A 57,671-nucleotide genomic window follows, 5' to 3' on the forward strand; every position below is an offset into this window, starting at 1 on the left:
CCTACCTAGAGATCGGTATGGACTATTTGAATCGTGGGAAGTCAAATGTTCGTGAACTTAATAAGTCTGCCGCCATTAAACTCCTTGAAGCTGAAGGGTTTATGGTTACGAAGCTAGAAGCCTAATAATCCCGAACCCTCAGGAACTGCCGTACTGGTAGTTCAGCTTTGTTATGCCTTCTTTCGATCATACGTGCGTTGATTTTCATAAAAAAAAGCCTAAATAATAGCTGCTCTCGCAAACTCTTATTTAGGCTTATGTCCAGCGCACTCTCTGGTTCATTACAGCCAAGCTATTCATTTACATTCGGAATATTGATGGTTGAATGTCCAAGCATAATCCTATAAGGCAAAGAACGTCTAAATCCTTAGCCCAAACCCTATTTTAATCATTTTAAGCGAAATTAGCAAGGATGCCAAAAAGAGACCTATCCTATTTATCAAATTCCTCAATGGCTTGTTGTAAGGTCCCCATCGTCACTACTTTTTCATGTAACGCAATACCTAATTCAACCACGGTATTCGTTATTTCAGGGCGAATTCCGGTAATAACCGCTTTACATCCTTGGATGGCCACTCCATTAATAATTTTAAACAGATGGGACACAATCGCCATATCAATATAGGAAACACCTGATAAATCAATAATGAGTTGTTTAATTTTTAACTGGTAAATCTTAATTAGCACATTCTCCTGTAATTTTTTAGCGCGGAGCGTATCCAAGGTTCCCACCACTGGAAGTATAGCCATCTTATCTGAAAGGGGGATTACAGGTACGGATAGATTCTCGATCGACTCACGTTGGGATTGAAGGACCTCATTCTTATACATAGAATAACTGGATGCAAAATGTTTTAAGTAAGAATCGAGATTGAAATTCACTTGACGCTCAAGCTCAAAAAATTCCATTTGGCTTTGTTCTACATGTTTATAGTAATTAAATAGAAAATCCCAATATAATTTACGCAAATTTTGAATCCATTCGAGCTTCAATATTAAATCCAAATTCATTCTCGCCCAATTCCTGCCGTGTTCCTTGGCATGCATAATCAAGCCGTGTTCATTTCTTTCGTTAAGCATTTGTACCACTTGGCGTGCTGATTCAAGGATAATCTTTAGGTCAATTCCCTCTGAGTCCTGAATGATTTGGAATAGCTCTTGCCCTTTTGATTTAAGCAATTCGTAGAACGTTTCCTGATTGTTCGTGTAAAACTGCAAAAAATCATGATTCTCCACGTAACTCAACTTCAAATGTACCACCCCTTGTTGTATCGTATATTGTATTGGTAATTGTATGGAAAATACCGTTCCTTTCCCAACCTCGCTCTTCACACTAATTTTACCGCCATGCTCATAAATAGCTGTATATACTTGGGTTACTCCCATCCCGGTACCCTCCGCCTTGGAGGTATAAAAAGGGGTGCCCAGCAAGCTTAATTTTTCTTTGGGAATGCCAACCCCGGTATCCGAAATCGAAATTATCAAATCCTGATTTGCTTTCACATGCTTAATGACGATGCTTCCTTTTTCTGGAATCGCTTCAAATGCATTTTTTATAAGATTAAAAAACGCTTTTTTTAATTGATTTCTCTTCCCATAAACCCTTACATCCGTGTCCGAGAATTGTTTCTCAATCGAAATTTGATAGGATTTCTCTTGAAACAGATACAATAAAGATTCCAGCTCAGCAGATAGGTTAATGGAATCGAATGGCTCCTCCTCCAAATCCGGTTTAGAGACATGTAATAAATTTTGTAACGTGGTGAGAGCGTTCTCAAGTTCGGAATAGGCATAATCCAGATACTTGTGCGACGTTTCGTTTTTAAGCAATTGAAGAAACCCTTTCACTGCAGTTAAAGGATTCTTAATTTCATGGGCAATCCCCGCTGCGATTTGACCAATGGAGGCTAAACGGTCTAACGTAAGGTCGGATTCGCTAACCCTGTCATTTCCATTGACTACAGACAATAGTGGCCCCTTCTTTCGATGTATTGATCATCTTCCTAATGAATCTGTATACAGCAGCCTTCATGGATGCAATCGTTTATCCCTCCGTTAGTAAAATAAATAAAGCCTAAATAAAAGCTGCTGTCCGCAACTTTTACTTAGGCTTATGTCCAGCGTTATCTCTGGCCCATTGCTACCAATTTATTGACTAGGATTCAATATAAAAACCATGACGCTTTTATCCAGCTGAAAGTCCCAGTCTACAAACAAATCAACTATGTTCATATTTAAAATTCGTTCAAAATGATTGTTGTTATGAAAATAGCTTTTTTCCAGATTTCCTTTAGCCAGCTTTAAGTTCAATTCTTGTCCCAGTCGAATTAATTCTTTTTCTATAGAGATCAGAATACCATTCCGGACCACAACAAGCACTCGATCATTGATCATGTAGGAATTGATTTCGGCAGGTATTTTTTCTACCTTATGACTAATATCGGCAATCTCCTGGTGAAGCTCTTCTTTGCCCAAATAAGCCTCATCTTTGATCCCTGATTCGCCTTCGTCAGATTCAATCCCTACGAATACCCCTGAGTGATTATGTATTCCCCAGTCATAGTAGAATTCCTGGAAGTTGATACCCGATAGTAGTGAGGAATAGGCATTAATCTCAGGTATTAAGGTCTTCATCAGCAAGTCTCTTGTATGCTGAATCGAGAAAACTTGATCTTGTTCGAGGAGTATCTTTTCCGTCGGTGATAATAAGCCCCGCATATAAAACACAACATAGGGCCGACGAATGCTTACATGAATAGACTGAGGTCCTTTGCCGAATGCCTCTCTTAGTAATCTCCCTACATGACTGGCTAATTCGAACTGAACTGCTTTCTCATCCAACAACAATCATCCTTACGTTTTGGGCAAAAGCGTTTTATCTTCCACCCATTTATAATTGTACCCATTTTTTTCTGCCCAGGCAATCATTCTCTTAAAATCCACTACATATAATTCCCAATCCTGATATTACTCATTCATTATCATTACTTATGAAGAATATCGTTAGGATACCCTGATAAATGGCAAATCATAAATTATAGCTCCACAACAGCCTTGATCACACCGGTTTGCGGATTCATCCATTGCTCATAGGTGTCGATCATCTCGTCAAAACCGGCGCGGTGGGTAATAAATGCCCCGGTATCCACCTTGCCGTCGCGAATACTATCAATGACTCGGGCAAAATCTTCACGGGTTGCATTCCGGCTGCTCATCATCGTCATCTCACGCTTATGAAACTCCGGATCGCTGAAGCTGATGTCGGCCTTCACAAGACCTACGTAAATGAGACGACCGCCATGGGAAACGTATTGGAGCGCGCTCTCCATCGACTTGGCATTCCCCGTCGCATCTAACACCACCGTCGGAAGATCGCCTCCTGTGATCGCTTCAATCGCCTGCAGCGGCTCATTTGTCACGTTCACGACTTCATCCGCCGGAGCCCATTGTTTACAAAATTCCAGCCGCTCCTGATTCATATCCAACGCGATGACTTTGGCCCCCGACAGCTTCGCATACTTCATCACGCCAAGTCCGATCGGTCCGGCTCCAATGACGAGTGCGGTCTCCCCCGGCGTAATGGCCGCTCTGCGTACCGCATGCGCACCAATGCTGAGGCATTCGACAATCGCGCTCTGATCGAGCGTCAAGCCGTCGGTCGGAAGCAAATGGTCTGCCCGCACGGTCATATATTCGCGCATGCCGCCATCTTGGTGTACACCAAGCACACTCATCTGCGTGCAGCAATTCGTTTTTCCTTGACGGCAAGCGATACAAGTCCCGCATTCGAGATAAGGCATCACGGTCACGATATCCCCGGGCTTCAGCCCTTGCTCATTCGCGCCGATCTCGACGATCTCCGCCGATAATTCATGCCCCAGAATGCGAGGATAGACGAAATAAGGCTGATTGCCGCGATAAGCATGAATATCGGTGCCGCAAATCCCAACCCGTTTAATGCGAATTAATGCCTCACCTGCTGACGGTACTGGGATTGTCGTGTCCTTCATTAAAAATCGGTTCGGTTCTTCACAAACGATCGTTTTCAACTTTATTCCTCCCTGTGTGCTTTCAATTGTTCCCTCCTTACTTTTTCTACACGGGAAGGGAAATTCCCCCTATGAAATAGCAAAAAAAACCTTCTGCCAAGTTATGAACCGGCAGAAGGCTTTGACCAATCGATATAAATCACTTCGCTGCTTCGATTTTTTGCCCGTCTTTCAATTGATTCTGACCGGAGACGACGATGGATTCGCCCTCCTTGAGGCCCTCAATCACTTCCTGATACGTTTCCTTCACTCGGCCCAGCTTCACCTTCCGCTTCTCCACAACGTCGCCCTTGGCCACGAACACATAGGCGTCTGCGCCTTCACGCACGATGCTCAGCATCGGTACAGCCACCTGCATCTGATCCGCCTCATTCGTCAGCTGCAGCAGTACACGCGAGCCCGGCTTCAGCTTCTGATCCGCATTCGCAACCTCCAGCTCGAGCGAATAGGTCTTCGTCTGAGCATTCATGACGGAGCTGAGGAAGGTCACAGGTGCCTTGGCCTTTTGATCCGGCGTATCGGCGCTGTAGTACGTCAGCTCCTTCTTATCCTTCACCAGCTGATATGCGGAGTCGGTCAGCTCGGCTTTAAGCTTCACCGTATTCACCTGCTGTACGGTACCTGCCTTGGCACTGCGGCTAACCGTCATGCCCTGCTCAATCGCAAAGTCCGAGAGCACACCGGACGCCGGAGCCTTGACGTTATAGTCGTCCAGCGTGCGGTTCGAGTCCTGTACGGACAGCTGCGACGAATTGACCTGCGATTCCTGCGAAGCCAGCGAGTTGGTGCTGTCCAGCGCGTTCAGCTTATTTTGAATCGACTCGACGTCCATCCGCGCATTATTGTACTGCTGCTCGCTCTGGTCGAGATCTTTCTTCGCGATCAAGCCCGAATCATACTGGTTGCGAGCTGTATTATAGTCCTTGGTTACATTGGTAAGCTGCTCCTGCGATTTAGCCAGCGAGTTCTGCAGATCCTTACGGTTGTTCTCGATATCTTCTTTGGATTTGTTCAGCATCTCCTGCGAAGAATTCAGGTTCAGCTCGTTTTTCGCTAGCTGCGACTGGGCATCCTTGCTGTCAACGCGGAAGAGGACATCCCCTTCCTGTACCGTATCGCCGCGCTGCTTCAGCACCTCTACGACTTTCCCGTCTACTTTAGGCATGATATCCATCGACAGCGAGGAAGCGATATCGGCTACCTGCTCCCTCGGCTCACCGACGACATGCTTGCTGACCGTTTCGATTTTGATCGGACGCTGTGCTGCATTGGTGGCAACCGCCGGACTAGCGGGCTTGGCACAGGCAGCCGTCATGGCAGCCGCCAGCACCAGCACACTGATCGTCATCCCGAGCTTTAAGCTGCTTTTTTGCAAACGAACTTGGTTTTTCTTTAGCATCTCCCTGTTCCTCCCTTACATTCCTAATGCATTGCGGTCGTTTGCTGGTGCAGCTTGCTCGCGGTGCATCCGGCGGGCCACTTTGCTTTTGATAGATTCGATCAATTCGTACACAATCGGAACGACAACCAGCGTCAGCAGCGTCGAAGTCGTCAATCCGCCGATGACAACAACGGCAAGACCTTTCGAGATCAATGTCCCTTTCGTCAAGCCGCTCGCCAGTGGAATCAACGCCACAATCGTTGCACCAGCCGTCATCAAAATCGGACGTAGACGCACCATACCGGCTTCCACCAGTGCATGTCGCACCGTATAGCCTTGTTCACGCAGCTGCTGCGCACGATCGAGGAGTACGATGGCGTTCGTTACCACAATCCCTATGAGCATCATAAAGCCGATGAGCGACGTGATGTTCAACGATTCTCCACTTAACAGCAAGCCGAGCAAACCACCGATGGCAGCCAGCGGCAAGGAGAACAAAATCGCGAACGGTGCGCTCGCATTTCCAAAGGCCAGCACCATCACAAGGAAGACAACGGCAACCGAGACACCCATAGCTACAAACAGCTGGCTAAAGCTTTCTTGAATATCTGCGGTAACACCCTTCACTTCGCGAATGACACCCGACGGCAAATCTACGTTTAGCAAATCTGCAGTAATACGGTTGACGACGCCGCCTTTATCCTTGGAATCGACCTTTGCAGTTATAGTAACGACCTGCTGCTGATGATCCCGCGCAATCGACACCGCAGCGTCCTGCTCGCTGATATTGGCGATTTCGTTCAAGTATATCGTCGAGCCGTTGATTGCTTTGAGCGGAATTTTGCCCAGCTTCTCAATCGAATTTTTGTCTTCTTTATTCAGAACGACATTCGTTTTATAGATGATGCCATCGAGCTTGATGTCGCCCAGGTTATCCTTTTGAATCCAGCTGCGGACGGTATCGCGCACTTGAGCCGCGCTCAAACCGTAAGCTCGCGCCCGGCGTTGATCCACTTGGATGTTCACTTCCGTCTTGGAATCGCTCAAGCTGTCCTCGACCTCGCTAAGCTCCGGATAGGTTTGCAGCTTGGCTTTGATCGCCGCGGCCGCTTGCTCCAGCTGCTTCTGATCGTCGCCTTTGAGCGAGTAGGAGAAGTCAGTAGTTGTACTGCCGCCGCCCTCGAGTGAACGTGGCGTCACTTCAGAGCCCTTCGGAAGATCGGCAAGAATGATTTGCTTGTACTCGTCCTTCACCTTCGCCGGGTCGACATTCGCGTTGACCTCGACGTACAGCTCCATCATATTCGGAACTTGTTCCGTCCCGATGCCACCCGGCATACCATTTCCGCCGCTGTAGCCAACAAGCGCCTCAACATAATCGAACAAGGGCTCGCCCTTCGTATCCTTGGCGTCCATGAACATGCTTTCCAGTGCCTTGGACTGCTCATCCGTCGCTTGGATCGACGTGTTGTTCGGCAGCTTGATCTGGTAATACATCGCCCGCGGCTCACTGCCAGCAGGCTGGAACGCAACCGCCAAGTTAGGAATAATCGTTACAAGCGAAACAATAAACAGCAGACCGGAAATCAGCAAAGTTTTGATCCGGTTATTGAGCGACCAGACCAGTATTTTTTCATAACGTGCCGTTACTTTGCCCTTGGCATGCTCGTCATGGCTGGAAACCTTTTTGCCTCCCAGCACAAGCAGCTTGGCCAGCATTGGAATAACGGTCAAGGCCACAAGCAGCGATGCGAGAAGCGCGCAGCCGAGCGTAATCGCAAACGGGCGGAAAAATTGTCCCGCAATCCCGCTCACCATCCCGATCGGTGCGAATACACCGACTGTAGCCAGCGTAGACGATGTAATGGCCATCGCCACCTGCTTCGTTGCCTTCGCGATGACGGATTCATTGCGTTCGTGCGCCTTTTGCAGCTCGGAATAAATGTTTTCGATGACGACAATGCTATCATCAACAACCCGACCGACGGCGATAAACATGCCCCCGAGGGTCATGATGTTCAGCGTAATGCCCAGCTGCTTCATCAGCATGAGTGTAATAAGAATCGAAAGTGGAATGGATACCAGCACGATCAGCGTCATCCGCATGTTACGCAGGAAAATGAGAATCATCAGCGAAGCAAGCAGTGCCCCTGCGATCCCTTCCTTCAGCATGCCATTGATCGATTCTTTGACCGAATCGGCGCTGTTAAAGATCGACTTGAACTCTACGTTCGGCAGCGTCGTCTTCCAATCTTTCATCAGCTTATCGGCACTATCTGAAAATTCAACGGCGTTGGCGCTGCTCGTTTTATACAGCTCAATCCCGATGCCCGGCTTGCCGTCAAGCCGCGCCATGAAATCAGAATCCGCTACCGCATTGATTTTCGCAATCTGATTGAGCTGTACCGTGTCTCCGCGGCCAGTCGTAATTTCCATTTGCTCCAGGTTGTACAGGCTGTCCAGATCGCCGCTGATGCGCGCCATCTTTTCATTCCCGTTCACTTCCACCGTACCCACCGAACCGTTGTTCAGTGCGGCGCGGATCGCAGCCGATACCTGTGAAGGAGATAATTGGTACGTGTTTAACGCATCGGCGTTCATCTCGATGTCCATCGAGGTTTCGCGAGTCCCGATCGACTCCAGGTGGTCAATCCCCTTAATGCCTTGAAAGCCGGGCTTGATCTGGTCTTCGAACACCTTATCAAGCTCCGTTTGGCTCATCCCGTCCGCCTTAACGACAAGATAATAAGCCGGCATGGAAGCAAAACCGAATGTCGAAGCTTTAGGTGTGCCTGCGCTTGTCGGCAGCTTCACATCTTGGAGCAGCGATTCGATATCCTGCTTTTTCTTATCAATATCTACGCCGGTCTCAAACATAACGGTAATCGAGGAAACATTTTCGTTGGAACGTGAAGACAATGTGTCTATGCCGTCAATATTGGCTAGCTTCTCCTCGATCGGCTTGGTGACTTCCTCCATCACGTCCATTGGTGAAGCCTGATAAGTTGTCGTAACCATAACCATTGGCAACGAAATGTCGGGCAAATTCTCTACTTTCAGCTTCATCGCCGAATATAAGCCGCCGCCGAACAAAATCACAATGATGATCAGCACGGCCGTAATATTTTTCATCGAAAATTGGGTCAACCGGTTCATACAGTACTCCCTCCTAAGCGGTCGCTCATCTAGTCTGAATAAAGATAACGGAGGAATATGAACGGAGCATGAACTGGGAGTGACTGATGTTTGAACATTGTTTTCCACGCCAAATAAGCCCGGTAGAATGGTGCACCGAGCTCGAAGCTACTTTTTCTTCGTCAACGTTTGAAAGCCGGGGAGCACGACGGTAAAAGCGCTGCCTTTGCCCCACTCGCTGGTCACTCGAATCGTTCCGTGGTGCAGATCGACGATCTTCTTCACAATGGCCAGTCCAAGGCCGCTGCCACTCTCATCGGGACGTCTGGCGCGATCCGCTTTGTAAAATCGTTCAAAAATACGTTCCTGATCCTCCTTGGTCATCCCAATGCCGTTATCGCGGATGGTGACGGAAATATCGTTCATGCTCGTCTCTAGCTTTACCTTCACCGTACCGCCGTGCGGCGTAAATTTGAGGCTGTTGCCTAGAAGGTTCATCCAAACCTGGTGCAGCTGATCTTCGTCGGCATGAATTTTCGTCACCGGCAAATCGAGCTCGAACTCGATGTCCTTCACCGACCAGATCGGCTCCATCCCCACAATGACGCTGCGAAGTTGTTCGTCCAGCTCGTATGTGCGCGGCTGGAACGGGTGATGCGCCGATTCGAGCGACGCCAGCTTCAGTAAATTTTCGCTAAGCCTTGAAACCCGCTGCGCCTCAGCCTGAATGATGGCCAAATAGCTGTTTCGTTCTGCTTCGGACATCGAGGTATTCTGCAGCACCTTCGAAAAGCCCGCAATCGAGGTCAGCGGCGACTGAATCTCATGCGAGACATTGGATACAAAGTCACTGCGCATATGCTCCAGCTGCTTCAGCTCGCCTGCCATGTCATAGAAGCTGCGCGCCAGCTCCCCCAGCTCGTCCTTGCGCTGCAGCCCGCTGAGCGAAATTTCGAAATTCCCCTTGGCAATGCGCCGCGCACTCTGGGACATCAGCTTCAGGGGATCGACCAGATACCGTGCCGCTACCATTATAAATAGGCTCCCCCCGAGTAATACGACGGCCAGCGACGTGAACAGCACGGCTTTCACATTGTTTCTCGTTTCTGGGAACACCGGCTGCAAAAATAAGGCGTAACGCTGACCGTTCGATGCTAGTACCGGATAACCGACTACAAAATCAGAGCTTGATTTCTCCTGTTCAATCGCTCGTTCGCCTTGGAGCACCTGCTGGACCATGTCCGGGCTGATCGTCCGCTTTCGTTTCAAAGCTTCCTTATAGCCATAGGCCTTCTCCGCACCCGCGGGACTGAACAGACTGACGTAATAGGAGTTCAAAATTTTACGAGAGCGCAAATAGCTGTCCAGATCAACCCCATTCATCCGTCCGTACATGTCCGCCAGGTCCTCCGCGAAGCCGAACACTTCCGAATGAAACTGCTCGCTCAGACGCTCACTGAACAGATAGCTCGTCAGTACAAATGCCAGCACCAAGCCGAACACGACGGCCGTGACAAAGGTGAATACGACCCGGCTGTAGAGCGACTTCATCATGACCGCACCTCAAGCTTATAGCCGAGACCGCGGATCGTCGTAATGACAAAGCTGTGTGCCTCCTCGGCAAATCGTTCCCGCAGCCTTTTGATATGCACGTCAACTGTCCGCTCGTCTCCTTCGTAATCGTGCCCCCATATTTGCTCAATCAACTGATTCCGGGTAAAAATTTGATTCGGATGACTCGCCAGCTTATACAGCAGCTCAAACTCCTTCAGCGGCAATACGAGCTTCTCATCACCCCGATACACCTCGTAGCCTTTTCGATCCAGCTCGATGGCGCCCAATTGGATTTTTTCAGAGGAGCTAATGCGGTACCGCTTCAGCAAAGCCTTGACCCTTACGACGAGCTCCCGCGGATCAAAGGGCTTGACCACATAATCGTCCAGTCCCAGCTGAAACCCTTTCACCTTGTCCGCCGTTTCCCCTTTCGCTGACATCATGAGCAGCGGCATATCGGGATAGCTCTTGCGAATTTCCCGGCAGAGCTCGAAGCCATCCATATAAGGCATCATCAAATCCAGGATGACCATATCCGCAGCGGTGCTTCCCAGTTGAACCAGCGCCTCCTGCCCATTCGACGCCTCCTGAATCGTGTAGCCTTCCTCCCGAAGACATACCTTGACGAGCTGCCGAATATGGTTATCGTCATCCACCACCAAGATCGAAACCGACACTTCTGTTCCCTCCTCCGCCCATCGCATCCTTTGTTTAAGGTTCCATGCGCTCCCTAAAATTATCCATTTGGAGTATAATGTTGTTGTTATATATCCTGCTGAAATGAGGGAGATCAATCGATGGACTACGTGAAGTTTGGACGAACCGGGATGGATGTATCGCGGCTGTGCTTGGGGTGCATGAGCTACGGCGATCCCGACCGGGGAACGCACACTTGGACCTTGAACGAGGAGCAAAGCCGCCCGTTTATCAAACGAGCGCTGGAGCTGGGCATCAACTTCTTTGATACGGCAAATGTGTATTCGGACGGGACCAGCGAGGAAATTGTCGGACGCGCCTTGAAGGCCATGGCCAACCGGGACGAGATCGTCATCGCCACCAAAGTGCATGGCCGAACGCGCCCAGGTCCGAACGGAGCCGGACTTTCCCGCAAAGCGATTCTCAGCGAGATCGACCTCAGCCTGAAACGGCTTGGCACCGACTACGTCGACTTGTATCAAATTCACCGTTGGGACGACAAGACGCCGATTGAGGAAACGATGGAAGCTCTTCACGACGTAGTCAAAGCCGGCAAGGCCCGATACATAGGCGCATCTTCGATGTATGCGTGGCAGTTCCTCAAGGCGCAGCATGCTGCGGAGCGCAACGGCTGGACGAAATTCGTCTCGATGCAAAATTATTTGAATCTGCTGTACCGGGAAGAGGAACGGGAAATGCTGCCGTTGTGCCGCTCGGAGCAGATCGCCGTCATCCCTTGGAGCCCGCTGGCCCGGGGCCGATTGACGCGCGATTGGGACGAAACGAGCGAACGCTCGCTGACCGATGAATTTGGCAAGCGTCTCTATACGGCCATGGCTGAGGCGGACCGAAAAGTGGTGGAGCGCGTGACCGAGGTGGCGGCTACCCGTGGCGTTCCACGCGCGCAGGTCGCCCTCGCATGGGTGCTGCAAAAATCGCCCGTGACCGCGCCGATCGTAGGAGCAACGAAGCCGCACCATCTGGAGGATGCCGTGGCAGCCGTCTCGCTGAAGCTGACTCCGGAAGAAATCGCCAGCCTCGAGGAGCCGTATGTACCGCATCCGATTATGGGCGGGCTGAACTAAACAAACAAAGGGTCGCAGTGAGGAGTGATTTATACTCGCTGCGGCCCTTTTTCTATTTTAAGCGCGAGAACGGTGCTCCCGAGGAGACAGCCCGCGAAATTCCTTAAATTGCTTATTAAAGTAGCTCAACGAATGAAAGCCGCATTCGAACGCAATTTCGGTGATGGATTTCTCCGAGTTGTCGAGTAAATGCATAGCGGATTGAAGCCGCAGCCGATTGATAAATTCATTGGGCGTCAGGCTGGTGATATCCTTAAACCTTTTGTAGAACATCGTTTTACGCACGTGCGATCTCTCGATCAACGGCTCCATTTCCATCGGCTCGGAAAAATGAGACAGCATATATTCAATCACCTGAAGCATATGGGGAGTTGGCTCGTGCTGTGCCTCATGATCTTGCTGTACTTCCGTATAGCAGCGGTAAATCTGAACGAGAATGTCGATAAAGGATTGAAACTGCTTCGCTCGCCAGCCTGGCAGCTGCTGCTGCTCCTCGAATACCGCTTGCCCCGCTGCCTTATGGATCGCTTGGGCATAGGGGCTTTGCGCCGGGATTAAGGGCGAGAACTGATCGGCCGCATAGAAAGGTGTCAGCAGCTTATGTCCTTCCGGGATGGAGCGAACGATGGATGGCGAGAACAGAATCATCGTCCATTGGATCGGCTTAGCCGGGTCCAGCGCCAAATTCCAATGCGGCTCGAAGGGCCGGAATATAAAGACATCCCCCGGCTTTCCGTGATAATCCCGATCGATAAGGTGGTATTTGGCGTCATTTTCCAGCAAAACGCTGATTTCCAATGCATAATGAAGATGCGTCTCGTGCTCGGTTAATCGACCTGTCTTCGACACGAAACTGATTTCCTTGTTCAAGCGGATGTCATCATAAAACACGGGGCTCCCTCGATTCCTGACAACTGGCCTTTCGTTGCCATCGTACCTCCTCTACGCGAATTCGTAAACAAAAAAATTCCCAGCAGCGCATCCGCACCACTGAGAATGAATTTCCTCCAACGCTCATTACTTATACGAACTTAAATCTTCGCGATCGGTCAGCAGCTTTCCGGTTTCGGCATATCGGCATACCGCTGAAGCCACCTGGAAGGCATACGCCCTTCTGGGCAGATTCGTATGATTCGTCTTGCTGTGGTGCAGCGTTTCGCGATGGAAAATGACCGCATCACCAGGGGCCATCGGCTGGCAAGGAATTCCGTTGTCCGGTTCGGCCGCACGGCGATGCTTCCCGGGCTCGTTCAGGTTCGCCTGCCTTCCTAGCCGATGCGATCGAGGGGCCAGCCACAGCCCAGCGTTCTCTTGGGTAATCGTATCTAAGGCGATGAAGCCGTTAAGCATATGACCCAGGATATGGGTGTACATATTGTCCTGGTGCCACGCCAAGCCTTCCCCATGCGGGGGAACGACTGCATACATGCCCATCCACAGCTTGACGTCGCCTCCCAAAATCTGCTCGAAGCACTCGATGATTCGCTTGGAAGTCAAGAAGCTTACCGTTTGCGGAAAAGACTCGCGGCTCTTATCGAAATGGATGATGGCATTCGATTTCCATTGCCCATCTTCGGAATGCCGATTGGCAAATTCCGTATTTTCTTGGTTAATTTGATCGACCTGATCCTTTGTTAGGAACCCCGGCGCGTAAAAATAACCCTCTCGATAAAATTGCTCCACCATGTCTTCCGTTAAAACAAACTGGGACATTCGACAAATCCTCCTCGGCTTGGATATGTCCTAACTATATCGAAGCTCCGTAGGGAAAACTTCTCGAATGCCGCTCGTTTTTTTGCACTTTTGTTCACTTACACTTCTTCTAATATCATAACCCCGTACGCTGCCAACGTTACTGCCGATTCCGGAGCGTATTCGCTTCGGCTGAGCAGATCGCGATAAGCGCGCTTGTTCAGATGAACGCTAGCTTGCTGTTTATTGTGATTAAGCACGAACGTAAAGGTTTTTCCGTCCTTATGCCGCTGGGTCAGCTCAATGCCGCTGTCGGCGCGAAGCGGAGCTGCAAGTCCAAGCTGATCGCACAGGGACGCGCATAAATCCGAGATGAAGCGCTCGTCCGCATCCGTAGCAACATAATACGCCTTCCCTTTGCCGTAGGCGTTCTCCGTCAACACCGGCATTCCCGCGTAGAAGTCGTCGCCATACACCGCGAGCGAGGTCGCCCCCTCCAAATGCAGCAGGTCGCACAGCATGCCGCAAGCATATTCACCCGTAACGTGCCCGAACGGAGTCTCTACGATGATGCGGTTTTTCAGCTCCGGAGGCAGGCTGTCGATTTCCTCCACCCAGATGCCTAGCAGCCCGCGAAGCTCACCCGGATATCCGCCTAATGTCACCAGGTCGTTTTCATTGACAATGCCGCTGAAGAACGTGGTTACGAACGTACCTCCTTGCTCCACGAAGGACTTGACGCGCTCGGCTACACCCGGCTTCAGCATGTAGAACACTGGCGCGACAACCAGCTGGTACCCTGACAGGTCACTCAGCGGACTGATGACGTCTACGCCGACGTTCATATCGTAGAACGCTTTATAATATTTTTGCGCCTGGGAGGCGTAGTTCAAATCCACGTTAGGACCGCTCGTAATTTCGATCGCGTTCCACGTATCGATATCAAACAACAGCGCCACCTTCGACTCGAGCCGGGAATCCAGCAGCGTATCGCCGAGCTCCTTCAGCTCCGCACCCAGCTGGGCGCATTCGCGGAAGACGCGCGTCTCCTCATGACCCACATGCTCGATCACCGCCCCGTGATACTTCTCGCACGCCCCGAAGGATCTCCGAAGCTGGAAAAACATGACCGTATCCGCCCCGCGAGCCACGGCCTGATAGCTCCACAGCCGCATCACACCCGGACGCTTCAGACTGTTGTACGGCTGCCAGTTTTGCTGGCTCGGCGTTTGCTCCATCAGCATGAAGGGCTGGCCGTCCTTGAGCCCGCGCATATAATCGTGACGCATCGCGACATTGCACATCGGCTCGTTCATTTGCGGATAGCTGTCCCACGAAACCACATCCATGTGCTTCCCCCACGTGTGCAGATCAAGCCCGTTGAACAGTCCCCAAATATTGGTGGTGACCGGAAGCTCCGGGGTAATCCGCTTGACCGCGTCATATTCCCCTTGATAGCACGCGAGGATCGAATCGGACATGAAGCGCTTGTAGTCCAGCGTCATGCTTTGGAAGCAGCGGTTGTCTCCATTCAAATTCGTAGGCGGCACGATCTCCTCCCAGTCGTACACCGTATGACCCCAGAAGCTCATGTTCCACTGCTTGTTCACTTCTTCGATGGTTTGGTACTTCTTCTGCAGCCAGACCCGGAACGCCGAAGCACATTGATCGCAATAGCAATGAGGCCCGTATTCGTTGCCGATATGCCAAATGAGCAGTGCCGGATGGCTGCCGTAACGCTCGGCCAGCTTTTCAGCCAATCGGGTCGAATAATAGCGGTACGTCTCACTGTTTGGGCAAAAATTCACGCGTGAGCCATGCGATCGCTTCCGTCCGTCGATATCGACCGGCAGCACCTCGGGATACTTGCGCGACATCCAGGCCGGCTGGGCAGCTGTGGACGTGGCTAAGCAGGCATAAATCCCATTTTGTTCGATTAAATCCAGAAGCTTGTCCAGCCATTCGAACGAATACACGTCCTCCGACGGCTGCAGCTTGGCCCAGCTAAACACCGGCAGCGTTACAATGTTAATACCGGCCTTCTGAAACAAAGCCATATCCTCATGCCAAATTGCTTCCGGCCATTGATCCGGATTGTAGTCTCCTCCGTACCAGATCGTTGGCAGCTTGCGGTTGATCATTGGTATCCCCATCTCTGCTAAAGTAAGTTTATGAACCATTATAACCATTTCTTTAGAGGAACATATGACTCGATTTTGACTACTAACAACGTTATTTTAACTTCTCGATTCCAGCGCTTTCGAGGAGTCCATCCGTCGTTCTCTCAAAATGAAAGTCAAAGGAATGGCGAATAAACAAATCACCGTTGCGACCAAAAACACATCCTGTACGCCCATCGCCATCCCTTGTGCTCGAATGAGCTCCGTAACAGCCGCCGCCCCATGGCTCAGCTCCTTCTGATGGGTCAAGGATCGGGCGGCGAGCAGCGAGCTGAACACCCCGATGGACAACGCCCCGGTCGCCTGCCGTATCCAATTCGTCACCGACGAAGCATGGCCCGACTTCTCTTTGGGGATGGCTGACATCCCTGCGTTCATGACCGGCATGAAGGCCAGTGCAATCCCTACGTAACGGATCGTCATCCAGGCGGCCACGTATACTTTCGAAGCCTGCAATTGGATGTGGCTCAGCTCCCAGTTCGATACAAGCAAGAGCCCAATGCCGCACATGATGAGCCAGAAAGGCCCCGTGCGGTTGTACAGCTTCCCGACAATCGGGGAACAGCAAGCCATCACCAGCGAACCGGGCAGCAGCACCAAAGCGGTAGTAAGTGGAGTGGATTGCTGAATATCCTGCAAAAACACAGGGATCAAAAATGTACCCGAGTACAGCGATGCCGTGATGATGCAGTTAATAATCAAGCTGTAGGTAAAGCGGCTCGTTTGAAACACGCTCAGGTTGAGCAGCGGTTGCTTCAAGCGGAGCTCCCGGCGAATGAAATACACCAGCGTCATGGCCCCGACCACCAAACAGGTCAGTGTTTTCCAGGAGGTCCAGCCCCAGCCGTTGCCTTCACTGAACGACAGGATAATCAAGAAGCTGCTGAGCAGCACGGTGATAAATCCGGGGAGATCAAACGTTTTGGATGAGGCCGGCTTCTGGTAGGGCAGGCATTTGAACGCAACGGCGATCGCGATAAGTCCGATGGGCACGTTCAGCAGGAATAGCGAGTGCCAGCCCCAATATTCCGTGAGCCAGCCGCCAAGGGTCGGGCCGAACGCCGGAGCGAGCATCGAGGATAAGCTCCACAGGCTCATCGCGAACGGCTGCCGGTCTTTTTCAACAAATTGGTAGATCATGGTCATGGTTGTCGGGATGATTAACCCGCTGAAAGCACCCTGCAGTGTGCGGAACAAGATTAGCGAATGAATGCTCCAAGCGACAGTACAAAGCAGCGAGAATAAGGTAAAGCCGGACAACGCGCTGATGTACAGCCGTTTATAGCTGAAGCGATCGCCAAAATAGCCGACCACCGGAGCAACTACACCCGTCGCTAGCAAAAATCCGGTAATCACCCACTGCACCTCGCCCAGCTCCGCATGAAAATAGTTCAAGAAGAGTGGAAACGCTACATTGATCGTGGTCGAGCTGAGGATGGACATAAAATTCCCGAAAAAAATGGCTAAAATAATGAACCAGAAGGCCGAATTACCCGTTTCCTTAGTAGACACTTTCCCCATTCCTTCTCTCTTCATCATTATCTAACCTGATACGCTTAATCAAGGATCATACTACTCCGAATATTTAATATTTGCTATAATGATAAAACATTCTTAGGAGTTACGAGGTAATCAACATGCTGCTACATACGGAGTTCCCGTTTTCCACCTTATTCAGCTTCTTCGTCTTTATGGCCTTAGCGCTGTATGCTCTCCCATATCGTAAAGCACCCGGTGCTCTCTATTTTATCTGTTATATCTCGCTTAGTGCAATTTTAGCGCTGGAAAGCGTCGGCGAGCTTGTCTCGGCATCGCTTCCTGCCAAGCTCATCTGGCGCAACCTCGAGCAAATTCCGTTGTTTGCCAGCGCCCCCCTATTTTGCGGCATGGTGATGGAATTGACAGGCTTGGATCAAAAAAAGCTTCGAGCCCGGCTATTCTGGTTCAGCCTCCCGATTGCTGTTTACCTGCTGCTGATCTTTACCGATTCCTACCACCATCTCATGCGGAGTCACATCTCGATTGAATCGTTCGGCAATGCATCCCGAGTTCAGGTGCAGTCCACCACCCTAAGCCTGCTCTTCTTGGCCTACGATCGGGTTCTCTTCATGTTTTCCGTCGTTTTTCTACTGTATCGTCTGCAATTCGTCTCCCGCTACAACCGCAGTCAATATTGGCTTATCATCTTAAGCTGCGTGATTCCGTATATTTGCTTCCTGCTGGCCAATATCATGGATATCGATATCAATGTATCCGTAGCCTCCGTACCAGGCGGACTGATCCTGTGCGTGGCGATTTTCCAATATAAGCTGCTTCGAGTGCGTCCGATCGTGAAGGACAAAATCATTGAGCATATGAAGGAAGGGGTCGTGGTCTTGGACCCGAATCATGTCATCTTGGACTTGAACCCCTCTGCCGTTCAGAGCTTTGCGAAGCTGGGTTGTACCACCCATGCGCGAAAGCTTCTGGGGCAGCACCTTCCATCGATCTTCGAGGCTCAACCGGAATTGCTGCTGCATGTGGAAAACACCACAGAGAACGAGTTCCGACTCGATGCGCCGCCGCATTACTTTTCGGTCAGCTTGCTTCCGATTAAGAGCCGAAGCCTGCGGACGGGGACGCTGCTGATTTTTACGGATATCAGCGATCAAGTAGCCTACGAGACCGAGCTTGTACGACAGGCCACCGTGGATGGCTTAACCCAAGTGTACAACCGGCAGTACATGGTCGAAACAACCGGCACGTTAATGCTGAAGCATACCCTGCTATCGTTCATCCTGATTGATATCGATTATTTCAAATCCATTAACGATCTGCATGGCCACCAGACCGGAGATCGGGCCTTAACCCAGGTGGCGGCGATCATTCGGGACACGGTTGGTGATTCGGGAACGGTCGGCAGGATGGGTGGCGAGGAGTTTGCCGTTTCGCTGCCTGACATCGAGTTAATCGAGGCGTTACACTTAGCGGAGGCGATCCGGCTGCGCGTTGCGCAATCGGTCATCGTGAATGAATATTCGGGGGCGGAGCTGTACTGCACCGTAAGCATCGGCGTCAGTACCATGCCATCCGGCGGGTTGCCGTTTACCGAGCTGTACCAAGCGGCGGACGACGGATTGTATCAATCGAAGCATAAAGGACGTAACTTGATTACGGCCATTTGAAAATAAACCGCACTTCACTACAGTGAAAATGCGGTTTTTTTGCTATTCTACCTTACGATTTAGGTATGTCGATGTCGGGGGTACAGTAATTGAATTCTGCTTTCGGTTAGCTTAAGGCCGGACAATCGTGAGATCGCTTGCTCATATTCCGCGTTTTTAAAGGCGTTTGCGCCTCTCCTAAGCAATTTCATAGCCTGATCGCTTGAAAAGAGATGAATCTGCTCATAGGGCCACGATTCAGGATCCGAAAAGTATGGGACTAAGTAGTCCAAAGCCATGCGGAGTCCCCGCCCGTCGGCGGTTGTATACTGCAAAAGATCGATCCCGAACACTTCAGCGATCGCCGCCAGGTCAAACCAGCCGTCGAGATTCATGGAGGAATAGCTCAATGCTTTCGTTCTCGCCAGCTCCAGCGGTTGACGCCCGTCCGGTTCAATCTGATCTGTGATCCTTTGAAGTACTCTGCTCGAAAGGATTTCCTTCGCCACGTCCTCCTGACCGACGAATAAGCTGAACACGGCGACTTGAACGTCATAATGCGTGCCGTGGTTATTCGCCTGACTCGCCTCATCCCTTCCGCGCTCGCTGTCCAGCAGCCAATGGAGGTATTGCTTGAACCAGGCTTGCATCTGGGACTGATCGGTATTCGCCCACGAGGAAGAGCCTTGCAGCAATCCGATGGCATTCACCACCTTAAGAAAATCCCTTGTTTCGATGATGCCGATGCCCCGGCCGTCGCAGATTCCTCTGATGCTTTGCCCGTAATGGAGATGGGGATTCATTCGGGTCGGCTCATCGATAAACCAAGCTCTTAAAAGCTCAGCAGCCTTTAATGCGAATGCTTCTTCATCCGAGAAATAGTAAGCTAATGCCAAAGTATCCGTATGTGCGCTTAGCTTGGCCAAGGAAGAACGATCGAGCTTGCTCCGTTCCGGATTCTCTTCCCCATCTTTACGGATATAAGGCAATCCGCTTGGCGTGTCGGGATTCGGCCACCAATACGGAGCGATGCTCATATAATCGTGCTTGTCTCCGCTCGGGGGTGTTACGGGTTTATCTACAACGGTGAACGGACCGGCGGATAAGGACTCGGCGGCTTCCTGCTTCAGCTTATGCCAGGCGGGGAGAAGCTCTTTGTCTCCTTCACGTATCCGTTCTCTTACTTCGTACAGCCTTGCAGGGTCAAGAATAAAAACTCGCGGGACACTTTTTTGAACCAATTTCAAAACCTCCTTGAACGATCCGTTTCGCACCTCTGATCAACAGCCTATCCCCTTTATTTTATCGAAATAAGGTTGAAATGGTATTGTGTTTTTCCAAGGTCATGATGAATGAACGAACCATTGTTGGACAAAATATCCATACAACCCGATTATTGGAGCAGATTGTATCATGTCTTATTTGGATAAATTATTGCGTCAATCGGCGGCAAGCAAGCAGCCATCGGGTATCCCAGTCCAGCAAAGACTGGGAGACCATTTAGAGAGCAACGTCGGATTTTTTAAAGAAGCCTTCTCGTATCCCGCGAACAACTCGCTAAAGATCAGAGAGCTGTTTATTCCCGTCTTGGAGCTGGAAGCGGTCATTTTGTACATCGAAGGCGCCGTCGATACCCAAAAGATTCAGAAGCATATCATCGACCCGCTGCTGGATCCTTCTCTTATTCTAACCTCCGATGAGGACATAACCAAAAGTCTTCTTAAGGGTACATTAACGACATCAGACGGCTATCAGATCCTAGATATTCAAGCTTGCTTAAATGACCTGTTAAATGGGAACACACTGATTTTGTTCGAGGGACTGTCCGATGCCTTAAGCATTTATACGCAGGGCTTTGAGAAGCGTGCCATCTCGTCTCCAAAAACGGAGAACGTGCTCATCGGCCCGAAGGAATCGTTTGTCGAATCCGCTTTTACGAATCGGTCCTTGATCCGAAAGCACATTAAAGACGTCAATCTCATGTTTGAAACGATCCTGATTGATGAACGGGCCAAAAATCAGATCTCCATCGTTTATCTAAAAGATGTCGCTGGCCCGGACCTTATCGACAAAGTCAAGAAGCGGGTTGCGCAAATTGGAAAAAGCTCGGTACAAACCCTTTCCATCCTGGCGCAGCATATTGAGGAAAGACCCTATTCAGTTATTCCAACCACCATTATGACAGAGCGGCCGGATCGCGCCTGCTCTTTTATTCTGGAAGGACATGTCGCGATTCTGATGGAGAATTCTCCATACGCGCTGGTTGTCCCCGTAACGTTCTGGGCATTGTTTCAAACGGCCGAGGATATCTATACCCGCTGGGCCTATGGCAACTTTATACGAATCGTCCGTTTGTTAGCCATTTTTATCGCTCTTCTTCTTCCCTCACTTTATGTTGCGGTCAGTACGTTTCATGAAGAAATGATTCAAACGGATTTGCTCCTCGCCATCGGCGCAACCAGAGAACGCGTTCCTTTTCCAGCCTTGGTGGAGGTATTGATTATGGAGGTAGCGTTCGAATTGATTAGGGAAGCCGGAATCCGAATCCCGACGATGATGGGACCTACGATCGGCATTGTGGGGGCCTTAATCCTTGGACAGGCAGCGGTGGACGCCAACATCATCAGCCCGATTTTAGTTATTATTGTGGCACTGACCGGGCTGTCATCCTTCGCAATTGCAGAAATCAATTTCAACTTTGGAGTGCGAATATTACGGTTCTTGGTGCTGTTTATTTCTTCTCTTTTAGGCTTTTTCGGTATCGCTTTATTTTTATCCGCTTTGCTGGCTTATATGGTCTCGCTCAAATCGTTCGGCGTACCGTTTCTTTCACCGCTTGCGCCTTTTAACCGGTCATCCAATGATATGATCTATCGATCGCCGGTGTGGAAAATGTGGCTTCGTCCGACAAATCAGGAGCCGTTGGATAAGGTGCGGGGGAATAAACCGGAGGGGAATGCACGCAAATGATCAAGCCCTCGGATGGAAAATTAGGCAAGAGAGAGTTCCTCTCGATCGTCCTGTTTACGGTTGGTATCAAATTTACGGATACGACTCCCGATCTCTTGTTTACCTATGGTAAAAATGCAGCCTGGATGCTTCCGATTTTGTCCGGTCTCCTGATCGGGATCCCTTTATTGCTTCTGCTTGGACTGTTGAAAAAACATGAGACGCTGGGGCTCATTGAGCTCATTCACCGTCTGATGGGCAAATATTTCGGGTTCGCGGTAGGACTTACTTTATTTTTCATTATGCTGACCGGTACCATCCTGAACACCCGTAACTATATCGATATCGTCAATACGATGTATTATCCGAAAACACCCATCTTTTATTTGCAGCTATTCCTCATTGCGGTTTGTTTTTTCGTGGCCAATCGCGGCTTCGAAACGATAGGAAGAATGGCGTGGATCATACTCCCATATATCCAAGTGATCATTATACTACTGGTCGTATTTGTCTGGCAGGACAGCGATTGGATGCACCTGTTCCCAATCCTTGGACCTGGATTAGATCAGGTCTTTAAGCAAAGCATGTGGCACAATTCGATTTTCGGGGAAATGATCCTGTTGACAGCCTTTTATACCTACACCAAATCACATAGCGTTTTCCGCTTCACGGCGCTGGTCGGCATCAGCTTCACCAGCATTCAAATTGCTTTTTTTTGTGCCATCTATGTATTTGTGTTCGATTTTCCTGCGGTCAATCATTTGATCTACCCTTTCCATCAATTGGCCAGAACGGCAGCCATCGGACAAATGATCACCAATGTCGAAGCCTTGTTTTTTGGATTTTGGATTATCAGCACGGTGATCCATTTCTCAATCGTGTTGTACCTATCCGCAGTATTGTTTGCCAAAACCGTAAAGCTGGACGAGTTTGAGCCGTTACTGCTGCCCCTCTCCGGTCTGGCGCTTCTGCTTGGCTTGCTCCCCGAAAACATCATCGTCACGACGGCCTTCCGGGAAATATTGCTTAAAAGCTCTTCGATTATCCTGCTGTCGCTGCCGTTTGTGTTGTGGATCTTAGACCGCTGGAAGGGGCGGCACGGTAATGAAAGTAATTAAATTCGGTCTTATCCTTGCCTTGACTTCTTTGCTTCTTAGTGGTTGTTGGGACAAAATGGAGCTCGAAGACCAGGCGTATGTCGTCGTATTAGGTCTGGATTTGGCGAAAGAAAAAAATCTTCTCGACGTGACCTTTCAAATCGCCAACCCGCAGGTTGGTTCGACGGATAAAAGCAGTGCGCCTAACGAACCGCCAAGCGATACGGTTACGTTTACTGCGCCCGACATCTTGTCAGCAAAAGAATTGGCTAACAGTGTCGTCACCCGCAAGCTGAGCTTTGCGCACTTGCGAACGCTGGTGATCGGGGAGAAGCTGGCAAGATCTCAGCTTTTATCAAATGCTCTCGTTGCCTCCATACGAGATCCTGAATTACGGCGGGAAACCAATTTCATCGTATCAGCGGAGCAAGCCGTTAACTTTATTCATAATAACAAACCAAAGCTGGAGACCCGCCCACACAAATATTATGCCTTTATGCAGCAAAGATGGCGGGATACGGGTCATGTGCCGTACGCAACCCTCAATCGTTTCATGACGCGGGTGAACGGGGAATTGTTTCTTGCCATTTATGGAACTACGGAGCGAAAGAACAGTCCCCCCAAAATCGATGAAGATGATTATTTGGCCGGTCAAATTTCGCAGGTTGGCGGGGATCCTGTCCAAATCATGGGATCAGCTGTGTTAAAAAACGGCGTAATGATCGGTAAACTCACCGGTGAGGAAACCCGTCATGCTCTGCTGCTTCGCCGAAAGGCGATAAACCATGACTATGTCGCTTCTTTTCCTGATCCGCTGAACAAGAACTTTCGTGTTACATTGCGAGTAATGAAGCGAGGAAACACGGACATCAAAATTAACGTAAAGAAAGACCCACCGACGATTGATGTCACTGTACCAATCAAGACGCAATTGCTGTCGATTCCAAGTTTAATTAATTATGCTACGAATTTAGAGAAGCAGCGTCAATTCGTCAGCAGTATAAAAGAGCATATGGAGAAAGAATCCCAAGCTATTATTGCTAAATCGCAGCGGGAATTTAAATCAGAACCCTTTGTTTGGTATGTGGAGGCGAGAAAACAGTTTTGGACCTTGCAGGAATTTGAAAAATATGATTGGGAGAACCAGTTTGCTAAGGCAACAGTGAACGTTAAGTTTGATGTGTCGCTCGAAAGCTTTGGTAAACAGACGAGCCCACATCGTATTGAGCAGAAGGAGTGAAACGATGACCACATGGATAACTACCCTAATTAGTCTCTATCTAACCTTTGATACATGTAAATATGCTATAAAGACTTGGAAAAACGGCAACAAAACAGCGGGATCCATGATTATGCTGATCGCCGCTGCTTTTCCTCCACTCGCGATCCTAATGATGCTACGATAAAAAAACGCATGCTGATTTAGGGGCTTGGCTTGACTTTGCCCTAGCTCAGCATGCGCTATTTTTACAATCCATTTGCAGCCTTAATACGGTCGATCCCCGCTAATGGCGACACGCTCCGCAATCCGGCGTTCCGGATAATAGTCCGATACCGCATAGTGCTGTGTCGCCCGATTGTCCCAGAAAGCGATCGCATTCGGCTCCCAACGGAAGCGTACTTGATATTCAGGAATGTGCGCTTGGCGGAACAAGAGCTGCAGCAGCCGCTCGCTTTCGTCGGGCTCCAGACCCACGATGCGCGTGGTGAAGTTGGGGTTCACGTAGAGCAGCCTGCGGCCTGTTTCCGGGTGTGTCCGTACCACGGGATGCAGAGCAGCCGGGAACTCCTCCTGCCTCGCAGCCAGCTCGTCAGGCGGAAGCTTCACGCCAAACGCGTGGGTGAAATCGTGAACGGCGGTCAGGCCTTCGATTCGCTCCTTCACCTCATCGGACAGGTTATCGTAGGCTGCCGCCATGTCGGCCCAGAGCGTGTCGCCTCCTCCGGATTCCGGCACCTCAATCAGCCGCAATATAGCGCCCAGTGCGGGGGTGAGCCTCCAGCTTACATCGGAATGCCAGCTGTTCTCCCGGCCCACGGTCTGATCGTTTTTCGCGAAGCGGACCACCTCCTCCGAGTTCCCTCGGGGAAGGAACGGATGGGACTCCAGCTCGCCCCATAGCCGGGCAAACGCTCGCTGCTGCTCGCTGGTGATCTGCTGGTTGCGGAAGAAAATGACCTTCCATTCGAGCAGCGCCCGATTCAGCTCTTGATGAAGCTCAGGGCTAACAGGCTCCCGGAGATCGACCCCTTCGATTTCGGCGCCAATCAGCGGACCCAGCGGCTTTACGGTAAACAGCGTGTACGGCTTCGGTTCGACACCATCCGGCAAACGGCGCAGGACTCTTGCTCCGGTTTTGATTCCTCGATCGGGTAAAGCTAACGGACGTTCTACGGAATAGATAATTTCTGACATGGCGCATGCCCCTCTCATGACTTGGATTTCTTGAATTCTTCGTTGATATCCTTCAAAATCTTGTCGCCTCCGGCTTGACGCCATTTTTGGCCCAGCTCGGCAATGCCTTTATCTACATCCAGCTTGCCATTCAGTAAGTTGACAAAGTATTGGTTGTACACCTCATTAACCGCTTTGCCGTATTCGATCTCCGCATTGGTCTTTTTATTGACCAAATTCGGCATGATGTACTTGGAAGCCACCTTCACCGAATCGAGCGCCCGATCAATCCGAGGCTCCGTTTGCGGCAAATAATTTTCGTCAATCGGCCAGGTGACATTGCCCCAAGCTATCGGATGGGACCAGCCGCTCGCCGCGAAGCCGTCTTTTTCACGCTCCGCCTCGTTATAGTTGATTTTATCGCCCTCCTTCGTATAGTGAACGCCCCCGATCCCCAGCTGAAGCAGATCGCGACCCTCTTTGGACAATAAGAAATCAATGAATTGCGCCGCTTTTTGCGGATTTTTCGCTTTTTTGGTGACGGCGGTAAATAACGCATTCTTCCCTTTGGTCGCCATGCCTTGCTTACCATCCGGTCCGGCAGGAGGAGGCGCATAGCCCAGCTTTCCGGTTGGGATAACCTGCTGCAGACTGCCTTCGATACGGCTCACGTGCCGGAACAACGGCCCATCCATGAAGCCCGCCTTGCTTTGAAAAAACTTCTGCTCCTTCAGCGGCCGATCATAGACGATAAACTCCGGATCGATCAGCTTCTCCGCATACCATTTGCGCAAGTCGGCAAGCCCCTTTTTGAAGGCGGGATGCTCAAATTTAGGGATCAAATTGCCCTTGTCATCTTGAGCCCAATCACCTGCCGGCAGCCCATATGCATAAAAGACAAAATCAAACGCCGTCAGCGGTTCGCCTGCATTAGGCTTGTTCGTGACATACCCGTACGTATCGGCTTTGCCGTTACCGTCCGGATCCTTCTCTACGACCGCCTTGAGCGCAGAGTAAAATTCATCCAGCGTTTTCGGCGGCTGCAGCCCCAGCTTATCCAGCCAATCCTGGCGGAATTGGACCGTATAATTGGACTTTTGCTGCCCGCTGAAGAAGGGGTAGCCATAATATTTGCCATCCACCGCCGTCCACTGCAGTCCGTTGTCCAGCTTGCCTTTCAGCGCCGGAGTGTCCTTCAAGTAATCATTGAGCGGGACGATCAGTCCCTCTTTGATCCATTGCGACACCGTTTCCGAAGGGTATTGCGTCGTTACGACATCCGGCAAATCGCCGCTCGCGAACGCTACATTGATTTTGTCATACGCGGTCTCCGGGACGATCTTGACATTCAGCTTGATGTTCAAGCGTTTATTGATCTCCGCAATGATGCGGTCGTTCGCCACCAGCGGCTTCGCCCCTTGGTCCCCGGTCGTCAAATACGTCAGCTCATAAGGCTCGCTGGGGCTGGAGCTTGTGCTCGAACCACTCCCCGCTGTGCTTGTGCTTGTCGATGCATTGGAGCAGCCGGATGCTGCAACGAGCAATACAACGGCGTTCAAGCCGATTGACCATTTCTTCGCCTTACTTTTCCATCCATTCATGTGTGAGTTCCTCCTCTAATGTCCTCTAAATTTGTCTCTTTTTTCATTCCTTAACCCCGCCAAGCATGACACCATTCACAAAATATTTTTGGAAAAACGGGTACACCAGCATGACCGGGATCGTCGCCACCATGACGGTAGCCATCTTGATGGACGGCCCGAGCAAAAATAAACTGTTCCCCCCGCCGGAGTAGGACGACTCATTCTCGAACAGCATGCTTCGCAGAAACAGCTGAAGCGGCCATAGGTTTTTGTCGCTGATAAAGAAAATCGCGTTAAAAAACTCGTTCCACCGCGCAACGGCATAAAACAACGTGATGGTCGCAATCGCAGGCATGGAAAGCGGGATGACGATCCGGACCAGCGCAACCAAATCATTGCAGCCATCGATCCTTGCGGCATCAACCAAGCCCTCCGGCAGGGTAGAAAAGAAATTGCGCATAATGATCAAATTGTAAGTATTCAGCGCACTGGGAATAATCAAGGCCCATACGCTGTTCATCAGCCCCAAGCTTTTCACGATCAAATAGGTCGGGATCACTCCCCCGCTGAACATCATCGTAAACACGATGAGGAACAGGATGACCCGGTGTCCCTTCAGGTTCGGCTTGGATAGCGCATATGCGGCCATCACCGTAAGGATCATGCTGATGATCGTCCCGACGAGCGTGATAAACAGCGTAACTCCGTACGATGTCCACAGCTCTTTCATGGAGAACAAATACGTATACGAATCAAAGGTCAAGCTCCTTGGAAATAGATGAACGGTCGTGCTCAAATACTCGCTCAGCGGAATCACAGATACCACGAGCGTATCCCAGAACGGATACACCGTAATGAGTGCCAAGAGCGTAAGCAGGATAAAATTGATGTAATCAAACCAGCGACCTGCGGCCCCGATACGGTTCATGTTCATGCTAGCTCTCCTCCTTCCAGCGTCCTATTAATAAACCCCTTGCTCGCCCATCATTCGTGCCAGCCGATTCGCGATCACCAGCAGCGAAAAATTGATCAGCGACTTGAATAAGCCCACGGCTGCCGCTAAGCTGAACCGCCCTTCAGTCAAGCCGATACGGTACACATACGTGTCGATAATGTCCGCCACCTGGTATACGCCGGGATGATACAGCACGAAGATTTGCTCGAAGCCGGCCTCCATGACACTGCCGAGCCGCAGGATCAAGAGCAGCACGATGGTCCCGCGAATCGACGGGAGCGTGACATGGATCAGACGCTGCCATCGGCTTGCACCGTCCACTACGGCCGCTTCATAAAGCTGCGGATTAATCCCGGCCAGCGCAGCCATGTAGATGATCGTGTTCCAGCCGAATTCCTTCCAGATCATGGAGAACACCATGGTACTGCGGAAGTATGATTCATCGCTCATGAACCCGACTGGAGTACCACCGAACGCCTTGATGAGATTGTTCACGACACCGCTGTCCGTCGACAGCAGGTTGATCATCAGCCCGCCGAGAATGACCCACGAAATGAAGTGCGGCAAGTAAATGACCGTCTGCACAGCTCGCTTAAAGCGAAGGAACACAACTTCGTTTAGTAAAAGTGCGACGATGATCGGCGCCGGGAAGCCGAACGTCAGCCTGTAGAGGCTGATGACGATCGTGTTTTGCAGCACCTGCCAGAACTTATCCTGTGCGAATAAGTATTGGAAGTACTTGAGGCCAGCCCAATCGCTTCCCAAGATGCCTTTGGTGATGCTGAATTCTTTGAAAGCGACGATCGCTCCATACATCGGAATATAATGGAAGATTAAGTAGTACAGCATAGCCGGCGCCAGCATTAGATAAAGGTACCGATGGAACCAAAGGTATCCCCACAGCTTCGACTTGGGACGGACCCTTTTACTCGAAGCCTGCTTAACCGGAATGACGGTGAGTTCGCTTTTGGCGATGGACATCGCGTAATCCCCTCCTAAAAAAATAAATAAAAAAAGACACAGCGTTGTTGTTCACAACGTTGTGTCTCTGGTTGACCAGTCGACATAAGTTATTATCATTTATTCCTATGCGATTACTCGGTTATTGCATATATGGATGTTACCACCCATATCCAAACGTTGTCAATACTAAATTTCTTTGGCCGTCTTCCGTCCTGCGCCAAACCCCGCAAACAGCTGCGGAAACTGCGGCAGCAGCATCCCGAGCAGCATGAGCAAGCAGCCGACGAACCCCCGCATGCCGAGCAGCTCGTCCAGCAGGAAGTACCCGCCAATCGCTGCAAAGACGGATTCCAGACTGAAAATAATCGCCGCCTGCGTCGGATGCGCATTTTTCTGTCCTACGACTTGTAGCGTGTAGGCGATGCCGACGGACCCGATCCCGCCATAGAGCAGTGGAATCAATGCCTGCGATAGTCCAGACAAATCGATATGTTCCGTCACCAGCGCCACGCCGAAGCTTAGCAGCGAGCAGGTCACGATCTGCACAAAGCTCAGCTTCAGCACGTCCACCTTGCGTGAGAAATTGTCGATCATCAGAATATGAATCGACCAGAATAACGCCCCGATGAGCTCCAACAAATCGCCCTTCCCCAGCGTCAAATCATTGGTTACACATAGAAAAAATAACCCGACAACCGCTAGAATCGCACCGAGGCCACTGCTCAGGTTCAGGCGCTGCTTCAAGAACAGCCCTATAAACGGCACAATGACGATGTAAAGCCCTGTAACGAACGCGGCTTTCCCGGCTGTCGTGTACAGGAGCCCGATCTGCTGTAAAGAGGATCCGCTGAATAAAATCAGCCCGGCCCAAATGCCGGGAAGCGCTGCTTTTTTAAATGAATTGGCGGTTTTCAGCGAGTGCGTGGCCGTGGCCGTAGCCGTAGCTGCAGCTTGTCCGGCGGCTTTTCGATCCAGCACCACAATCAGAGGAATTAACGATAGTGCGCCCAGGGCAAATCGTACCGCATTGAAGGTGAAGGGACCGGTATAGGTCATTCCCTCCCGCTGGGCCACGAACGCGAAGCCCCAAATACAGGCAACAAAAAGAAGGATGAGGTTGGATTTCCAATGCGTCTGTTTACTCATAAGCTGTCGCTCCTAGCATATTAAACTCTTCTAAAGAGTTTATGCGATAAGAGCCGCTTTTTCAATGCATGACATAGAAAAAGCACGTCCAGCATCCATGTGCTGAGGGCGATGCAATGCTGACCACTCGGGCAAAGGGCATGTTGGGCATACGCTGCCTCACCAATAGGATGATTTTCGCCAACTAGGCTGAAGCGCTCCCTGCTATGGTTTACCATCTGCGCATAATGGCAAAAATGGATGTATTGCCATCATCCCAGGAGTGCTTTCGAATGGAATTTATTACGAATCGGAGCAAGGACAGCCTTCCTCTATCGCATCAGCTTACCGATAATTTAGAGTTGTTGAAGCAAGTGTATGCCAACTGCTCGGACGTGGTCTTTCGCAGCTTTTCCATCGGCCACCAGACCGCTGCTGCTGTTGTTTACATTGACGGGCTGGTCGACACTCAGCTTCTAGACATGCATGTGCTCGGTCCCTTGATGAAAGGTCCGCCTGAAGGCGAATCCATCCTTGATGAGTACATCAGCTCCTCGCTATCGGTTTCCAGCCTTCATCATGTCGAGCATGTTCAAGGGGTCATCGAGCATGTATCGGACGGTCACCCCGTGCTTCTAATCGATCGACTGGAATATGGATACTCGTTCGGGATGAGCCGATGGGAAAAACGCTCGATCGAGGAGCCGGCAGCGGAATCGATCATTCGTGGTCCCAGAGAAGGATTTACAGAGACGATCGGTGTGAATACCTCGTTATTGCGAAGAAAAATCAAAAGTCCTGCATTGAAAATGATCTCGATGGAGGTTGGAAGCTATACTCGCACTCACGTCATCGTGACGTATATTGAGGGATTGGCCAAGCCCAGCTTGATTGAGGAAGTGCAGCGCCGAATCGCTCGGATTAGGATAGACGGAGTACTAGAAAGCGGTAATATCGAGGAGATGCTTGAGGACCAGCCGTATTCTCCATTTCCGCAAGTAAAATCGACCGAGCGGCCGGATGTGGTCAGCGCCTCCTTGCTGGAGGGGAATGCAGCGATTTTAGTGGAAGGCACGCCGTTTGCTTTAATTGCGCCCACGACATTCTTTTCTTTGTTTCAATCGCCGGAGGATTATTACCAGCGGTATATGATCAGCACCTTTATTCGCTGGCTGCGCTATTTGTTCCTAGCCATTGCTCTGCTCCTGCCGTCCGCCTATATCGCCATCCTGACGTATCATCAGGAGATGATCCCGACTTCATTGCTGCTTAGCATCGCGAAGTCTAGAGAGAATATCCCCTTCCCAGCCCTCGTTGAAGCGCTGCTAATGGAGATTTCGTTCGAAGCGCTGCGTGAAGCCGGCGTCCGGCTGCCTAAGCAGGTCGGTGCCGCCGTCAGTATCGTGGGTGCGCTTGTCATTGGACAAGCTGCGACCTCTGCTGGGCTGGCCTCTTCACCGATGGTTATGGTCGTCGCCATCACAGGGATTGCTTCCTTCATGCTGCCTCAGTACAGCTTCGGGATTGCCATCCGGATGCTGAGGTTCCCGATTATGCTGCTATCCGGATTTCTCGGATTGCTCGGCATCATTCTTGGTGTGATTGTACTCACCCTTCATCTGTGTTCTCTGAAATCATTCGGAGTACCCTATATGTCGCCGATTTCCCCTTCTCGGAAGGATGGCTTGAAGGATGTACTTTATCGCGCGCCGATCTGGGCCATGACGACACGATCGGTTTTTGCAAATGAGAACAATGAAGACCGACAGCCGCCTGATAATGGGCAAACTTCCGCCTGAAAGGAGACATTCGTATGATCGAGCAGGGTCGAATTTCGCCGATTCAGCTGGCGATTCTCATCCACCCGACCATTCTGGCCACAGCCTTGGTGACAATGCCGGCGTTAACCGCCAAGTACGCCCATCAGGATTTGTGGCTTAGTCCGCTGCTAGCCGGTTTGCCGGGTGTCCTTGCCCTTATCGTGGCTTATCAACTGCATAAACAGTTTCCAGGTAAAACGCCCATCCAATACTTTCAGGACATTCTCGGAACCTATTTGGGAAAAATGATAGGCCTAGTGTATCTTTTTATCTATATCCAGATCTGCGGCATGACCCTGCGGCAATATGCGGATTTTATCGCAGGTACTGTACTGCCACTTACACCAACTCTTATTACCGTGTCCAGTCTTGTGTTTGTATGTGCTCTCGCCGTTTACGGAGGAGTGGAACTAATTGCCCGAAGCGCTCAAGCTTTGATCCCCATAGCGACTATAACTATTGTCTTCATGATCGTGGTCATGATCCCGGATATGGACTTCAAACAGATTAGGCCCATTCTGGGTGACGGCTTCCATCCTTTACTGCTTGGGGCGTGGGGGCCTGCCGGCTGGTTCAGCGAGGTCATGCTGTTTTCGTTTATTTTCCCTTTTGTAACTGAATCCCGCGGCGTATGGAAATGGAGCTGCATTAGCCTAATTGCTGTTGTGCTTACGACCATGATTGTGAACCTGGCCTGCTACTTAGTGCTGACCACCGTTCTTGAGGGGACGAGTTATCCCCTACTGATCGCCATTAGAAACGTCAGTTTATCCGATTTTTTCGAGCATGTGGAGTCGCTATTGATGGCTATATGGGTGATCGGACTTTTTGTCAAATTAGCTGTAATATACTACATCGTAGTGCTTGGACTGGCTCAATGGCTGCGATTGGACGATTATCGCGTTCTGATCTTGCCGATCGGGTTCCTTCTGATGTTGTTCTCTCATTGGGCCGGCACGAATTCCCAATACATCGCCTTTCATGCTGCGAAATATGCTCCTTTCTACCTTCTGACCTTTCAATTCGTCCTCCCCGCTCTCCTGCTCATGGTAAGCACCATCAGAAGGGCGTGGAAAATATGAAATTGCCTTATCTACGTCTGGGAAGGCAGCTCATTGGGATCGCGGCTTTGTCTGCCCTTGTTTTGCTGAGCGGCTGCTGGGATCGGGTCGAGGTGAACGATCTGGCCTTGATTACCGGCGCAGCCGTCGACAAAGAGGATGAGCACCACCTGAAGCTTACGGTACAGCTCTTTTTGCCGAAGACGGCTGAAGGCGGCCAGATGGATGGGGTACAAGCCGGGGGGGCCGGTGGTGCACAAAGCTTGGTCCGCTCCGCCATAGGGAGCAACATTGCCGATGCCACCTCGAAGCTTCAGGAGCGATTATCCCGAAAGCTGTTCTGGGGACATTCCGAAGTATTCTTAATCAGCGAACAAATGGCGAAGGACGGGATTCAAGACGACATCGACTATTTAATGCGATCCTCAGAGCCCCGCGAAAGAGCGTACCTTTTCGTAACCAAAAAAGATGCTAGGGACGTGCTTAGCTATGAATCGAGCTTGGAGCGCAATACTTCGGAGGCGCTTCGAGAGCTGGCCAAGTCTCAAATCGAGCTGCAGGTCACCTTAAAAAAATTAGCCGAAATGCTGACCTCGGAAGCCGGAGCACAGGTGCTTCCAGTCGTTGAACTTCTTCCTCCCGGTCCGACGAGCGACAGTAAACGAACCATCGGATTTATATCGGGCTCCGCTGTATTCAAGCATGGGAAGCTGGTGGGTGAAGTGAATGATTCGGTGTCCAGAGGCATTCTATGGCTGCGCAATGAAATCAAGAAAGCCATCGTGACGGTGGAGGTGGAGGGCTACGAAGGCAATATTTCCTTAACTCTGTTACGGAGTCAAACACAATTAATCCCGCATTATGTGCAAGGGAAATGGACCATGGAAGTCCTGATAGATACGGTAGACGACGTTCTGCAAAACACGACGACGCTCAATCTCGCAGCAGATCCTAAAGCAATTGCGATGGTGGAGAAAAAAATGAACGAAGCAATTAAGCTGAGAGTACAGAGCGCCCTGCAAAACATTCAGCAGAAAATGAAGGCGGACGTCTTTGATTTCGCCGGCACCTTTCATCGATCTTATCCTAAGCCATGGAAGACCGCCAAGTCGGAATGGGACGAGCTATACCCGTCGATCCCCGTCACGGTAAAAGTCAACGCGATCATACTTCGCCCTGGATTGACCAACATGAAACCGCCAGAGCAGAGCAGCCAGGAGTCGCCGCCATGATTTGGAGAATCGTTTACATGGCCCTGGTGTCCTATCTATTGATTACTTGCATCCAGCTGCCTGCTGTGCTCAAGCTTCCCAAACGCGAGAAAGTAACCTTTTTCATCCTATCGGCGTTTAACATCGCTTTAACATGCCTGCTCATCAAATACCCGGAGCTGCCCGGGCCGACCCATTTGATCAATGCGGTATTTGACCCGATCAGCCGCCTGCTCATGAAATAGACCCCCATCCAGCTTCATGTGGAATGAGGGTCTAATTTTTTATTTACTGAGCTCTTCACGCTTCGGCAGCATATTCACATATTGATCGGACAGCTTCATCAGCTTTAGCACGTAGTCATAATCGCTTCTATACGCACTGAAATCAGCAACGGGCTTCAGCGTGTCCAAAGCAACCGCCGTTCCGTCATCAAACCCTTTGCCAGGGACGAATAAAATATGGTCGTTAAAAAACGAGCCGGTAGGCAGGTAATAGCGCATCCCGAAAACATTCTTTTGAATATTGAGCAAATCTTGTCCAAAATGAATAAAGCCCTGCTCGTTTAGCGAAATGCCCAGCAGATTGGCAAGGGTCGGCATAATATCGAGCTGTCCCCCCACCTGATTGATCACCTGCCCTTTCGTTTGCCCCGGCAGATGAATGAACAGCGGGATGTTAAAGCGCGTCACCTGCTCATGATACGTAATCCCGAGCTCCTTGTTAAGCTCATCGACCTTGATATCCTCCGGCTGCAAGCCGAAATGATCTCCATAGGCGACAAGCACCGTCGAATCCCACAGTCCGGAAGCTTTCAGCCGGTCGATAAACGTACCGAGCGCGTAATCCGTATAGTTTGCCGCGATAATATAATCACCGATCTGCTTCCCCGCCATGGAGGGTGGTACCGTCATTTTTTGGAAAGAAGCAGGCACCTTGAATGGAAAATGGCTCGAAACCGTAATAAACTGCGCGTAGAACGGCTTGTTCTGTTTATGCAGGTCATTCAGCTTCTCACTACCTACGCGAAACAATTCCTCGTCGGACGCCCCGAATTCATTGAAATTGTCATTGGTATAATACGGCTTATCAAAATAATGCGTGAACCCGACCGCAGGATACAGCTTATACCGGTCCCAGAAGTGAACCTCGTTCACGTGGAACGTATCCGCCTCATACCCTTGCGCCTCTAGGAGCCGCGGCATGCTGGGAAGCACCCGGTCGCCAAAGCCGGTCGACATCGGGATCGTCCCCGTCGGATAGATCGACGTATTGGACATGAATTCCGCGTCGGATGTATTGCCCTGGCCGATCTGCTGGAAAATGTGCGGAAAGTAGAAGCTTTCCTCCGACAGCTTATTAAGCACTGGCGTCAGCTCTTTCCCTTGGTACGACAGATGGATCAGAAAGTTCTGGTACGCCTCCAGCTGCACGACAATGACATTCATCCCTTTCTGCGATCCGAAATAATTCGTCGTCGCCGATGGATTATAGCCGTAGCTCGCCTCCACCTGATTGATCACGGCTCGGGCTTGCGTCATATTCGTGAAGCTGAGCTTATTTTTCTCGCTGATGCCGTTGACCGCGACTGTCACCTCGTAATTCATCAGGCCCAGCTGCTCTGCGCGTACAAGCTCATTTGTAATCCCTTTGTCCGTTTTGACCAGCCATGCGGAGATCCCTATACAAATCAGGGTTACTACAGCCAGCACGAAGCCCGGCATCGGCCGGTCATCGCTTAGCATCGGATTATTTCGCCGACGGCGCGCAAGCCAAATCACCAAGCCAAGGATAAAGTCTACGAAAAACAAGTAATCGACAGGATCAATCGTTGCTTTGATACTAGATGAAATTTGCATCAGCTGCTTGGCTTCCAGCACCGAGGTATAGGTAATGACCGAGCCAAAATGCTCGAAATAAAGCGTCGCCGCAAAGCAGATGAGCGATAAGATCCCATTGAACACCCAATACGCGATCCGTTTAGGCCGATGTGAGAAGCGAAGCTCTATGAGTCCAGTAAATACTAGCAGGCTGGACAAATCGACAAGCCACCACTTCCAGGCTACCTGCTCGAATAAGAAGTAGCGCAGCAGAGCCAGCTTCACCCACAAGATTACAGTAAATACAACAAATAAACTTCTTCCGACGCCACTTCCCGACCGCATCCGGACGATCCCCCCCTGCCATGGTTTCATTCTTCATACCCCTACAGTTCTTGACCAAAACTATCCTATCTAAACCTAAGTAATTGCCAAATTTGCACAACAAAAAAACAAAGCAGCTCGAGTGTAAGCAAGTCACTTTGTTTTTAGCATTTTCCATTCGATGAGGATGAAATTGACTAGGAGTCCGACCCAGATATTCACATTCAGCACTTCGTCAATCATTTGCTCTCTCCCGCCTGGGAGGGAAAATCCGTGTAAAACCAGATCAATGAGCAGCAATAACGGCACCACTAAGCGTCCGGTGACCGCAACCAACGTGACGCCATAGCTCCGAATCATCCATTGGCGGTGCTGATCCCACTGCTTGCGTACCGCACTCCGGTATCCCTTCCAGGTGGTGAACAACCAAACAAGTGCCAGAGCAAGAAAGGACGTGGCCTTGGCAAAATTGTCAACATACGCAATCACCGCTAACGCCAGCAAGCCGCTTAGCATTACGCTGCACACATAGACTCGCCCCATAGTGCGATGAAAGCCCTGTGACTTGATTCGAACCGAATCCAGGAATTGAATCATGCCTGTAAGTAAAGCAAGGAATGCAAGCCCGATATGTCCGACCAGCAGCGGAAATTGCAGCTCCGGTGAAGCGATCGGTACCCGGCTGTGAGAAGGGTTGAATGTAAAATAGGGGGCGGCAAACGGGATGATCACAGCGAGCGATACGACAAGCAGCAGCCACCAGCTTTTAGACGCTTTCATTTGCATAGGCTCCCCTCTCTCTTGACTCAGCTTTTATGGCTATTATTTCACAGGGTCCGCTCCTTGGAAAGTCCAGTATTTTCATTCGATGGGCTTTGTGCTACAGTCGAACTTGGGTGATGATGATGGTAGACAAGCGAATATCCTTACGCGCCTTTGAGAGGGACGATGTACGCGAGCTGCACCGGTGGATGAACGATCCGGAGTCGCTCCGGCTGGTGGGCAGAGCGCCGGTAACGTATGAGGAAGCGCTGCGGCATTACGAGAAGAAGAAGCAAAGCGGCGATCTGGTGCTCGCGATCGTGGGTGAGGGCAAGCCGCTGGTGGGCTGGATTTTTCTCAAGGACATCGAGCATGAGCACGGACGCGCCGGGATCGGCATTCTGCTCGCACCGGAATCCCGCGGCTCGGGGTATGGTCGTTTAGCGATGGAGCAGATGATCGATTTGGGATTTCGTCAGCTCCGGCTGCACAAAATTTACTTGACCACAAGAAGCATCAACGAGCGGGCGATCCAGCTGTACACCCGTCTCGGATTTGTAACCGAAGGACGGCTGCGCCAGCACGCGTATGTAGACGGAGCCTATAGTGACACGCTGTTTATGGGGCTGCTGTCCGAGGAGTGGCACCACAAGGACTAAATGAAGGGATGGTCGTGCAGTCCCCAGCGCAGGCGCTTAGGCACGGACACGGGCTCCTAAGCGGATTTTCCGCTTTGCATGCGCCGCCCTGGACCAGGCTCGGGCTCTTAAGCGGATTTTCCGCTTTGTAAGCGCCGCCCTGGACAGGGCTCGGGCTCCTAAGCGGATTTTCCGCTTTGTAAGCGCCGCCTGGACCGGGCTCAGGCCCCTAAGCGGTTTTTCCGCTTTGCATGCGCCGCCCTGGACCAGGCTCAGGCCCCTAAGCGGTTTTTCCGCTTTGCATGCGCCGCCCTGGACCAGGCTCAGGCCCCTAAGCGGTTTTTCCGCTTTGCATGCGCCGCCCTAGACCGGGCTCGGGCTCTTAAGCGGATTTTCCGCTTTGCTCGCGCCGCCCTAGACCGGGCTCGGGCTCCTAAGCGGATTTTCCGCTTTGCTCGCGCCGCCCTAGACCGAGCTCGGGCTCTTAAGCGGATTTTCCGCTTTGCGCGCGCCGCCCTGGACCGGGCTCAGGCCCCTAAGCGGTTTTTCCGCTTTGCATGCGCCGCCCTAGACCGGGCTCGGGCTCCTAAGCGGATTTTCCGCTTTGCACGCGCCGCCCTAGACCGGGCTCGGGCTCCTAAGCGGATTTTCCGCTTTGCATGCGCCGCCCTAGACCGGGCTCGGGCTCCTAAGCGGATTTTCCGCTTTGCACGCTACGCCAATGATAAAAAAAGGAACCTGCAGCAACGGGCCGCAGGTTCAAGGTCTATATATTAACAAGGGGGTCGAGTATTATAGTACAACCCGAAGCTTAATGGAACATGAAAAAAACGTTAAGTTTTGATTAGTTTTTTCCATCTCATTCCTCAAGTTGAATCTCCATGCTGTAAAGCAAAGCAATGGCCTCCGGCAGAGTAAAGATGGCGTTCTTGATTGCATTGCGGCTTGGATCGATTTGATAATGGCTTGCTTTGGAAAAATTGGCGCTCGTTAGATTGGTATCACCGAATACACTTTCGCTGAAATCCGTTTCCCGCAGGTCAGCTTGAGTGAGATCCGCTTGGCGGAAGTCGACGTCCTTGGCCATGCATTGTTTTATGACGCATTGCGGCAAAGCGACTCCGATGAAGGTGGAATGGTTTAAAATACAATCTTCAAATGCCAGCAGCTTGGGACTCTTGATTCTCGGCCAATCGGCCTCCGTCCAGTCGATGCCGACCAGCCGGCATTGCGTGAAGCTGACTTGCTTTAGCTGGCAATCCGCGACTTTAATCATATTCAAATCACAGTGCATGAAGCTGCAGCCCGAAAATTTGACCCCGTCCCATTCAGCCTCGCTAAAATCGCAATCCGTGAATGTGCAATCGTAGAATTTGATCGACTCCAGCCGCTCGCCGGCCAGCTTAAGGCCCTTAAACTGCTCATCATAATATTCCATCTCATTAAACAATGGCTTCACATCCTAATCCGTGCTTCAGACATGAAACCATCATAGCATGTTACCAGGACCCCAGCCAATAATGGCCAAACTGCCACCAATCCGTACTCCAGGAGGCGTAATTGTCCGTGCCCGTTCCATCGGTGTGCAAATAGACGGCGGCCCCGTTGAACCAGTTCTCGGAGTTGTCGATCGTATCATTTTTCAACGCCGTGATGCCTGCATCCAACCCAGATAACCCGTAATTCATCGCTTCAAAGGCGGCATCGTGCCCTGCGGACGGCTTCGAAGGATACGCCGGCTGCCCGATAAACACCTTCACTCCGTTCGTCGGCGCAGGATGATTGGCGTCGTTGCTCCACGTTTGGCCGGAGACGGCATGCAAAATATCGGTCGCCTGCTGCTGCATCCATGCCTGATAAGCGCTGCCGCTCGTCGATCCGCTGTCATAGGTCATGCCTACGAGAAGATCCACGTTCCTCGCCATGTAGTAATAATAGGTCGAGCTCCAGGACCAGACGCTGCCGCTTCCATACTGGTGAGCCGCTACACCGGTCAGTTTCCCGCTGCCGATCCCATTTTTAATGTCGATCATCAGCTGCTTATACGCGTTATACCGGGTATCGTCATTGCCGGAGGGCTCCAGATCCAGCATCACGCCGTCGAAGGCACGAGTGGCTCTGCTGACGTAGCTTCCTGTAATTGTGGTGGACGTCAGCTTTTTGCTTTCGTTAACTATCGTGCTGCGAACCGTCGTGTTGGTCACATCCACCGTTGTGCTGTCCGCGTTGAGCCAAGCCACTACGTTAAAATGCACGCCGTGCGCTTCCTCAAACGTTTTGATGGCATTAAGGAATGCTTTCACTTGGGCGAGCTCCGTCGAGGCGTCTGCAATCGTACCGGTACTGGTCAGCTGCCCCGTATTCGGGAACAGGTAGTTCACTTTATACGTTGTGTTCATTTTATCCGCCAAGTCCGGCACCAAATTCACGAACGAGGTGTACTTCACATAGTTATGAGACAAAAAGACCGCGTTGTTTAAATACTGCCCTTTTACCGTCGTAATGGCAAAGGCCGGGGAGGAAACGGCCAGGGTAAGACACAGGATTAGCAGAAGTACACGAAAATAGGCTTTTACCATGTTCATTCTCAATGCATTCAGCCCTTTCTTAGGTAATGGAATCTCATGCTTCCCTCCTTCCACCCGTTTTCCCTCCCATCCTAATCCGGCCGCCTTCGAACGATGCTATGCAGCATTAATACAGGCTATCAATAATCATTTTTCTATAAAAATGATTAGTTCCGATAAAATGGATCGTTCTAAAGTAGAACGCCATACAAAAAAAGCCCGCTTCATAGAAGCGGACCTCTTCGTTCTTATCCTTGCTGTGCAGCCGCTGGCTGCTTGGCCGACAGCCTGTACCACAGGAGCATACCTATCGACAGCAGGCCAATCAAGAGCAAGATGCCGTAGACGTGACGATACGATGGAAGCAAACTCGTATGCTGCTGCAATTCGAGCAAAATCCCGCACACCGCCACCGAGATCGAGCCGCCGCAAAATTGAATGAGCTGCATCAGTCCCATCCCCGAGCCGATTAGTGACTTCGGTAAAATGCGCGACGTCTCATTGTTCAAAGAAGCGATCGTAGCGGAAAACGCCGGGGAGAAGCAAATGTACCCGAGCAGCGTAACGAGCGAAGAAGACCCCAGCACGGTACTAAAAACGAGCATAACGCAAGCCATAACCAAATGCCCGATCAAGACGAACCGGAGGTTTCCGTACCGGTCGATCCAGCGGCCGACGAATCGAGTCAAGAAGGCGGACAGCACGGCGCCAGGCGCAATCGTGAGCCCAACCTCCATCGGTGAGCGATGGAACAGGTTCGCAAGCACCAGGGGCATCAAAAATAAATTGCCGAGATTGAGCACGAGAATGCAAAAGCCGATCACTGTGAGCTTGCGAAAAGCAGTGTTCTTGAGCAGCTCAGGGTTAATAAACGTTTCTCTTCCCCGTTTCAGGTGTATGCCATGGACCACAAAGGACAGCGCGCTAACGATCAGCCAGACAACGGACAATTGCGTCACCGCAAGCAGCAGTGTTGCCGCATTGACAACGGTTAGAATAGCGCCAGGTATATCGAAGCGCAGCGGCATGGCATTTTCTTTCGGAAGTAAGCGTAATAATACCGGTAAAATGACCAGGATAAGACAAGTGATTACGAACAGTCCGTTCCAGCCAAAATATTCGCTGATGAGCCCGCCGACAATCGGCCCCAGCCCGAAGGCCATCGCGCTCCCGGCTGAGATCATCGCGATCGCGGAGCCCCGCCGCTCGAGCGGGATGTAGCGGCTGGCCAGCACCAGGCCGAGACCCGCCATCACGCCTGCCCCCGCGGATTGCAGGATGCGTGCCGTCAGCAAAGCTTGAAAGCTGTGTGCAAATATGCCCACAACCGAGGATAGCCCCAACACCAAAAGGCCTACCGTCAGCAGCCGGCGAATAGGCACGGTGTCGGTGAGCCTGCTGTAAATGACCGTAGATAAGGCGTAGCCGATGGAGTAACTGGAAATGACCCAGGAGCCTAGATCGGCGGTAATATGGAGGTCGTGGATAATGCTGGGGATGGAAACATTAAACATCGTGGTGTTCATGACAACGATAAATAAGCCGATCGTCCAGACCGGCATTACAATCTTGTCGTTCATTGCATTTCACTTCCTGTCTGCAACTAAGCTGCGGATTGACTATCACTATCCATTATAGCCTACCTCACGGCTAGCTTCCAATGTTCGGTCTGGTGCCGATCACGACGGTGGCCTCCAGCTCCTCCGAGCGGAGCACCTGAGGAATCAGCCCATACTCGGCAAACATCTCAGCGGCACGCCAGGCCTGACGTTCGCTGGTTTCCACCAGCAGCCGACCGCCCGGAGCAAGCCACTCGGGAGCCTGCGCCGCGATTCGCCGATGCACATCCAGACCGTCCGCTCCCCCATCAAGCGCAAGCATCGCCTCATAGTTGCGCGCCTCCAATGGAAGCAAGGGGATCGACTCCGTTGGGACATAAGGTGCGTTTGCGATGAGGATATCCACGCGGCCCTGCAGCACCGCTGGCAGCGGGTCGTAAAGATCGCCTTCATACACCCGCCCCCCTGCAGATGCAACGTTGCGGGCCGCGCACGCTGCCGCGGCTCGGTCCAGATCTACGGCGTGCAGCTCGACTAGCTCGGCCATTGCTGCTAAGGCCGCCCCCAGCGCCCCCGTGCCGCAGCACAGGTCCACTGCAATAGCCCCCGGCTCAGCTAACGCCGCTGCCTGACGGACGAGAAACGCGCTGCGCTGGCGGGGGACAAACACGCCAGGGCTTACCGTGATTCGTAAACCGCAGAACTCCGCCCAGCCTAGAACGTACTCCAGCGGCATGCCAGCCGCCCGCTGACTCACCAGTCCGCTGAGCTCCTCAGGTGTCCTCGCCGCCTCCATCAGCATTCCCGCTTCTTCCTCGGCATACACACAGCCAGCCGCCCTAAGGCTTGCAACAATATTGGAATAATCAAGTTCCATGACTACCCCCGTGAAATCCTTTGATTTTTTTCCTACACCTATCATATCGATTGCTATTCACCTCAGAAAAGGGATAGTATTTGTATAATCATTCTAATCTGGAGGGCCATCGATCCCTATGAATCTGGAAACGTTATACCGCACTTATAAATCCCTGCTGCTTTCCGTCGCCTACCGGATGCTGGGCTCCATCTCCGAGGCCGAGGATGCTGTACAGGACGTCTTTATCGCGCTGAGGGAGGTCAACCTCGAATCCCTGCTTCATCCCAAAGCTTATTTGGTCAAAATGATCACGAACCACTCCCTGAACCAGCTTAAATCCTCCAAGCGCAAAAGAGAGCTCTACGTCGGAACTTGGCTTCCAGAGCCGTTCATTACGACTAGCGCCGAAGATCCTTCGGAGGAGTTGGTGCGCCAGGAAAGCTTTGGCTATGCGCTGCTGGTGATGCTGCAGGAGCTGACGCCGCCGGAGCGGGCGGTATTTATTTTGCGCGAATCCGTGGGCTTCACGTATGAGGAGATTGCCGAGATGCTGGCCAAAACCGAAGCCTCCTGCCGCAAGCTGTACAGCCGCGCCAAGGCGAAGCTCGATCCAGAGCGGCCACACGACGTAGAAGCGTCACCAAAGCAAGCGGAAGCGTATGTCCAAGCATTCGTGAAAGCCGTGGAAAGCGGGCAGTTTGAGCCTTTTATCAATCTGCTGATGGAAAACGCCGTGCTGTTCAGCGATGGCGGAGGCAAGGTCCGCGCGGCCATCTTTCCCATCGTGGGCAAGAAGCGCATCGTGGGCTTTATCGAGGGCATTCGCGCCAAGGGCAGCTTGATCGGCGAGTTGCGACAAGTATGGATCAGCGGCCAGCCTGGTTTATTGCTGCTGCGTGAGAGTATGCCTCCATTGGCCTTCTGCTTCCAGCTCTCCGCTGACCAAGAACACATCCAATCCGTTTATGTTTTGGCAAATCCGGAGAAATTGAGGCACATCCAAAATTAATTTTCGAAAAAAAGCTGCTCTTGTGTCACAAAATCACGGCCTTCGTTGTCTTAGCTCATGAAAGAAAAATAAGACCTTAAACGGAGGGATTTCACCATGCAAACTAGAATCAATAATGTAGCAGTAAATCCGGAAGCTTACCAAACCATGCTGAAGCTTGAAGGCTTCATTAAAGCGTCTGGACTCGATCCGATTTTATACGAGCTGATCAAAATCCGCGCCTCCCAAATTAACGGCTGCGCCTTCTGCCTCGACATGCATACAAAAGATATTCGCAAGATGGGCGAATCCGAGCAGCGGGTTAACCTGATCAGCGTCTGGAGAGAAGCCCCCTTCTTTACCGATAAGGAAAAAGCCGCGCTAGAGCTGACCGAGGCCGTCACGCGCATCGCCGATCACGGGGTGCCGCAAGCGTTGTTCGATAAGGTGAGCGAGCAATTTTCCCAGTCCGAAATCGTTACTTTGATTATGGCCATCAACACCATCAACAGCTGGAACCGCCTCGCCATTACAGCCGGTATGTTCCCGGGCTGCATGTAACTTTAAAGCTCATATGAAATCAAGAGCAGTCCGTCTCTTTCGGGAGAACGGGCTGTTTTTTTCTTTCTACAAAGGGAAATTTAGGTATTGACGAAACCGCTTTCATGAAGCAATATTTTGTTAGGCTCACACACTTTTGAAAGGAGCGTGACATGAACCATGCCCAATCCATCGACGGAAAAAAAGGCCGGCCGCGGGTGGTATCTTCTCCTGATCCTCCCCTTCCTCGCTATGCTGTGGCCTGCATCCTACTCGACTGCCGAGCCCACCTTGATCGGGATGCCGTTCTTTTACTGGTATCAGATGCTGTGGGTTATTATCAGCGCCTTATTAACGGTTGTCGTATATTTCGCTACGAAGCGAAAATAAGAAGGAGAAGAAGTCACTATGAACATTAACTGGACTGCCTTTATCGTGTTCTTACTGTTCTTTCTGTTCGTAACAGTGCTCGGCTTTTATTCCTCCCGCTGGCGTAAAGGGAATCTGGACCTGCTCGATGAATGGGGCTTGGGCGGCAGACGGTTCGGAACGATCATCACGTGGTTTTTGCTCGGAGGCGATTTGTATACGGCCTATACGTTTATCGCGGTTCCAGCCTCAATGTACGGAAAGGGCGCCATCGGATTTTTCGCGGTTCCCTATACGATTCTAATCTATCCGCTCGTCTTTATCGTGATGCCGCGCCTGTGGTCTGTGGCCAAGAAGCACGGCTATATTACCGCCGCTGACTTCGTTCGTGGACGGTTTGAAAGCGATACGCTCGCTTTGACGGTCGCCATCACAGGGATTTTGGCCACCATGCCATACATAGCGCTTCAACTCGTAGGGATGCAAGCGGTTCTCGATGCCATGGGCTTCACCGGAACTGGATTCATGCATGACCTGCCGCTCATCATCGCCTTCCTCGTCCTCGCGCTGTACACCTTCAACAGCGGACTTCGGGCGCCTGCGGCTATTGCCATCGTCAAGGACTTGATGATCTATATCACCGTGATTGCCGCTGTGATTTACATCCCGTACAAGCTCGGCGGGTTCGGTCCGATCTTTGACGCCGCCGCTGCGAAGCATAAAGCCGCTGTGCTGTTAGGACCCAAAACGTATGCGCCTTATGCGACACTTGCCCTTGGCTCTGCACTGGCGCTGTTCCTGTATCCGCATTCCTTGATTGGGATTTTCAGCTCCAGCAGCCGCAATGTCATTAAGCGGAACTCCGCTCTGCTGCCGGCGTACTCCTTCGTCCTTGGCATCATTGCCCTGCTCGGCTTCATGGCGATTGCCGCGGGCATCACGACGAAAGACGGGAACGCCGCCATTCCAGAGTTGTTCCTGCGCATGTTCCCGGATTGGTTCTCGGGCTTTGCCTTTGCCGCCATCGGCGTAGGGGCTCTCGTTCCCGCGGCCATCATGTCCATCGCTGCAGCCAACCTGTTCTCCCGCAGCATTTATAAAGTATACTTCAATAAGCAAGCCACAGAAAAGCAAGAGTCCAGTGCGGCCAAGTGGGTTTCGCTGGTGGTGAAGATCGGCGCGCTGCTGTTCATTTTCTTAATGAATACGCAGGATGCCATCAACCTTCAGCTGCTCGGGGGCATCTGGATTCTGCAGACGCTGCCTGCCATCATTGTCGGCCTCTACACCAAGTGGCTGAACCGCTGGGCGATGGTGCTCGGCTGGCTGGTCGGCATGGTGTACGGCACCTATATGGCCGCCTCCACCGGCTACGGCAACCAGTTCAAGCTGCCATTCGGCCTCTCCGGCGATACGACGGTTTATTCCGGACTGTACGCCCTCGTGTTGAACTTCATTGTGGCCATTGTCTTGACCTTCATCTTCCGCGCATTGGGCGTCAGCAACGGGAAGGATGAAACGGTGTCCGAGGATTATCATTTTGACATTCCGGAGGATCAGCCGGTGTCCAACAACATCGGTCACGGCCGTCACGTATAAAGCAAATAGCGGAGTCCGCAGCAGATTGCGGCTCCGCTTTCTTTTTGAGTGCTTTAGCCCTGAAAATGTGTGACCAAAGGAGGGATGGGTACGGGATTCCAGTCTCTGCAGCTCTAAGCAACTATAGTTGCTTAACCTTAAACTCTACGGTGCCTGTCTCGACATGATACTTAACGTCCTTCACTTCTTCCAGCTTACCATCATCTGTACGGTAGTAAATAACGATCTTCTTCGGATTCTCCCCAGGCTTCAGCGCGTAAGGCACTTCCACCTTCAAGTCGTTGCCGTCGAGCTTCGTTAGGTTCGTGCCATCGACGTTCAGCTTGAACTCATACACCGTGCTCGCGCTGTTCGGCTCTTTGGCAACAGAAAGCTCCAGCACCGCCGTCGAAGACAGGTCTTTGCTTTTCTTTAACAGATCCGGGTTCATCGACACTTTGGCAAAAGCGCTATCCGCGAAGATTTCTTTGATTTTTTTATCATCCGCGTACTGTACCTGCTGGGCGGGCAGCCGCACATCCAGCTTCGCCGCTCCATCGGTATGCAGCACTTGGAGGTTCACCGTCCGATCCGCCGCATGATCGATGGCGGAGTGCAGCTCGCCCGCTGGAATCACGGCAGAGGCTACGCCGCTAATGATGGGCGCCACCACGGTTACGGTAGATTCTGCCGGTGTCGACAGTTCCGCTGGGGTCACGGTCACGCTAGTCGATACCATCGCCTCCGCCCCCATGCCGTCTGCGACTTTAAGGCTCATCGGGTACTCGCCCGGTGCAAGCGGAAGCCAATGAAGCGTTCCTGTTGCCGCATCCAGCGTGGCATCCGCCGGCAAATCCATTCCGCTGTACTCCAAAGCATCCCCATCCGCATCCACCGCATGAACCGTGAACGACACCTCCTGCCCCAGCTGCACTTGAACGGCTGGAATCGCATCCAGAACTGGAGCCTGATTCGCCGGTTTGTCCTGCAGCGACACCATGACATAGCCATTGTTCGATGTAAATGGTACCGAGATCCCGTCCATCATGACTGAAGTCACATTCGGCGCATAGACGATCACCGTTGCGTTCTGCACGCTCCTCAATGGCTCGTAGCCGATAGTTAAGGTTCCACCAGATACTGTTGTAGCAACTGACCCGACAAATGCGGGGTTCAGGTTATGCCCTTTGACGAACAGGTAGCTGACTTTTCCACTTTCCGCCACCGAATTATGGTATATATAATCGCTGAAGCCGTTGGTCAAGCCCACCATGAAGCTGCTGTCATCCAACCGCGTCACACCGGCGATCTTACTGCTGCCGTTGACCGGCTCGAGGATGGAGACGAACGAAACGCCCAAGCCATTGACACGGTTAATGACTGTATCATAGTACGTGTCAATCTGGGTGGCCGGACCCGGCAGCTCGCCAACAATCACATTGGAGGCGGCATTGTTCAGCCCGATGACGCGGAGCCCGGTGCCCTGATCGTTCGTCCAGGTCCCGCTCCACACCCCATCCTGCTGCCCTTGCCGTGTATTACGCAAATATTGATACCCGTTCGCTGTCCCAATCGAACTAGGAGCCACGCTGCTCATCGTCATATCGGTTTGGAAGCTGCCCAATCCATGCAGCATCCAATCGTATTGATGCACACCTGTGGTTGAGCTTACATTGAAGAAGTCGACCGCATAATCGTTCGTCAACGCCAGCGTACGTTCATATTGATTCACGCCATTGTAGACGTGATTCGCCGTGTTCGTGCTGATCGCCAGACGTTTGGAGTCCAGGAACATCGTCGTCGGATCGTAGCTTTCGTTCTCGCCCACTTTGTAAATCGCCTGATCCTGACCATCCACCAGCACGGTGTTATGGCTGAATGTCTTTTTGTAATACTCGTTGTAGAGCGAGATGCCGTACGTCGCCGTGCTGCCGAAGTCCGGTGCCAAGCGCGTACCTTGCCCATAAAAATCCAGATTCAGCTTGTCAAAATGTCCATGCGACTCCCCATGCATCCCGTAATCTACAAGGGCGTACATTTCATCCTGTCCCGTGCCGGATCGGAGTACCGCATGCCCGATGCCTTCAAAATTTTTGCTCCCCAGCTGTAAAGGTGGGGCCGGCGTAATCTCATTCGGTCCGTAAAAGACCGCCTGCTCCCCGATATACGAATCCACATTGCTGTCACTCGGATCCAGCTTGCCGCCGCGAATCTGGTGATGGTCGTTGTAAATCATGCTCAGCAGCGACTCATACTCCGGAAGATGCGCGTAGCCAGGATCGTAATTCTTATAATGCGCATACACGCCTTCATAATCGACCGGCGGCACATGCTTCTCGTCACCGACCAGCGATGATGGATAGCCTCCAGAGTCGTTGTTGTTACTGACGCCCAGATCCGGATACACATAGCCGAGCGTAACCTCGAACATCTTTTTGAAACTCGGGTTGGCGTACATATCCCGCTCCGGATGGGCTGAACTCAGCACATGACTGAGCGCCTCGGCCTGCATGAATAGGGCGCCTTGAACATAGAAGTGATAGCCGATCGCCCCTTCCAGCCAGAAGCCGTCGGATAGCACACTGTTCTGCATTTGGTAGAGGAAGCCGCTTTTTCCGTTAATCGAGACGTCCATGAGCGAGTTATCGCTGAGCAGCACACCAATGATGCCGATGGCCGCATTGTGCCACGTTTGGAAGTTCGAGGTGCCGTTATCCACTTGCTTCAGCGTTTCGGCGGACGGCTTGAACAGGTTCATTTCGATCTCGAACTGGTCGTCGGTTGTGAACAGGCCGCTTTTCACCGTTAAATCGTAGGCTTGCGCGAGCTTAATGATCTGTACCGCTTCGTCCAGCGATTGCCAATACAGTCGACCGTTACGCGATTGCAGCGGATAGCTCGGATAGTACTTGGCGTAAGCCAGCAAAATTTCTCTCGTCTTCTGCGCATACCGCGGATCATCCGTCAAGGCATACGCTACGGCTAGCGCCTTGGCTGCATCGATATTTTTGCGGTGTGTGGTGGATCGCCATGCAAAATCGTAGTCGCCGCCGCTGTACACTTTTCCGTCATCCGGGCAAATGTGGTTGTGCGGTTCATTGTAGTCATAGATGAGCGGTGTATCCCCGCAGTAGTACCAAATCGAGTGCCCTCCCGGCCGATCGGGATAATAAATGGCGGTATTTAGCCAAATATCGGCCTTGGTCTTCACGGCGGTCAAATAATCCTTCGCCCACGCGTACTGGCTCACCTTAGCTTTCGCCTGCGCAAGCTGGTCACTCGTGACCATCGTATTCGGATGCCCCCCAGCCGTAGACGCCCAAGCCACCACGTTCGACTGCAGCTTCACGGAAATCTCACTGCCATCGGTATTCGAAGTGACCTTCAGCACGCCGACCTTCGTCTCATACACAGCCGCCGTACTCGGGACCTTCACATGCACATCGACTTGCAGCTCGCCGCCAGGAGCAACCTGCTCCGTTGTACTAGGGAAGGAAACCGTGTAAGAGCTGTCGAAGCTGGTCAGCCCCGGATTCAGAGCCAGCTGATACGAGGTCGGGGCATTCGATTTATTCGTGAGCGTAAACGTATAATCCAGATCCATGTCCGGCTTGGCATTGCGGATGATGCTGTCGGTCGATACGTCGATAACCTTTTTCGTTAACACCATATCGTCAAAATACATCTCGAGCGACGTGTCCAGCGGCGGATCGTTCGCATACCAGCGGGGATGAATGATCAGACGGCGGTATTCGGCAAACGTGGTGCGAGACGTAGACTTGGTAAATTTGGAGAGTGGAATGGTAATCTTTTTCCAGCCAACCCAATCTACTTTATACGGTGCGATAAAATAATCATAACCCGACGCTGTATTGTTATCGCAGTCGATGATGATGTAGATATTGTTTCCGGTCGCTTTGCCCGAGTACGCCCATACCTCCAGCTGGTCGTACTGACTCCAGTCGGCGGTAATGTCGTTGACGTTCATTGCAGACGCCGGATTGCTCCATTTGGCTGAATTGACGCCTTCTTTCACATGGATCGTATCAAGCACTCGATTGGTCCAGCCGGCGAACGTCTCCGAATTGGTAATGGCCGGCCGACTGTCGGAAATGATAGAGTAGTAAAATGTAGACTCCGCGCTCTCTTCCCCGTTTTTGACGGCCTTGGCAATCATCTGTGTGCTTCCTTTTACGGTAATCGGCCCGGTGTACGGGATAAATTCGGTATCCACACCGTCGATCTTATAGTAGACAGCCGCCTGCACCGTCGAAGAACTCAGCGCAACCTGAATGTTCGACGGATACTGCTTGGAGGGATGATCGGCCATCACGGGCGCCACGCCCGCTACAGGAGCTTCGACCGTCTGTGTGACCACCGCTTGCGAATAGCCCGCCGCATTCACACGGACATCGTAGGCTTTCGCCGTACTGAACAAGCTGCTATCCAAATAGATACCACCTGGTGCAACAAGGTACGTTGAACCAGTGACCGTAGCTCCATCTACCGTGATGCCGGTGATCGACGAACGCCAAGCGGGATCATCAGCAAAAGTCAGATCCACCGAAGCTCCGAGCGTATTATTCGTCGTGTCCGGTGTCAACACGGGAGCGGCTTTAAGCGCCTGATTCACGACTACTTGATCGACTCGCGCGTTGAAGTACCCGTTCGCTGAAACGACGATTTTGTACGTTTTTGCAGTAGGGAAGGCTGTGGACGCAATCCTGATTATCCCGTCTGAGATACTGTAAGCGCTTGAACTGAGCGCCGTGCCGTCTACCGTAATGCCTGTAATGCTGCTCTGCCATAACGGATCAGCCGAGAAAGTGAGGTCCATCGGGCTTTGTACCGTATTGCCGTCCATATCTGCTGCTAGCACCGGAGTCGCTCCGACCACTTCGCGCGCCGACACGTTATCGATGTAGAACGTAGACACGTTCGAGCTCCCGGTTGAAAACTGAATCGTATCCAGCGCCGTCGTATTCGTAAATGCCGCCTGGGACACGACAAGCGCTCCGTTCACGTAAATATCGTACGTTTTCGCCGCCGCATCGGCTTCCAGCCGCAGCTTGTACCAAGCGTTTGTTGGCAGCGTAACCCCTGGCGCGGTCGTTTGCAGGCTGGTGCCGTACTTTAGAGCAGAGCTGTTTAGTGAGTTGCGGATGAGTTGCGCGCCAGTATTATCAAGGAGATTCATCTCCACAATCGCAGAAGCAGCGGATGAGGTGCTGTATATGCTCGCTTCGGCGACGACCTTGCTGATCGTGGACGGATTCGTGGTGAATCGCTTCTTGACTCGAACGTACTGGTTATTGATGCCGTCAACGAGCGATAAACTGTTCGATGGGCTTACCTGCTGGGCGTTCGAGATGAGCGCATTCAGCGTCGGACCGGCCGTGGCCCCCGTCCCTCCCACCGTTACCGTATAGTCGGCCAATTGGCCGCTCACCGGAGCACTTCCACTAGCCAGACTGTCAAAATTGTCGTTAATCGGGGCAGGCGTGTACGCAGCGTACACTTCCCTCCCCTGCGGCACATAAGATGCGAGCAGAGCACATGAGATCGAGACGGCGAGCAGCTTGGAGCGCAGCTTAATCAACTTGAAACCTCCTTCGTGAATGTAGTGGTACGATAGCTACTGCCCCTATCCTAATCCAAACCATTCCGCCCAGAAATGCCCAGCTTGATGGAAACTACCTAATTTTATGCAAGTGATAAAAATGATAACTCGCCATAGAACTGCATATTGACAATCCACTCGCCAAATCGCCATCCGGCCAAAAGTAGTTTATGTGGTAAACAAAATAAAGACAGCCGCATAACGGCTGCCCTTCGCATTTCGCATTACATCGTCCCGCCACCCTGCCGAACTTCCGGCGGAATGACCTCTGGACCGTGATTTAAGAATTGATAAATGAAGGTGCCGGCCTTTGCTTCGTCATAGGCTTTCAGCTCCATTGTTTTCGTCCAAGCCGTGACAACAACCTCGTCACCTGCTGGAATATCTTCGCTAGGCACCGCCAAAATTCCCGAACCGGCTCGGCGGTAATGCGACAGCACCTCGAGCTTATCCTTCAGCTCTGCGCTGGCATCTTTCTTGTAATAAACAATCACATCGCCATGCTCCAGATTGTGGACCAGCTTCTCGTAGGCAGGCTTGTCCTTATAAAAGCCGAATTTCAAATCATGCGGGCTGTGGGCCCCCGACGTTGGAATTTTCAATTCATACTTCACCGGATCATCGGTATGGTCCCGGCCGTAATCTTTATCCGTAGTGACTTGAATGTCGGCCTTATAATTTAACTTCTCCACACTATACTTGCTCGCGGACAGCTGGATAAAATAGACGCCGACCAGCACCAGCGAGACGACCAGCGATAAGTTGGAAAATAGGTTAATTCCTTTGCTCTTTTTCGTCAATGCTGCCTTTTCCGCTTTCTTCAATCGGCTCGTATTCTCGCCCCGAAGCTTCGATGCATAGAAGTACCCCGCGATCGCGGCAGCAAAGAACACTATGCCCACATATAACAGAATGGATGTCATGATTATCGTTTCTCTCCCCCAATACGATGATAGATTTAGTGTATTGTATAGAGGGGCTAAATTCAAGTTTACGAAAAAAAGCAGTCTCCGGTCATGAAACAACCAGAAGCTGCTTTATTTCTACGCTATGAGTCCCTGTTATGGAAGCACATTGCCCGCCGAGCGATAAATCTCGTACCACTCTTGGCGTGTCAGATGAACTTCACTAGCTTTAATGCAATCCGTAATCCGCTCCAGATTCATGGTTCCTGTCACTGGCTGCATGCGAGCTGGATGGCGAAGAAGCCATGCAATCGCAATCGTCGTGCTGCTGACTTCGTATTTGGCGGCGATCTCATCGATCTTCTGATTCAGCTCAGGGAACTTGTCGCTGCCAAGGAAGACGCCTTCGAAGAAGCCGTATTGGAATGGCGACCAAGGCTGGATCGTGATGTCATTCAGCCTGCAGAAATCAAGTACGCTTCCGTCCCGGTTCACGGCCGCTGCATTTTCCATATTCACGTTCATCCCGCTGGTAATCATCGTGGAGTTCGTAATGCTCAGCTGCAGCTGATTGGCCACGAGCGGCTGCTTCACGTACTTTTGGAGCAGCTGGATTTGCATCGGGTTCTGATTGGAAACCCCGAAGTGCCGCACCTTGCCCGAGCTTTCGAGCAGATCAAACGCCTCGGCCACCTCTTCCGGCTCCACCAGCGCATCCGGACGATGCAGCAGCAGAACGTCCAGGTAATCGGTTCTCAGGCGCTTCAGAATGCCGTCTACGGATTCCAAAATATGCTCCTTAGAGAAGTCGAACATCCCTTTGCGAATGCCGCATTTGGATTGCAGAATGATCTTCTCGCGAACAGCATCGTTCATCTGGATCGCATCTGCGAATATTTCCTCGCACGTACCGGCTCCATAAATGTCCGCATGATCAAAGAAGTTCGCGCCCTGCTCCAGCGCCGTTTGGACGAATCGCTCCGCGTCCGGCTTGCTCAGCGACTTAATGCGCATGCAGCCTACGGCAATCACCGGCACTTCCAATGTACTTGTTCCTAGCTTAATCGTTCTCATCGGTGTATATATCCTCCTCCAGGTTAGTGCATCCATGTAGTTTCTATGCTGCTGTCCTACCACATTGTGCCATACCTGAAGGCTGCTTTTCAAATATTATTCTTTAGAAAAATAAGCTAAGCTTTTACCCAACCCACGGATAACGCCCGGTATTCCCATAGGATGCGCTGCACCTCATGAAATCGGCTCTCTTGACATCGGATCAGAACAGCCAGCTCAGGCAGCCTCTCCCTAGTTCGAAACATCCGGGTGAAAAATCGGGATTGAATGGCCCGGATAAACAAATAACCGATCGCAAATCCGCTCAGAGTGGCGATGATTCCCCAGATCAAAGACCCCCACGTAAGGACGAAGCCAATGCTGATTCCAATGACGGAGAGGCCGGTTGCTCCCGCAGCGAGCTAAGGAGATTCATGCCCAAACCCATCCTTCCGCAACACGATCCGGTACAGCTTTAAGCACGCCAGTGTGATGAGCATCAGCCATACCCCTTCCAGATTGGACCACCACGGTTTCCAGCTGCCTGAAAGCTGAATAATGAAGAGCCGCTGAATGAACGATTTAAAAAAGATAAGGACTAAAGCTGAGCCTGCAAAAAATAAGCCCATCGCACAAACCAGCAGTGCTTGGAATGCAGCTCATCCATCGCCCATACCACCACAACGGGAGTGATGATCGTCTTTAAAGATGAAAGAAATAAGGACAATCATATAGCATACAAACAGCATGACCTCCAACCCAGTCCATAAATACTAATCTTGCATGCCAAAAAAGCCCCCAGCACATAACTGGCAGCCACCTCTTTTTATCGACAAAATAAGTAAGCAACCGATCTGCGAATCTGACATTTTCTTTTGTTGACCAAGCGTATAATGAAAATGCTACAAGTATCTTATTTTTCATTAGGAGGTTATGAAAATGGCGGAGATTAAAGTGTTGGATGATGGCCCATTGCTGGCAAGCGGGGTCACGGTAGTGGACGGTGAGGGGAATCCACTGAAAACCAAGGAGCAGGTATACCTCTGTAGATGCGGCCTTTCGGCAAACAAACCTTTCTGTAATGGTGCGCATAAAGGCAAATTGGATAGTAAGGTAAGAGCTCAGCCTTAAAAAAATCGCCCGGCCCTAGGTGCTGTATAGCCTTAGAGACGGGCGATTTGTTTTAAATTAAGATACTTTGATTACTCCTGCGTTCGTCGGTACTTGCGGCTGACGGCGCTTCAGGTTGGCGATCGCCACCCCGGCCAGAATCAGAACTCCGCCGCCGATCTGTGCGGCCCGGATCGGGTCACCCAGCAGGAAGAAGCTGACGATGATCGCGATAAAAGGCGGGATGTTCATAAACATCGCACTGGTGGACGCGCCGACTTCGGCAATCCCCTGGTTCCACCAGAAGCCCGCTAATCCCTGACCGATGACGGCTACACTAATTAGCAGCACCCAAGTCATGATGTGGTGGCTCCAATGAAACGACCCTTGAAACGCCTCGAAGGCGACGGCCGGCGTCATCAGAATCGTCCCGATGACCGTGGAATAAATCGTCACCTCGTAAGAGGTCATGCCATTGGTCAGCTTGCGGATAAACAGAAGGCTGACCGACATACCCAGCATGGCGAGCAGCAAGTACACATCGCCCTTGGAAATGCCCAGCGACTTCCCGCCGTACAGCACGATACACACCACACCGATTAACGCAACAATGGCGCCGAGGAACTTGACCCAGGTCACCTGCTCCTTCAAGAACATCCTGGATAACAGGGTGGTGGCGATCGGTGACAGCGCAACGATCAGCGCGGCATTACCCGCAGTCGAATGCTGCAGCCCGGTGAAATAGAACAGCTGGTTGATCAGCGTGCCGAAAATCCCGGCAAAAAGCAGCAGTCCCCACTCCCGGGACGTTGGACGGCGCAGCGACTTATTGACAGCCGCCACCGAAATTAAGAATAAGGACATGACAACCAAACGTGCAAACGACAATAAAATCGGCGAGAAATCCCGCAGCATATAAGCGCTGGCCACATAGTTACAGCCCCATAGCAGCGATACTCCCCAAAGCTTCCATAAAACAGTACGATCCGGCATCTCTCTGTAGTCTCCTTAGTATGTACTTTCTCTTTTTCGTTGCCTGATTCCCCCTATTATACACCTCATGTGAAGCGTCGTGCTACTAAACTTATTTTAGAAAAATGTTCCCTTTTCGCCAAAAAAGACATGCAAGAGCGCCTTGGATGAACCAAGACGCTCCAATTCCAGCCTATTTATTTTACGGTCTTATTGTAGTCTGCGATTTTGCCGCTGATTTCTTTCGCTGCCGCATCCAGCGCATCCTTCGGCGATTTTTTGCCTGCCAGCGCTTCCTCAATCGCATTCTCGGTAATTTGACGCGCTTCCGGATACACGCCCATGACCGCACCTTGGGTCGCTTTGTTCGGCTTCGTAGCATGCAATTGATCCACAGCCGTTTTAAATTGCGGGTATTTCGTCATATTGTCCTTCACGATCTGTTGGTCGTACGCTTTCTTCGTGATTGGGAAGTAGCCGGTGTTGACCGAGAAGAACGCCTGCTGCTCCGGTGCGGACAAATACTTAATGAATTCCCAGGCTGCCTTTTGCTCCGCTTCGCTCTTGTTGTTCAAGATCCAGTTACTTGCGCCGCCGACTACAACCCCGCCGTCTTTGGCATCCGCTGGCTTCGGCAGATAAGCTGTGCCCACCTCGAACTTGCCGCTTACCGAGTTAACAATCCCACGAAGCGCGGCAGTGGAATCGAGAATCATGGCGACTTGACCTGCAGCGAAGGCTTTCTTCGTATCGTCTGTTTTCCGGCCCAGGTTGATGGCCGCTTTGCTGTCCACGAGGTCCTTCCACCAGGTCAGAGTCTTCACGCCGGCATCGGTGTTCACGTTGGAGGCTGTGGCCAGCTTATCGCGGCCATTGCCATTGTTCAGCAGCTCCGCACCCTGGTTAGCGAAAAATTGCTCCATGAACCAGCCATAGATCGCGAACGATGCGCCGGAAACGTTGTCCTTGCTCAGCTTTTTTGCTGCCGCAGTAATCTCTTCGTACGTTACAGGAGGCTTTTCCGGGTCGAGACCAGCCGCTTTGAACATGTCCTTGTTATAGTACAGAATCGGGTTCGACGTGTTAAACGGCATCGAATACAGCTTGCCATCAAGCGTGTAGTAGCCCGTAATGTTGCTTTCGAGCGAAGACGTGTCGTATTTTTCTGCGTCAATGAACTTTTGAACCGGGGTAATGGCTTTCGAGTCGATCATATAGCGGCTGCCGATTTCGTACACTTGAATGATGGAAGGACCGGAGTTGGAATCCATCGAAGCTTTCATTTTCGTCAAGCTTTCATCGTACGAGCCTTGGAATATGGCTTCCACTTGAATATCCTTGTGCGCCGCATTAAAATCGGCTACCAGCTTGTCAATCGCTTTACCGTTATCGCCGCCCATGGCATGCCACCAAACGACTTTTTGTACCCCGCCGGTCGAAGCGCCAGCCGATTTGCTGCTGTCCGTGGATGCTGCTGCTTCCTTCGCTGGTTCGCCGTTGCCGCAAGCCCCTAACAGCATCATGGCAGCCAAAGTTGCAGGAATGATTGCTTTGCGAGTGTTGAGTACAGTTTTCATGGGTAAAAGTCGCTCCTTTAATCTATTTGTTTATAGGGTGAGACGGAAATCTTAATTTAAGTGATTAGCCTTTTACCGCACCGGCGGTCATGCCCCGGACCAATTGCTTCAGTCCCAGCACCAGCAGCAGAAGCGATGGCAGCAATATGATGACCACCCCAGCGAGCACAGCGCTCCATGAGGTAAACTCCTCCGACTGCATCATGCTCACTCCGATTTGGACGGTGCGCATTTTGGGACTGTTGGTGACGAGGAGCGGCCACATGTAGGTGTTCCAAGCGTTCAAGAACGAGTACACTGCGACGGTGGCCAGAGCCGGTCTCGCCAACGGCAGTACGATCAGCGCATACGTGCGC

Annotated in this window: 45 protein-coding genes (1 of these 45 running past the window's edge); 15 read left to right on the plus strand and 30 right to left on the minus strand. The window is 51.4% G+C overall.

The genetic code is table 11. The annotated features are described in order from the left end of the window. Window positions 1-432 precede the first annotated feature (432 nt). The 7 genes from FPZ49_RS21660 to FPZ49_RS21690 all read right to left on the minus strand — a co-directional run bounded on the left by FPZ49_RS21660 (window position 433) and on the right by FPZ49_RS21690 (window position 10,796). A complete protein-coding gene (locus FPZ49_RS21660) occupies window positions 433-1,968 on the minus strand; it encodes an ATP-binding protein (RefSeq protein WP_144850865.1) in 1,536 nt (511 codons plus the stop codon). A gap of 180 nt (window positions 1,969-2,148) precedes the next feature. After that, window positions 2,149-2,841 (minus strand): DUF2294 domain-containing protein, encoded by a 693-nt coding sequence (locus tag FPZ49_RS21665; protein WP_261381528.1) that lies wholly within the window; start codon window positions 2,839-2,841, stop codon window positions 2,149-2,151. 194 nt (window positions 2,842-3,035) lie between these two features. Beyond that, window positions 3,036-4,049, minus strand: coding sequence for a zinc-binding alcohol dehydrogenase family protein (locus tag FPZ49_RS21670; protein WP_144850869.1), 1,014 nt, complete (start codon window positions 4,047-4,049; stop codon window positions 3,036-3,038). Between the two features lie 139 nt (window positions 4,050-4,188). Then, window positions 4,189-5,448 (minus strand): efflux RND transporter periplasmic adaptor subunit, encoded by a 1,260-nt coding sequence (locus tag FPZ49_RS21675; RefSeq protein ID WP_261381529.1) that lies wholly within the window; start codon window positions 5,446-5,448, stop codon window positions 4,189-4,191. Window positions 5,449-5,463: 15 nt separating this feature from the next. Then, complete coding sequence (locus FPZ49_RS21680) at window positions 5,464-8,586, minus strand: efflux RND transporter permease subunit (RefSeq protein ID WP_144850871.1); 3,123 nt, start codon at window positions 8,584-8,586, stop codon at window positions 5,464-5,466. A 147-nt stretch (window positions 8,587-8,733) separates the two neighbouring features. Continuing rightward, on the minus strand, window positions 8,734-10,119 hold the full coding sequence (locus FPZ49_RS21685) for a sensor histidine kinase (RefSeq protein WP_144850873.1): 1,386 nt from the start codon (window positions 10,117-10,119) through the stop codon (window positions 8,734-8,736). Further along, window positions 10,116-10,796 (minus strand): response regulator transcription factor, encoded by a 681-nt coding sequence (locus tag FPZ49_RS21690; RefSeq protein WP_222429945.1) that lies wholly within the window; start codon window positions 10,794-10,796, stop codon window positions 10,116-10,118. The genes FPZ49_RS21685 and FPZ49_RS21690 overlap by 4 nt, the downstream gene beginning before the upstream one ends. A gap of 120 nt (window positions 10,797-10,916) precedes the next feature. On the opposite strand from FPZ49_RS21690, the gene FPZ49_RS21695 reads away from it, so the two are divergent. Then, window positions 10,917-11,900: an aldo/keto reductase gene (locus FPZ49_RS21695; protein WP_144850877.1), complete on the plus strand. Its 984-nt coding sequence runs from the start codon at window positions 10,917-10,919 to the stop codon at window positions 11,898-11,900. Window positions 11,901-11,957: 57 nt separating this feature from the next. On the opposite strand, the gene FPZ49_RS21700 is transcribed toward FPZ49_RS21695, so the two are convergent. The 4 genes from FPZ49_RS21700 to FPZ49_RS21715 all read right to left on the minus strand — a co-directional run bounded on the left by FPZ49_RS21700 (window position 11,958) and on the right by FPZ49_RS21715 (window position 17,284). Then, a complete protein-coding gene (locus tag FPZ49_RS21700) occupies window positions 11,958-12,749 on the minus strand; it encodes an AraC family transcriptional regulator (RefSeq protein WP_186445984.1) in 792 nt (263 codons plus the stop codon). Between the two features lie 168 nt (window positions 12,750-12,917). Next, window positions 12,918-13,613, minus strand: coding sequence for a phytanoyl-CoA dioxygenase family protein (locus FPZ49_RS21705; RefSeq protein WP_144850881.1), 696 nt, complete (start codon window positions 13,611-13,613; stop codon window positions 12,918-12,920). Between the two features lie 98 nt (window positions 13,614-13,711). Further along, window positions 13,712-15,733, minus strand: coding sequence for a beta-galactosidase (locus tag FPZ49_RS21710; protein WP_144850883.1), 2,022 nt, complete (start codon window positions 15,731-15,733; stop codon window positions 13,712-13,714). Between the two features lie 96 nt (window positions 15,734-15,829). Further along, entirely contained in the window at window positions 15,830-17,284 is a 1,455-nt protein-coding gene (locus FPZ49_RS21715; RefSeq protein ID WP_261381530.1) for an MDR family MFS transporter, read from the minus strand. A gap of 125 nt (window positions 17,285-17,409) precedes the next feature. Here FPZ49_RS21715 and FPZ49_RS21720 point away from each other — a divergent pair, with 125 nt between their 5' ends. After that, the gene (locus FPZ49_RS21720; protein ID WP_144850887.1) at window positions 17,410-18,936 is read left to right on the plus strand and encodes a histidine kinase N-terminal 7TM domain-containing diguanylate cyclase; all 1,527 of its coding nucleotides are present in this window, start codon (window positions 17,410-17,412) and stop codon (window positions 18,934-18,936) included. Window positions 18,937-18,995: 59 nt separating this feature from the next. Here the strand turns inward: FPZ49_RS21720 and FPZ49_RS21725 are convergent, their stop codons facing one another. Continuing rightward, window positions 18,996-20,156 carry an alginate lyase family protein gene (locus FPZ49_RS21725; protein WP_186445985.1) on the minus strand — a complete coding sequence of 387 codons (1,161 nt, stop codon included), beginning with the start codon at window positions 20,154-20,156 and terminating at the stop codon, window positions 18,996-18,998. A gap of 172 nt (window positions 20,157-20,328) precedes the next feature. Between FPZ49_RS21725 and FPZ49_RS21730 the strand changes: the two genes are divergently transcribed. Genes FPZ49_RS21730 through FPZ49_RS21740 form a run of 3 tightly spaced genes read left to right on the plus strand, consistent with a single transcriptional unit; the run spans window position 20,329 to window position 24,201 of the window. After that, on the plus strand, window positions 20,329-21,885 hold the full coding sequence (locus FPZ49_RS21730) for a spore germination protein (RefSeq protein WP_144850891.1): 1,557 nt from the start codon (window positions 20,329-20,331) through the stop codon (window positions 21,883-21,885). Next, window positions 21,882-22,982, plus strand: a complete 1,101-nt coding sequence (locus FPZ49_RS21735; RefSeq protein ID WP_144850894.1) for a GerAB/ArcD/ProY family transporter — start codon at window positions 21,882-21,884, stop codon at window positions 22,980-22,982. The genes FPZ49_RS21730 and FPZ49_RS21735 overlap by 4 nt, the downstream gene beginning before the upstream one ends. Then, window positions 22,969-24,201, plus strand: coding sequence for a Ger(x)C family spore germination protein (locus FPZ49_RS21740; protein ID WP_144850896.1), 1,233 nt, complete (start codon window positions 22,969-22,971; stop codon window positions 24,199-24,201). Before FPZ49_RS21735 ends, FPZ49_RS21740 begins: the two co-directional genes overlap by 14 nt. 246 nt (window positions 24,202-24,447) lie before the next feature. Here the strand turns inward: FPZ49_RS21740 and FPZ49_RS21745 are convergent, their stop codons facing one another. The 5 genes from FPZ49_RS21745 to FPZ49_RS21765 all read right to left on the minus strand — a co-directional run bounded on the left by FPZ49_RS21745 (window position 24,448) and on the right by FPZ49_RS21765 (window position 30,003). Next, window positions 24,448-25,377 (minus strand): TauD/TfdA dioxygenase family protein, encoded by a 930-nt coding sequence (locus FPZ49_RS21745; protein WP_144850897.1) that lies wholly within the window; start codon window positions 25,375-25,377, stop codon window positions 24,448-24,450. A 14-nt stretch (window positions 25,378-25,391) separates the two neighbouring features. Next, window positions 25,392-26,957 (minus strand): extracellular solute-binding protein, encoded by a 1,566-nt coding sequence (locus FPZ49_RS21750; RefSeq protein ID WP_144850899.1) that lies wholly within the window; start codon window positions 26,955-26,957, stop codon window positions 25,392-25,394. Between the two features lie 43 nt (window positions 26,958-27,000). Further along, window positions 27,001-27,873 carry a carbohydrate ABC transporter permease gene (locus tag FPZ49_RS21755; RefSeq protein ID WP_261381531.1) on the minus strand — a complete coding sequence of 291 codons (873 nt, stop codon included), beginning with the start codon at window positions 27,871-27,873 and terminating at the stop codon, window positions 27,001-27,003. Between the two features lie 27 nt (window positions 27,874-27,900). Then, window positions 27,901-28,875, minus strand: coding sequence for an ABC transporter permease (locus FPZ49_RS21760; RefSeq protein WP_144850901.1), 975 nt, complete (start codon window positions 28,873-28,875; stop codon window positions 27,901-27,903). 168 nt (window positions 28,876-29,043) lie between these two features. After that, window positions 29,044-30,003 (minus strand): DMT family transporter, encoded by a 960-nt coding sequence (locus FPZ49_RS21765; RefSeq protein ID WP_144850903.1) that lies wholly within the window; start codon window positions 30,001-30,003, stop codon window positions 29,044-29,046. Window positions 30,004-30,275: 272 nt separating this feature from the next. Here FPZ49_RS21765 and FPZ49_RS21770 point away from each other — a divergent pair, with 272 nt between their 5' ends. From FPZ49_RS21770 to FPZ49_RS21785, 4 genes are read left to right on the plus strand one after another with little or no spacing between them, the layout of a single operon-like run. Further along, window positions 30,276-31,781 (plus strand): spore germination protein, encoded by a 1,506-nt coding sequence (locus FPZ49_RS21770; RefSeq protein ID WP_261381532.1) that lies wholly within the window; start codon window positions 30,276-30,278, stop codon window positions 31,779-31,781. A 14-nt stretch (window positions 31,782-31,795) separates the two neighbouring features. Beyond that, window positions 31,796-32,884 carry a GerAB/ArcD/ProY family transporter gene (locus FPZ49_RS21775; RefSeq protein ID WP_144850905.1) on the plus strand — a complete coding sequence of 363 codons (1,089 nt, stop codon included), beginning with the start codon at window positions 31,796-31,798 and terminating at the stop codon, window positions 32,882-32,884. After that, window positions 32,881-34,095: a Ger(x)C family spore germination protein gene (locus FPZ49_RS21780; RefSeq protein ID WP_144850907.1), complete on the plus strand. Its 1,215-nt coding sequence runs from the start codon at window positions 32,881-32,883 to the stop codon at window positions 34,093-34,095. Before FPZ49_RS21775 ends, FPZ49_RS21780 begins: the two co-directional genes overlap by 4 nt. Continuing rightward, window positions 34,092-34,319, plus strand: coding sequence for a hypothetical protein (locus FPZ49_RS21785; protein ID WP_144850910.1), 228 nt, complete (start codon window positions 34,092-34,094; stop codon window positions 34,317-34,319). Before FPZ49_RS21780 ends, FPZ49_RS21785 begins: the two co-directional genes overlap by 4 nt. Before the next feature lie 39 nt (window positions 34,320-34,358). Here the strand turns inward: FPZ49_RS21785 and FPZ49_RS21790 are convergent, their stop codons facing one another. Both FPZ49_RS21790 and FPZ49_RS21795 read right to left on the minus strand, forming a co-directional pair. After that, window positions 34,359-36,269, minus strand: coding sequence for an LTA synthase family protein (locus FPZ49_RS21790; protein ID WP_261381533.1), 1,911 nt, complete (start codon window positions 36,267-36,269; stop codon window positions 34,359-34,361). A gap of 102 nt (window positions 36,270-36,371) precedes the next feature. Next, a complete protein-coding gene (locus FPZ49_RS21795; protein ID WP_144850913.1) occupies window positions 36,372-36,998 on the minus strand; it encodes a DUF2306 domain-containing protein in 627 nt (208 codons plus the stop codon). A gap of 125 nt (window positions 36,999-37,123) precedes the next feature. Here FPZ49_RS21795 and FPZ49_RS21800 point away from each other — a divergent pair, with 125 nt between their 5' ends. Then, complete coding sequence (locus FPZ49_RS21800) at window positions 37,124-37,639, plus strand: GNAT family N-acetyltransferase (protein WP_144851052.1); 516 nt, start codon at window positions 37,124-37,126, stop codon at window positions 37,637-37,639. Window positions 37,640-38,477: 838 nt separating this feature from the next. Here the strand turns inward: FPZ49_RS21800 and FPZ49_RS21805 are convergent. From FPZ49_RS21805 to FPZ49_RS21820, 4 genes are all read right to left on the minus strand, one after another. Next, complete coding sequence (locus FPZ49_RS21805) at window positions 38,478-39,068, minus strand: pentapeptide repeat-containing protein (RefSeq protein ID WP_144850916.1); 591 nt, start codon at window positions 39,066-39,068, stop codon at window positions 38,478-38,480. Window positions 39,069-39,117: 49 nt separating this feature from the next. Beyond that, window positions 39,118-40,260, minus strand: a complete 1,143-nt coding sequence (locus tag FPZ49_RS21810; RefSeq protein ID WP_144850919.1) for a hypothetical protein — start codon at window positions 40,258-40,260, stop codon at window positions 39,118-39,120. Window positions 40,261-40,433: 173 nt separating this feature from the next. Continuing rightward, on the minus strand, window positions 40,434-41,765 hold the full coding sequence (locus tag FPZ49_RS21815; RefSeq protein WP_144850922.1) for an MFS transporter: 1,332 nt from the start codon (window positions 41,763-41,765) through the stop codon (window positions 40,434-40,436). 70 nt (window positions 41,766-41,835) lie between these two features. Further along, a complete protein-coding gene (locus FPZ49_RS21820; RefSeq protein ID WP_144850925.1) occupies window positions 41,836-42,621 on the minus strand; it encodes a putative protein N(5)-glutamine methyltransferase in 786 nt (261 codons plus the stop codon). A gap of 118 nt (window positions 42,622-42,739) precedes the next feature. Between FPZ49_RS21820 and sigJ the strand changes: the two genes are divergently transcribed. From sigJ to mctP, 4 genes are all read left to right on the plus strand, one after another. Further along, entirely contained in the window at window positions 42,740-43,612 is an 873-nt protein-coding gene (gene sigJ, locus FPZ49_RS21825; protein ID WP_144850927.1) for an RNA polymerase sigma factor SigJ, read from the plus strand. 96 nt (window positions 43,613-43,708) lie between these two features. Continuing rightward, window positions 43,709-44,152, plus strand: a complete 444-nt coding sequence (locus FPZ49_RS21830) for a carboxymuconolactone decarboxylase family protein (protein ID WP_144850930.1) — start codon at window positions 43,709-43,711, stop codon at window positions 44,150-44,152. Between the two features lie 159 nt (window positions 44,153-44,311). Next, the gene (locus FPZ49_RS21835; RefSeq protein ID WP_144850933.1) at window positions 44,312-44,521 is read left to right on the plus strand and encodes a DUF3311 domain-containing protein; all 210 of its coding nucleotides are present in this window, start codon (window positions 44,312-44,314) and stop codon (window positions 44,519-44,521) included. A gap of 18 nt (window positions 44,522-44,539) precedes the next feature. Continuing rightward, entirely contained in the window at window positions 44,540-46,099 is a 1,560-nt protein-coding gene (mctP, locus tag FPZ49_RS21840) for a monocarboxylate uptake permease MctP (RefSeq protein ID WP_144850935.1), read from the plus strand. A 121-nt stretch (window positions 46,100-46,220) separates the two neighbouring features. Here mctP and FPZ49_RS21845 read toward each other — a convergent pair whose 3' ends face one another. From FPZ49_RS21845 to FPZ49_RS21860, 4 genes are all read right to left on the minus strand, one after another. Further along, entirely contained in the window at window positions 46,221-51,677 is a 5,457-nt protein-coding gene (locus FPZ49_RS21845) for a hemoblobin-interacting domain-containing protein (protein ID WP_144850937.1), read from the minus strand. 245 nt (window positions 51,678-51,922) lie between these two features. Continuing rightward, on the minus strand, window positions 51,923-52,621 hold the full coding sequence (locus FPZ49_RS21850; protein WP_144850940.1) for a DUF3105 domain-containing protein: 699 nt from the start codon (window positions 52,619-52,621) through the stop codon (window positions 51,923-51,925). A 138-nt stretch (window positions 52,622-52,759) separates the two neighbouring features. Continuing rightward, on the minus strand, window positions 52,760-53,677 hold the full coding sequence (locus FPZ49_RS21855) for an aldo/keto reductase (protein ID WP_144850943.1): 918 nt from the start codon (window positions 53,675-53,677) through the stop codon (window positions 52,760-52,762). Window positions 53,678-53,793: 116 nt separating this feature from the next. Beyond that, window positions 53,794-54,009 carry a hypothetical protein gene (locus FPZ49_RS21860; protein WP_144850946.1) on the minus strand — a complete coding sequence of 72 codons (216 nt, stop codon included), beginning with the start codon at window positions 54,007-54,009 and terminating at the stop codon, window positions 53,794-53,796. A gap of 580 nt (window positions 54,010-54,589) precedes the next feature. Between FPZ49_RS21860 and FPZ49_RS21865 the strand changes: the two genes are divergently transcribed. Continuing rightward, window positions 54,590-54,787: a CDGSH iron-sulfur domain-containing protein gene (locus tag FPZ49_RS21865; protein ID WP_144850948.1), complete on the plus strand. Its 198-nt coding sequence runs from the start codon at window positions 54,590-54,592 to the stop codon at window positions 54,785-54,787. Window positions 54,788-54,844: 57 nt separating this feature from the next. Here FPZ49_RS21865 and FPZ49_RS21870 read toward each other — a convergent pair whose 3' ends face one another. The 3 genes from FPZ49_RS21870 to FPZ49_RS21880 all read right to left on the minus strand — a co-directional run. Next, window positions 54,845-55,759, minus strand: coding sequence for a DMT family transporter (locus FPZ49_RS21870; RefSeq protein WP_144850951.1), 915 nt, complete (start codon window positions 55,757-55,759; stop codon window positions 54,845-54,847). Window positions 55,760-55,935: 176 nt separating this feature from the next. Continuing rightward, window positions 55,936-57,315, minus strand: a complete 1,380-nt coding sequence (locus tag FPZ49_RS21875) for an ABC transporter substrate-binding protein (protein WP_144850954.1) — start codon at window positions 57,313-57,315, stop codon at window positions 55,936-55,938. 64 nt (window positions 57,316-57,379) lie between these two features. Continuing rightward, on the minus strand, window positions 57,380-57,671 hold the 3' portion of the coding sequence (locus FPZ49_RS21880; RefSeq protein ID WP_144850957.1) for a carbohydrate ABC transporter permease. Its footprint extends 533 nt past the window's final position; the window shows 292 of its 825 coding nt (coding positions 534-825); its start codon lies beyond the right edge, outside the window; its stop codon occupies window positions 57,380-57,382.

It is taken from the genome of Paenibacillus cremeus, from assembly GCF_007786445.1.
In the GTDB taxonomy this organism is placed as follows: Bacteria; Bacillota; Bacilli; order Paenibacillales; family NBRC-103111; genus Paenibacillus_G; species Paenibacillus_G cremeus.

Excerpts from the sequence above, each read along its gene's own strand:
- FPZ49_RS21675 (WP_261381529.1), bottom strand. The coding sequence starts at position 5,448 with ATGCTAAAGAAAAACCAAGTTCGTTTGCAAAAAAGCAGCTTAAAGCTC.
- FPZ49_RS21680 (WP_144850871.1), bottom strand. The coding sequence starts at position 8,586 with ATGAACCGGTTGACCCAATTTTCGATGAAAAATATTACGGCCGTGCTG.
- FPZ49_RS21685 (WP_144850873.1), bottom strand. The coding sequence starts at position 10,119 with ATGATGAAGTCGCTCTACAGCCGGGTCGTATTCACCTTTGTCACGGCC.
- FPZ49_RS21695 (WP_144850877.1), top strand. The coding sequence starts at position 10,917 with ATGGACTACGTGAAGTTTGGACGAACCGGGATGGATGTATCGCGGCTG.
- FPZ49_RS21705 (WP_144850881.1), bottom strand. The coding sequence starts at position 13,613 with ATGTCCCAGTTTGTTTTAACGGAAGACATGGTGGAGCAATTTTATCGA.
- FPZ49_RS21710 (WP_144850883.1), bottom strand. The coding sequence starts at position 15,733 with ATGATCAACCGCAAGCTGCCAACGATCTGGTACGGAGGAGACTACAAT.
- FPZ49_RS21720 (WP_144850887.1), top strand. The coding sequence starts at position 17,410 with ATGCTGCTACATACGGAGTTCCCGTTTTCCACCTTATTCAGCTTCTTC.
- FPZ49_RS21730 (WP_144850891.1), top strand. The coding sequence starts at position 20,329 with ATGTCTTATTTGGATAAATTATTGCGTCAATCGGCGGCAAGCAAGCAG.
- FPZ49_RS21735 (WP_144850894.1), top strand. The coding sequence starts at position 21,882 with ATGATCAAGCCCTCGGATGGAAAATTAGGCAAGAGAGAGTTCCTCTCG.
- FPZ49_RS21740 (WP_144850896.1), top strand. The coding sequence starts at position 22,969 with ATGAAAGTAATTAAATTCGGTCTTATCCTTGCCTTGACTTCTTTGCTT.
- FPZ49_RS21745 (WP_144850897.1), bottom strand. The coding sequence starts at position 25,377 with ATGTCAGAAATTATCTATTCCGTAGAACGTCCGTTAGCTTTACCCGAT.
- FPZ49_RS21750 (WP_144850899.1), bottom strand. The coding sequence starts at position 26,957 with ATGAATGGATGGAAAAGTAAGGCGAAGAAATGGTCAATCGGCTTGAAC.
- FPZ49_RS21755 (WP_261381531.1), bottom strand. The coding sequence starts at position 27,873 with ATGAACATGAACCGTATCGGGGCCGCAGGTCGCTGGTTTGATTACATC.
- FPZ49_RS21760 (WP_144850901.1), bottom strand. The coding sequence starts at position 28,875 with ATGTCCATCGCCAAAAGCGAACTCACCGTCATTCCGGTTAAGCAGGCT.
- FPZ49_RS21765 (WP_144850903.1), bottom strand. The coding sequence starts at position 30,003 with ATGAGTAAACAGACGCATTGGAAATCCAACCTCATCCTTCTTTTTGTT.
- FPZ49_RS21770 (WP_261381532.1), top strand. The coding sequence starts at position 30,276 with ATGGAATTTATTACGAATCGGAGCAAGGACAGCCTTCCTCTATCGCAT.
- FPZ49_RS21775 (WP_144850905.1), top strand. The coding sequence starts at position 31,796 with ATGATCGAGCAGGGTCGAATTTCGCCGATTCAGCTGGCGATTCTCATC.
- FPZ49_RS21780 (WP_144850907.1), top strand. The coding sequence starts at position 32,881 with ATGAAATTGCCTTATCTACGTCTGGGAAGGCAGCTCATTGGGATCGCG.
- FPZ49_RS21785 (WP_144850910.1), top strand. The coding sequence starts at position 34,092 with ATGATTTGGAGAATCGTTTACATGGCCCTGGTGTCCTATCTATTGATT.
- FPZ49_RS21790 (WP_261381533.1), bottom strand. The coding sequence starts at position 36,269 with ATGAAACCATGGCAGGGGGGGATCGTCCGGATGCGGTCGGGAAGTGGC.
- FPZ49_RS21795 (WP_144850913.1), bottom strand. The coding sequence starts at position 36,998 with ATGAAAGCGTCTAAAAGCTGGTGGCTGCTGCTTGTCGTATCGCTCGCT.
- FPZ49_RS21800 (WP_144851052.1), top strand. The coding sequence starts at position 37,124 with ATGGTAGACAAGCGAATATCCTTACGCGCCTTTGAGAGGGACGATGTA.
- FPZ49_RS21815 (WP_144850922.1), bottom strand. The coding sequence starts at position 41,765 with ATGAACGACAAGATTGTAATGCCGGTCTGGACGATCGGCTTATTTATC.
- FPZ49_RS21820 (WP_144850925.1), bottom strand. The coding sequence starts at position 42,621 with ATGGAACTTGATTATTCCAATATTGTTGCAAGCCTTAGGGCGGCTGGC.
- sigJ (WP_144850927.1), top strand. The coding sequence starts at position 42,740 with ATGAATCTGGAAACGTTATACCGCACTTATAAATCCCTGCTGCTTTCC.
- FPZ49_RS21830 (WP_144850930.1), top strand. The coding sequence starts at position 43,709 with ATGCAAACTAGAATCAATAATGTAGCAGTAAATCCGGAAGCTTACCAA.
- FPZ49_RS21835 (WP_144850933.1), top strand. The coding sequence starts at position 44,312 with ATGCCCAATCCATCGACGGAAAAAAAGGCCGGCCGCGGGTGGTATCTT.
- mctP (WP_144850935.1), top strand. The coding sequence starts at position 44,540 with ATGAACATTAACTGGACTGCCTTTATCGTGTTCTTACTGTTCTTTCTG.
- FPZ49_RS21850 (WP_144850940.1), bottom strand. The coding sequence starts at position 52,621 with ATGACATCCATTCTGTTATATGTGGGCATAGTGTTCTTTGCTGCCGCG.
- FPZ49_RS21855 (WP_144850943.1), bottom strand. The coding sequence starts at position 53,677 with ATGAGAACGATTAAGCTAGGAACAAGTACATTGGAAGTGCCGGTGATT.
- FPZ49_RS21865 (WP_144850948.1), top strand. The coding sequence starts at position 54,590 with ATGAAAATGGCGGAGATTAAAGTGTTGGATGATGGCCCATTGCTGGCA.
- FPZ49_RS21870 (WP_144850951.1), bottom strand. The coding sequence starts at position 55,759 with ATGCCGGATCGTACTGTTTTATGGAAGCTTTGGGGAGTATCGCTGCTA.
- FPZ49_RS21875 (WP_144850954.1), bottom strand. The coding sequence starts at position 57,315 with ATGAAAACTGTACTCAACACTCGCAAAGCAATCATTCCTGCAACTTTG.